The sequence below is a fragment of the Streptomyces sp. NPDC031225 genome (genome assembly GCF_055570355.1).
In genome coordinates, this window is the sequence record NZ_JBVIHJ010000001.1 from 454,068 (window position 1) to 510,446 (window position 56,379).

Below are 56,379 nucleotides of genomic sequence, written 5' to 3' on the forward strand. Positions count from 1 at the left end.
CTGTTTTTTTTACAAGTTCTCCGTTTGGCTGTTTCTTCTCTTCAAAAAGGCCCTGTCGGCCCCGGAGCGCATGGCGCGCGCTCCGGGGCCGACAGACTCAACCCTGTTAACTAGGGGCGAGGCACAACGTCACTTGTTGATGCAGGTGTTGCCGAAGGCGGGGTTCAGCAGACCGATCACGGAGACCGTGTTGCCGCAGACGTTCACCGGGACGTGAACAGGCACCTGCACGACGTTGCCGGACAGCACGCCCGGGGAACCGATGGCGGCACCCTGGGCACCGGCGTCGGCGACGGCAAGGCCCGCACCCGCGAGAACCAGGCCACCAGTGGCAGCCGCAGCGGCGACGACCTTCTTGATCATTATTCCTCCTTGTTGGCAATGCGATCCCAAGCAGCGGATCGCATCACCTGTAACGAGGAGGGAGTAATGGAGCTACGAGCTTATGAGCGCATTCACTCTTCTCAGTCAGTTCCGTACAGGTTGCCGATTACGGAGGTCATGACGCGTCGATGAAACGGTCGAGAACGCGCACGCCGAACTTCAGTCCGTCCACCGGCACCCGCTCGTCGACACCGTGGAACATGCCGGCGAAGTCCAGCTCCGGGGGCAGCTTGAGCGGTGCGAAGCCGAAGCCGCGGATGCCGAGCTCGTCGAAGGACTTGGCGTCGGTGCCGCCGGAGAGCATGTACGGGATGGCCTTGGCTGCCGGGTCCTCGGCGACCAGCGCGGTCTGCATGGCGTCCACGAGCGCGCCGTCGAAGGTGGTCTCGACGGCCTTGTCGGAGTGCACGTCCTCGCGGCGGACCTTGGGTCCGAGGATCTTGTCGAGGTCGGCGAGGAACTCCTCCTCGAAGCCGGGCAGGAAGCGTCCGTCGACGTGCGCGGTGGCCTCGCCCGGGATGACGTTGACCTTGTAGCCGGCGCCGAGCTGGGTGGGGTTGGCCGTGTTGCTGAGGGTCGCGCCGATGAGCTTGGCGATGCCGCCGAGCCGGGCGAGCGTGCCCTCCATGTCCTCCGGGTCCAGCTCGGTGCCGAGCGCGTCACCGAGCTCGTCGAGGAAGGCCCGGGTGGTCTTGGTGACCCGCACGGGGAACTTGTGCCGGCCGAGCCGCGCGACGGCCTCCGACAGTTCGGTGATGGCGTTGTCCCGGTGGATCATCGATCCGTGCCCGGCGGTGCCGGCCACCGTCAGCTTCATCCAGTGCATGCCCTTCTCGGCCGTCTGGATCAGGTAGAGCCTGCGCTGCTCGTTGACCGTGAAGGAGAAGCCGCCCACCTCGCTGATCGCCTCGGTGACGCCCTCGAAGAGGTCGGGGTGGTTGTCGACGAGGTGCCGGGCGCCGAAGGTGCCGCCCGCCTCCTCGTCGGCGAGGAACGCGAGGACGATGTCCCGGGGCGGCCGGCGTCCGCTGCGCAGCCGGTCACGGACGACCGCCAGGGTCATCGCGTCCATGTCCTTCATGTCGACGGCGCCCCGGCCCCACACGCACCCGTCGGCGACCTCCCCGGAGAACGGGTGGTGCGTCCAGTCCTGCGCGTTGGCCGGTACGACGTCGAGGTGGCCGTGGATCAGCAGCGCGGGCCGGGACGGGTCCTCACCCGCGATCCGGGCGACCGTGGAGGCGCGGCCGGGGTGCGACTCGTAGATCTGCGGGTCGAGACCCACCTCGGCGAGCTTCCCCGCGACCCACTCGGCCGCCTTGCGCTCGCCCGGGCCGGAGTGGTCGCCGTAGTTGCTGGTGTCGAACCGGATCAGCTCGCGGCACAGGTCCACGACCTCGTCCTCGCCGGCGACGCTCCTGCCAGTGTCGGTCTCGCTCACGGTGTTTCCTCCCGCTGTCACTGCTGGTGGTTCCCCTCATCCTCTCCCCGCCACCCGGTCCGCCCCAAGACCGGGCCCGGCCCGTCACACGCCGTTCACGCGAGCCCCGGGGCGGGAACAGGGGGTGATCGGACGCCCTCGAAAGCCTGGTAATGTTTCCTTCGTCGCTGCGGGTGAAACCCCGTGCGGCAGACACCTTGTCCGGGTGGCGGAATGGCAGACGCGCTAGCTTGAGGTGCTAGTGCCCTTTATCGGGCGTGGGGGTTCAAGTCCCCCCTCGGACACCAGCCGAATCCCCCGGCCGCTCAGCGGCCGGGGGATTCGTCGTGTCACGGCGGGCTCGGCCCGGAAGTGTTCATGGAGGCGTCGGTTCCCCTTCGCTCGCCGTATGTGGGACATCTCTCGCTGGGTGTGAAGATCACCAGGTCAGAGAAGTGCGGCGGGTGCGCTCACGGCGCCGGACGGCCTTCCCGAGTGGCCGTTTCGGGGGCATGAGCCTAGCGTCGTACTAAAATTTCCGGCTTGTTACGAGCTGGAGCCGGACAACCCCAGGCAGACCTGCGGCCCGCCAGCGCCCCGGAGGCCTCCGGGATCGAGACGCGAGGACCGATGGCAGCCACACACGAGAGCAACGCTCTCGGCCTGCTCAAGGACGAGTTCAGCGCAGAGATCCGCGAACAGTTCGGCGACACCGCCCGTTTCTCCGGGGCCCCCGCCGCCTCCCCCCGCACCCTCGTCGACGTCTTCGACGCGTCCGTCCGGTCGTACCCCGACGAGCTCGCCCTCGACGACGGGACGGCCCGGCTCAGCTACCGCGCCCTGGCCGCGGAGGTGGAGCGGCTGCGGCTGCGACTGGCCGAGGCCGGAGTGGGGCTCGGCGACCGGGTGGGCGTCCGGGTGCCGTCCGGCACCAACGACCTCTACGTCGCGATCCTCGCCGTGCTGGCCGCGGGCGCCGCGTACGTCCCCGTGGACGCCGAGGACCCCGACGAGCGGGCCGAGCTGGTGTTCGGGGAGGCGGAGGTCCGGGCCGTGGTCGGCGCCGGGCACGCACTGACCCTCAACGGGCGCGCCGAGGTCCCCGCCGCCCGGCCCGGCACCGAGCACGACGCGTGGATCATCTTCACCTCGGGCTCCACCGGCAAGCCGAAGGGCGTGGCCGTCTCGCACCGCAGCGCCGCCGCGTTCGTGGACGCCGAGGCCGCGCTGTTCCTCACCGACGACCCCATCGGTCCCGGTGACAGGGTCATGGCGGGGCTGTCGGTCGCCTTCGACGCGTCCTGCGAGGAGATGTGGCTGGCGTGGCGGTACGGGGCCTGTCTGGTGCCGGTGCCGCGGTCGCAGGTCAGGAGCGGCGCCGACCTCGGGCCCTGGTTGGTCGAGCAGGAGATCACCGTCGTGTCGACGGTGCCGACGCTCGCCTCGCTGTGGGAGCCCGAGACCCTCAACGACGTACGGCTGCTGATCTTCGGCGGTGAGGCGTGCCCGCCCGAGCTGGTGCAGCGGCTGGTGACGGAGGGGCGCGAGGTGTGGAACACCTACGGGCCCACCGAGGCGACCGTCGTGGCCTGTGCCTCGCTGATGAACGGCGAGGAGCCGATCCGGATCGGGCTGCCGCTGGACGGCTGGGAGCTGGCCGTCGTCGACGAGGCCGGGGACCCCGTGCCGATGGGCGCGAGCGGGCAGCTGGTGATCGGCGGGGTCGGTCTTGCCCGGTACCTGGACGCCGAGAAGGACGCGGAGAAGTACGCGCCGCTCAAGTCGCTGGGCTGGGAGCGGGCGTACCGCAGCGGTGACCTGGTGACGGCGGAGCCCGAGGGGCTGGTCTTCCTGGGGCGGGCCGACGAGCAGATCAAGCTCGGTGGCCGGCGGATCGAGCTCGGTGAGGTCGACGCCGCGCTGCAGGCGCTGCCTGGGGTCGCGGGAGCGGCCGCCGCCGTGCGCACCGCCCGCAGCGGCAACCAGCTCCTCGTCGGTTACGTCGTCACGCAGGAGGGCTGGGACCACGCGGCCGCCGTCGAGAAGCTGCGCGCCGAACTGCCCGCCGCGCTCGTGCCGTTGCTCGCCCCCGTCGAGGACCTGCCGACCAGGACCTCCGGCAAGGTGGACCGGGGCGCGCTGCCCTGGCCCCTGGAAGGGCTCGGAACCAGCGGCCCCGCCGAGGAGCTGTACGGCACCGAGGCCTGGCTCGCCGAGCAGTGGGCGGAAGTCCTCGGCATCCCGGTGACCAGTGCCCGTGACGACTTCTTCGCGGTCGGCGGCGGCAGCCTGGCCGCCGCCCAGCTGACCACCCGGCTGCGCACCCGCTACCCGAGCGCGGCCGTCCTCGACATCTACCAGCAGCCCACCCTGCGGAAGCTGGCCCGGCACCTGGAGGAGTCCGCCCAGGACGACGGGTCGACGCGGGTGATCACACCCGTGCCCCGCAGCGCCCAGGTGATCCAGCTCCTCGTGCTGCTCCCGCTGTTCACCCTGATGGGACTGCGCTGGCTGGTGCCGCTTGCCGCGCTCGGGAACGTCCTGCCGTACTCGTGGCTGCCCGGCACCTCCTGGTGGCTTGTCGGGGCCGGGGCGCTGCTGCTCTTCAGTCCGCCCGGACGGCTCGCGATCGCCGCGGGCGGGGCGCGGCTGCTGCTGCGCGGTGTCCAGCCGGGGCGTCACCCCCGTGGCGGCAGCGTCCATCTGCGGCTCTGGACGGCCGAGCGGCTGGCCGAGTTCACCGGGGCTACCTCGCTGACCGGCTCCTGGCTGGAGCGGTACGCGCGGGCGCTGGGCGCCAAGATCGGTCCGGACGTGGACCTGCACTCGCTGCCGCCGGTGACGGGCATGCTCAGGCTGGGCCGGGGTGCCGCCGTGGAGTCCGAGGTGGACCTGTCCGGCTGGTGGCTGGACGGCGACCGGCTGGAGATCGGCGCGGTCAGGGTCGGCGCGCACGCCGTCGTCGGCACGCGCAGCATGCTGTTCCCGGGCGCCCGGGTCGGCAAGCGGGCCGAGGTGGCGCCGGGTTCGGCGGTCACCGGCCAGATCCCGACCGGGCAGCGCTGGGCGGGCGCGCCCGCGGTCAAGCTCGGCAAGGCCAAGCGCAACTGGCCGAAGGAACGGCCGGTGCGGGGCACGTACTGGCGGGTGATGTACGGCGTCACCGGTCTCGCTCTGACGCTGCTGCCGGTGCTGGCGGGCGGCGCGGCCTTCCTGGTGGCCCGTCCGTTCCTGGCCGGGAGCTCTCCCCTGACGGGCGCCTTCCTCGCCCTCGTCCCGGCGACGCTGGCCTTCGGTCTCGCGTACGCGCTGCTGCTCCTGGCCGGCGTCCGGCTGCTGAGCGTGGGGCTGCGCGAGGGGACGTATCCGACGCACAGCCGCATCGGGTGGCAGGCGTGGACCGTGACGCAGCTGATGGACCTCTCGCGCGAGACGCTGTTCCCGCTGTACGCCGGGCTGGCCACGCCGGTGTGGCTGCGGCTGCTCGGGATGCGGATCGGGCGGGGCGCCGAGGTGTCGACCGTGCTCGCGCTGCCGAGCCTGACGACGGTCGGCGAGGGCGCGTTCCTGGCCGACGACACGCTGACCGCGCCGTTCGAGCTGGGTGGCGGCTGGGTGCGGATAGGGCGTGCGGAGATCGGGCGGCGGGCGTTCCTCGGGAACTCGGGGATGACCGCGCCGGGGCGGAGCGTGCCGGAGGGCGGGCTCGTCGGGGTGCTGTCGGCGACGCCGAAGAAGGCGAAGAAGGGCACGTCGTATCTGGGGCTGCCGCCGGTGAAGCTGCCCCGCAACTCGGCCGACAGCGACCAGAGCCGGACGTACGAGCCGTCGGCGGGGCTGCTGTGGGCGCGCGGCCTCGTGGAGCTGTGCCGGATCGTGCCGGTGTTCTGCTCGGCGGGTGTCGCCGTGCTGACGGTGGCCGCGCTGTGTGTGCTGGGGCCGTGGGCCTGGCTGCTGGCCGGGGTGGTGCTGCTGGCGGCCGGTGCCCTGGCCGGTCTGGTGTCGATGGCCGCGAAGTGGCTGCTCGTGGGGCGGCACCGCAGCGGGGAGCACCCGCTGTGGAGCGGCTTCGTGTGGCGCAACGAGCTCGCGGACACCTTCGTCGAGGTGCTCGCGGTGCCGTGGCTGGCGGGTTCCGTGCCGGGCACGCCGGTGATGACGGCGTGGCTCAGGGGGCTCGGCGCGCGGATCGGCAAGGGCGTCTGGGTGGAGAGCTACTGGCTGCCGGAGACCGATCTGGTGACCCTGGAGGACGCGGCGACCGTGAACCGCGGCTGTGTGCTCCAGACCCACCTCTTCCACGACCGGATCTTGCGGACGGATACTGTGGTCCTCCGTGAGGGTGCCACGCTGGGCCCTGGCGGGATCGTGCTGCCCGGCAGCACGATCGGGGCCCGCACCACACTGGGTCCCGCGTCGCTCGTCATGGCCGCGGAGTCCGTCCCGGACGACACCCGTTGGCTGGGCAACCCGATCGAGGCATGGCGTCCCTGAAAGCGGGCCACCCGGATCCGGTGAGCGGTGTGACGGCGCATCCGAGTGGCAACGCAGCGCAGGGAGCAGAAGCGGCAGTGGCAGTTCAGCAACCGGCGGGTTCGGACCCGTACTTCCCGGACCACGGTGACGCCCGGTACCGGGTGCACCGGTACGAGCTCGCGCTGGACTACCGACCGGGCCCCAACCGGCTGGCCGGGAGCGGCAGGATCAACGCCATAGCGGGGCGTTCGCCGCTGGCCGAGTTCATGCTCAACCTGTCCGACTTCAAGATCGGCCGGGTGCGGGTGGACGGCCGGCAGGCGCACTACACGCACCGCGGCGGGAAGCTGCGGATCCGGCCCGCGAAGCCGGTGCGGCCCGGAGCCGCGTTCACGGTCGAGGTGCACTGGTCGGGCAACCCCAAGCCGGTGAACAGCCCTTGGGGCGGGCTCGGCTGGGAGGAGCTGGAGGACGGGGCGCTGGTGGCGAGCCAGCCGATCGGGGCGCCGTCCTGGTACCCGTGCAACGACCGGCCCGCCGACAAGGCGTCGTACCAGATCTCGATCACCACGCCGTCCGCGTACGCGGTCGTGGCGGGCGGCAGGCTGCTGACCCGTACGACCAAGGCGTCCACGACGACCTGGGTGTACGAGCAGGCCGCGCCCACGTCCAGCTATCTCGTCGGGCTGTCGATCGGCAAGTACCAGACGGTGCTGCTCGGCGATCCGGGCCCTGGCGGGGTGCCTCAGCACGGGCACATCCCGGCGCATCTGCTGCCGGAGTTCTCCCGGGACTTCGCGCGGCAGCCGCAGATGATGGAGCTGTTCCAGGAGCTGTTCGGGCCGTATCCGTTCGACGAGTACGCGGTCGTCGTCACGGAGGAGGAGCTCGATGTGCCCGTGGAGGCCCAGGGGTTGTCGCTGTTCGGCTCCAACCACGTGGACGGGGCGCGGGGTTGGGAGCGGCTGGTGGCGCACGAGCTGGCGCACCAGTGGTTCGGCAACAGCGTGTCCATCGCGGACTGGCGGCACATCTGGCTGAACGAGGGGTTCGCCAAGTACGCCGAGTGGCTGTGGTCGGAGCGCTCGGGGGGCCGTACGGCCCAGCAACTGGCCGTCGTCGCGCACCGTTTGGTGTCCTCGCTCCCCCAGGACCTGCGGCTGGCCGACCCGGGCCGCAAGTCGATGTTCGACGACCGGCTCTACGAGCGCGGCGGGCTCGCGGTGCACGCGGTGCGCTGTGCGATGGGCGACGAGGCGTTCTTCCGGATGCTGCGCGGCTGGGCGGGACTGCACCGGGGCGGGGCCGTGACCACCTCGACGTTCACGGCCCATGTCAGCCGGTACGCGGACGAGCCGCTGACCGGGCTGTTCGACGCGTGGGTGTACGGCGCCGCGCTGCCGCCGCTGCCCACGATGTTCCCGGCGCGTCCCGCGCATCCGCCCACCAACGCCGAGTCGGCGTAGGCGGTCGGGAGCAGGGCTCCCGCGCCAGCACAATGGTGGTCATGTCCCGACGTACCCCGAAGCCCCGGCCCCGCGCCACGTCCTGCCCCTGCGGTCTTGCCGAGGCCTACGACAGCTGCTGCGGCCGCTTCCTCCGGGATGCGGCCGCGGCGCCGACCGCCGAGTCGCTGATGCGTTCGCGGTACTGCGCTTTCGTGAAGCGGGACGAGGCGTATCTGCTCCGTACCTGGCATCCGCGGACCCGGCCGCCGGGAGTCGACTTCGACCCCGGTATGCGCTGGACCGGCCTGGAGATCATCGGAACGAGTGACGGATCGGCCTTCCACTCCGTGGGGACGGTGACCTTCCGGGCCTCGTTCCAGGGCGGTTCGCTGCACGAGCGCAGCCGGTTCGAACGGGTCGACGGGGCGTGGGTCTACGTCGACGGGGAGTTCCTCGACTGAGCTACGGCGCCAGGATGTCCAGCTCGTGGAGGGCGCCCGCCGCGATCTCGCGGGTCAGCTCCTCCGCGTGGCCGGCGTCGCCCGCGCGGATCGCCTCGGCGAGCCGGACATGGAGGGTGACGGCGGCCGGGTCGGGGTCCTCGAACATGATCTCGTGTTGGGTGCGGCCGGTGAGGACCTCGGCCACGAGGTCGCCGAGGTGCGCGAACATCTCGTTGCCGGAGGCGTTGAGGACCACGCGGTGGAAGGCGATGTCGTGGAAGAGGTAGCCCTCGAGGCGGTGGCCCTTGGAGTTGGCGACCATGCCGAGGGTGCACCTGGTGAGCTCGGCGCACTGCTCGGCCGTAGCGTTCTTCGCCGCCAGGCCCGCCGCCACCGGCTCGATCGCCGAGCGGAGCACGGTCAGGGAGCGCAGTTGCGCCGGGCGGTCGGCGCCGGCCAGCCGCCAGCGGATGACCTGGGGGTCGTAGACGTTCCACTCGGCCTTGGGGCGCACGGTCACGCCCACGCGGCGGCGGGACTCGACCAGGTGCATGGACTCCAGGACCCGGACCGCCTCGCGCATCACCGAACGTGAGACCTCGAAACGCTGGGCCAGTTCGTCGGTGCGCAGAACGCTGCCCGGCGGGTACTCGCCCGCGGTGATCGCGGGGCCGAGGGTCTCCAGTACCCGCCCGTGCAGCCCCCGGCCCGATGTGGTCATGCACTCAGCGTACGGGGCACGTCACACCGCCAAAAAGTCAGACTTATTTGCCACTGACTCTTGAATTCGTCGTACCTAATCGGTTTCAGTTGCGTCGGCACACCTTGTCGAAGACGAAACCAGACAGTGAGGCAGCGATGAGTACCCCACCTGTCGTCGTGGTCATGGGAGTCGCGGGCACCGGGAAGACCACCATCGGTCCCCTGCTCGCGGCCCGGCTCGGCGTTCCCTACGCCGAGGGCGACGACTTCCACCCGCCGGCCAACATCGCCAGGATGTCGGCCGGCACCCCGCTCACCGACGAGGACCGGTGGCCGTGGCTGGACGCCATCGGCTCCTGGGCGCACGGACGGGCGGGGCTCGGCGGGGTGGTCAGCTGCTCGGCGCTGAAGCGGTCGTACCGCGACCGGCTGCGGGCCGAGGCACCCGGGGTCGTCTTCGTGCACCTGGCGGGCGACCGCGCCCTCATCGAGGACCGGATGTCGCACCGGCAGGGGCACTTCATGCCCACCGCGCTGCTGGACTCGCAGTTCGCCACGCTTCAGCCCCTCCAGGAGGACGAGGCCGGGGTCGTGGTGGGTGTGTCCGGCAGTCCGGAGGAGATCACCGGGCGGGCCGCCGAGGCGCTCGCCGAACTCCCGTAACACCCCTTTCCGAAGAAACCCCCGTACCTGCAAGGGAACCCCCGTGACCAGACTCAGCGTCGAGATGCTGGCAGCGGACGCACCCGAGCCGATCACCTCGGCCGGTCACGCGCAGCTGGGCATCGCCGTACTGGCGGGCATCGCCGTCATCGTTCTGCTCATCACCAAGTTCAAGCTCCACGCGTTCCTGGCGCTGACCCTGGGCACGCTCGTGCTCGGCGCGGTCGCAGGAGCGCCGCTCGACAAGGCCATCACCAGCTTCACCACCGGCCTCGGGACCACGGTCGCCGGTGTCGGCGTGCTGATCGCCCTCGGCGCGATCCTCGGCAAGATGCTCGCCGACTCCGGCGGCGCGGACCAGATCGTCGACACGATCCTCGCGAAGGCGGGCGGCCGTTCCATGCCGTGGGCGATGGTCCTGATCGCCTCCGTCATCGGACTCCCCCTCTTCTTCGAGGTCGGCGTCGTGCTGCTGATCCCGGTCGTGCTGATGGTCGCCAAGCGCGGCAACTACTCCCTGATGCGCATCGGCATCCCGGCCCTCGCCGGTCTGTCCGTGATGCACGGCCTGGTCCCGCCGCACCCCGGCCCCCTGGTCGCGATCGACGCGGTGCAGGCCAACCTCGGAGTGACGCTCGCGCTCGGCGTGCTCGTCGCCATCCCGACGGTGATCGTCGCCGGGCCGCTGTTCTCGAAGGTCGCGGCCCGCTGGGTGGACGTCCCGGCTCCCGACCGGATGGTCCCGCAGCGCGCCTCCGAGGAACTGGAGAAGCGTCCGGGCTTCGGCGCCACCCTCGCCACGATCCTGCTCCCGGTCGTCCTGATGCTCTCCAAGGCGCTGGTCGACATCGTGATCGACGACCCCGACAACACCGTGCAGCGCGTCTTCGACGTCGTCGGGTCCCCGCTGATCGCCCTGCTGGCCTCGGTTCTCGTGGGCATCTTCACGCTGCTCCGCCCCGCCGGGTTCGGCAAGGACCGTCTCACCCCGCTCGTCGAGAAGGGTCTCGCGCCCATCGCCGGCATCCTGCTCATCGTCGGCGCGGGCGGCGGCTTCAAGCAGACCCTGATCGACTCCGGTGTGGGCCGGATGGTCCTGGACATCTCCGAGGACTGGTCCATCCCGGCCCTGCTGCTGGCCTGGCTGATCGCGGTGGTGATCCGGCTGGCGACGGGCTCGGCGACGGTGGCCACGGTCTCCGCGGCCGGTCTGGTCGCCCCGCTGGCCGCGAACATGTCGACGGCCCACACGGCCCTGCTCGTCCTGGCCATCGGCGCCGGCTCGCTCTTCTTCAGCCATGTCAACGACGCCGGGTTCTGGCTGGTCAAGGAGTACTTCGGCCTGGACGTCGGTCAGACCATCAAGACCTGGTCGGTCATGGAGACGATCATCTCGGTGGTCGCGGGCGGCCTGGTCCTGCTGCTCTCGCTGATCATCTAGCCGCTACGGCAACGACGGCACCCCCTGCCGGCGCCGGTCACGGCCGCCACAGGGGGTGTTCGCGTTCCGCCCAGTCCCTGTCCACCGACCCGGTCCGCAGCCCCCTGCGTGCCTCCGGGTCGCCGAGTGCCATGCCGATGTGGCCCGCGAGGACGATGCCGACGGTGAGGGCGAGCCAGTCGTGGACGAAGGTCGCGCTGGTGCGCCACTGGATCGGGGTGAGGTGGGTGAACCACATCAGCAGGCCGGTGCCGAGCATGACGAGACTCGCCCCGGAGATCCAGGCCGCGTAGACCTTCTGGCCCGCGTTGAACTTGCCCGCGGGCCGCGCCGCCCGGCGTTTGTCGCGGCGCAGGGCGGCGCGCAGCCAGACGCGGTCGTGCGGGCCGAAGCGGTTCAGGAAGCCCAGATCGGCGCGGAAGGCGCGGGAGACCAGGCCCACGAGGACCGGTACCGGCAGGGCCAGACCCGCCCACTCGTGGACGCGGACCACGAGCTCGCGGCGGCCGACGAGTTCGGCGAACTGCGGGATGTACAGGAAGGCCGCCGTCACCACACACACGCCCATCAGTGCGGCGGTCGTGCGGTGGACCCACTTCTGGCTGCGGCCGAAGCGGCGGACCCGGGTCCCGGGCGGCGCGTCAACTCGTAGGTTCATCGTCCCGCCCGTTCGACTTGCCGACCCAGGCGTCGACGTCGTAGCCCCGGTCCTCCCAGTAGCCCGGCTCCACGTCCTCGGTGACGGTGATGCCGGACAGCCACTTGGCCGACTTGTAGAAGTACATGGGGGCCACGTAGAGGCGGACCGGGCCGCCGTGGGAGTGGCCGATGTCCTTGTCCTGCATGCGCAGGGCCACCAGGATGTCCGAGCGGCGGGCCTGGTCCAGGGTGAGGCTCTCGGTGTACGCCCCGTCGAAGCAGCTGAAGCGGACGGCGCCCGCCTTCGCCGTCACCCCGGCGGCGTCCAGCAGCCGGGACAGCCGTACGCCTTCGAACGGCGTGTCCGGGACCCGCCAGCCCGTCACGCACTGGACGTCCTTGACGAGCCGGGTCTGGGGCATCGCCCGCAGGTCGGCGAGGGTGTACGTGCGCGGGCGGGAGACCAGGCCGTCGATCTTGAGCTGGTAGTTCCCGGCGTCCTTGTGCGGTACGGACGATGTCACCGAGTAGTAGCGGAAGCCGCCCCCGTTGGGGAGCAGGCCCGTCAGGCCGGTGGGGTCCTTGTCGGCCGCGCTGCCGAGGAACGCCTCCAGGCCGCGTTGCAGGGTGGGGGCGGCTACCACGCCGAGCGCGCCCAGGCCGAGGGTGCCGAGGAGGACACGGCGGCCGACCGGCTTGCCGCGCTGCTCCTCGGATTGTCCGGTGTTCACGTATCCATTCGAACACCCGCGACCCCCGGGGGACCAGGAATCGCGGGTGCCCGTCAGACTTCCGTAACCACTTCTCATCCGGTTCTCAGCGGACGTCCGGATCCCGGGGAGCTACAACGCCTCTTCCGCGGCCTTGTCCAGCTGGAACGCCTCGTTGCCGAGCCCGATCCGCGCGTGCGCCTCGGGCTTGCGGGCCTTCAGCAGCAGGCCCTGCGCGAGGCCCACCACCAGGGCGATCCCGATGATGCCGGGCAGCAGCCAGCTCAGGGAGGAGTCCGGACCGGCGCCGACCAGGACGTCGAAGTCCTTGACCGTGTAGACGGCGATGACCAGCAGGGCGACCCCGGCGAGGACGGAGGTGGCCAGTCGCCAGGCCTGGGCGCCCGCGGCACCCCGGCGGACGAAGAAGGCGACCACGGAGGCGGAGGCGGCCGCCATCAGCAGGATCACCCCGAGGGAGCCGATGTTGCCGAACCAGGTGAACAGCTGCAGGACCGGCACGGTCGGGTCGCCGGTGGGCTTGTCGTCGGCGATCGCGAACACGACCACGACCACCACGGACACGGCGGTCTGGAGCAGCGACCCGGTGCCGGGCGCGCCGCTCGCGCTGTTGGTGCGGCCGAAGGCGGCGGGCAGCAGTCCCTCGCGGCCCATGGCGAAGGCGTAGCGGGCGACGACGTTGTGGAAGCTGAGCATGGCGGCGAACATGCCGGTCACGAACAGGACGTGCAGGACGTCGGTGAATGTGCCGCCGAGGCGGGACTCGGTGAGGCCGAAGAGGAGTCCGGCGCTCTGCTTCTGCGACTCGGCGACGATCGCCGAGGGACCGGTGGCGACGGTGAGGGCCCAGCTGCTGAGCGCGAAGAACACGGCGACGCCGCTGACCGCGAGGAACATCACACGCGGCACCAGGATGTGCGGGCGGCTGGTCTCCTCGGCGTACACGGGGGCCTGCTCGAAGCCGAGGAAGGCCGCGATGCAGAAGCACAGGGCGGTGCCGACGCCGGTGCCGCTGAGGGTGTCCGGGTTGAAGGCGTGCAGCGACAGGCCCTGGGCCGCCGGGTCGGCGACGGCGGCGATGTCGAAGATGACGACCAGGGCGACCTCGATGATCAGCAGGACGCCGAGCACGCGCGCGTTGACGTCGATCTTCAGCCAGCCCAGCGCCCCCACGACCAGGGCGGCCACCAGAGCGGGTATCCACCAGGCCACCGACAGGTGGGCGTAGGTGCTGAACAGGCCGGAGACCTCGAAACCGAAGATGCCGTAGATGCCGACCTGGAGGGCGTTGTAGGCGACCAGCGCGACGAGGGCCGCGCCGGCTCCGGCCGTGGCGCCGAGGCCGCGGGAGATGTAGGCGTAGAAGGCGCCGGCGTTGTGGACGTGCCGGCTCATCTCGGCGTAGCCGACGCTGAACAGGACGAGGACCACGCCGAGCACGACGTAGAGCAGGGGTTGGCCGACGATCCCCATCACCGCGAATGTTGTGGGCATGACACCCGCAACGACCATGAGGGGAGCGGTCGCGGCGAGGACGGAGAGCAGCAGGCCCCCGGTGCCCAGGCGGCCGGCGCGCAGGGCGCGTTCCTGCCCCTTGAACGTACTGATGCCGTCGGCGGGCGGTCTGCTCGTACGGGAACTCTCGGTGGTCATAAGGACCGTCCTTCTGGGGGTTAGGGGGTTCACACCGTGCCGAGCGCATGGTCGCGGGCGGTACGGAAGGCGGAGTAGGGCTCCCGGTCCGGATAGGACCAGGGGGCCGGGGTGGGGCGTTCGCCGATGCGGTGGAAGAGGGCGGCCGCCTCGGCGCCGCGCCCCTCGCAGACCTTCGCGTGGGCGAGGAAGTTGAGGTCGACCAGGCGGCGGGGGTGGCCCTCGTGCTCCCATTCCAGCCACCAGTCGAAGGCGGACTTCATCACCTGCCTGGCCCGGCGTCCGGTCCAGTGCCCGGAGGCGACGGGGTCGCCCGGCTCGTGCCCGGCGGCGGCCAGGGCCCGGTAGCGCTCGGTGTGCGCGATGACCGGCAGGATGGCGAGCGGGGAGTCGGCGGGGGCCTGCTCGGCGGCCCAGTTCGCGAAGTCGTAGACCTCGTGCAGCGGATCGGGGCCGGCCGCGGCCCGGCGCTCGGCGAGCCGGGCGACCATCAGATGGTGGGCGTGGTGGTGGTCGGCGTGCCGCTGCCGGATCTCGCCGAAGACATCGGCCACCTCGTCCGCCGCCCCGAGGTCGCGCTCCAGCAGGAGCAGCCCGAGCCAGGGGGTGGGGTCGGCGGGCGCGAGCCGGGCCGCGGTCCGGCAGGCCTCACGGGCCGGAGCGGGCTTGCCCTTGCCCCGCCGGACACGCTGGACCAGGGAGAGGGCGAGCAGCACGGCGGCGTCTGCGGAGTCCGGCTCGGCGACCAGCCAGTCCCGGGCCCAGGCGTCGCTGTAGGACTCCGCGGCGAGGACCGTGACCCGGTGGCCGCGCCGGTCCCACTCGTCTCCCGTCCGGGCGAGCAGTGTCCGGACCGCCTGCCATCTGCCTTGCGCCAACGCGGCGCGCGCGTCGATGAGTTCGGCGTCGTCGAGGGCCGCGTCGAAGGCCTGGGCGGCGCGTTTTCGACTGCGGCCGAAGGGGGGCGGGGGCGGGGACACCGTGTGGGCTTTCGTGGTGGGTGGTGCGCAGGGGGATGCCCGGCACGGTGCGGGCAAGCCGACAACCGATGCGGGCAGGTCGGCGGGCTGATTCGCACCGCCATCAACTGATCACGGACAGCCAACCCCCCACCCATGGTTTGCGTCAAGGGTCGACTGCACGTTACACGCGTCAACTCTCCACACCTGAGGGGAAGTTGTGACAGTCCGATGCTGGTGGGAACGGGTCAAGCCCCCACATCTGTGGCGTACGCCATGGCGCCTGCCTCCCGCACCCCGCACCATGACGAGAACCCCCCGCCCACCCTGAGGGCGCGGCGACCGCGTCGACGGCCGGAATGCGGGTACTCCCAGGAGCAAGCCGGGTACTGGGACGCTACAGTCGGCGACCACACCCGCCGCCCGGCAGGACGATCGAGGTACCCAGCGTGTCGGTTCTGGTTCTGACTCTCGCCGTGAGTGCTGCCTGTTGCCTTGGCTTCGGCTTCGTGCTCCAGCAGAACGCGGCCCGTCAGGCCCCGCTGAGCGACTTCCTCTCCCCCCGGCTGCTCCTCGACCTCGTGAAGGTGCCGCGCTGGCTGGGCGGCATCGGGCTGATGGTGGCCGGCATGGTGCTGGGCGCGATCGCGCTGAGCCGGGGCGAGGTCTCCCTGGTCGAACCCCTGCTGGCCACCAACCTCCTCTTCGCCCTCGCACTCTCCCGCAAGCAGACCAAGCAGCCGCTGGGCCGTCAGGGCTGGGCGGGCCTCGCGCTGCTCGCGGGCGGGGTGAGCGCGTTCATCGTGGCGGGCGAACCGCGCGGCGGCACGGCGGTCACCGATCCCCTCCGGCACTGGCTGATCATCGGCGCGATGATCGGCCTCGCCCTGCTGCTCACCACCTACGCCAAGCGCTCCCGCCTCAGCTCCGGCCCGGTCCTGCTGGCCCTGGCGGCCGGTCTGCTGTACGGCGTCCAGGACGCCCTCACCCGGGTCAGCGGCCAGCGCTTCTCCGGGGGCGGCCTCGCCGAACTGGTGACCGGCTGGCAGCCGTACGCCGTGCTGGCCCTCGGCGTCACCGGGCTCGTCCTGGTGCAGAGCGCGTTCGAGACCGCGCCGCTGCGGATGTCGCTGCCCGCGCTGACCGCCGCCCAGCCGCTCGCCGGGATCGTCTGCGGGGTGGGCTTCCTGGGCGACCGGCTGCGCACCGACACCGGCGCCCTGACCTGGGAGGCGCTGGGGCTCGCGGCCGTCGTCGCGGGCATCGTGCTGCTGGGGATGCACCCCGCGATGCCCTGTGGAGCCGCCCGGTCGGAACCTGCGCGGAACCTCCAGCCGAGCTGACGCGCGCCCCTGCTTGGATGGGGGCCATGAGCGCTGCTGACGAGATCCTCGACATCGTCGACGAGAACGACGTCGTCGTCGCCCGGTCCCCGCGCGGGAAGGCCTACGCCGAGGGGCTGCGCCACCGCTGCGTCTTCATCGAGGCCAGGGACGCCGAGGGCCGCCTCTTCGTCCACCGCCGCACGCCCACCAAGCTGGTCTTCCCGTCCCTCTACGACATGTTCGTCGGCGGAGTGGTCGGTGCGGGCGAGTCCTACGACGAGGCGGCCCTGCGCGAGGCCGAGGAGGAACTGGGCGTGAGCGGCCTTCCGCGCCCGGAGTACCTCTTCAAGTTCCTCTACGACGACGGGGCCGGCCGGACCTGGTGGTCGGCCGTCTACCAGGTCCGCTGCGAGCTCCCCGTGAGCCCCCAGGTGGAGGAGGTCGCCTGGCACGACTTCCTGACGGAGGACGAGGTGGAGGCGCGGCTGACGGAGTGGGAGTGGGTGCCGGACGGGCTGGCGGCGTATGAGCGGCTGAAGGGGTACCGGGCGACGGGGTGACCGGGCTCGGCCGGGATCGGTCAGGTTGCCCGGCCGTTGAGCGACACCACCGACGACACCTCCGCCGGCCGCCCCCGATAGGCTCGTGCGCGTGATCGATTTCGCACGGAACGTCCGCGTCTGGTTCGCCCCCGACGAGATCCGGCAGGAGGGGCGTACCCCCGACTACCGGTTCTCGCTGGCCAATGAACGTACCTTTCTGGCCTGGCTGCGGACCGCGCTCGCCCTGATCGGCGGCGGTTTCGCCGTGGACCAGTTCCTGCCCGATCTGCGCTGGGGCTGGCGGATCGGGCTTGCGCTCGTGCTGCTCGCGGCGGGGGTGCTGTGCTCGCTGCGGGCGGTCAATCACTGGGTGCGCTGCGAACGGGCCATGCGGCGGGGCGAGGACCTGCCGGCGTCACGGTTCCCGGCGCTGCTGAGCCTGGTGGTCGCGGTCGTCGCCGTGGCCATGGTGATCGTCGTGCTCGTCGGGTGGGAGGGGTGAGCGGGAGCGTTTCCCCGGAGCGCGACCCGGGTCTGCAGCCCGAACGCACCCGGCTCGCCTGGCGCCGTACGACCCTGTCGGGCACCGCGTGTGCCGTACTCGGCGTGAAGAGCGCCCTGCACGGCGGCTCGTCCCCCGCGAACCTCGTCGCCTGCGCCCTGTGCTGCGTGCTCTGGCTGGGCCTGCTCTACCTCGCCCACCACCGCATCCGCACCCTGGCCTCGACCGACAGACCGTCCCGCCTCACCCCGGGACACGCCACGGCAGCGGCCCTGTGCACGGTGGCGCTGGCAGCGTGCGGGGCGGCGCTGGTGCTCTGAGCGAGCGCCCGGCCCGGAGGGTGGGGCGGCGCTGGTGCTCTGAGCGAGCGCCCGGCCCGGAGGGTGGGGCGGCGCTGGTGCTCTGAGCGAGCGCCCGGCCCGGAGGGTGGCGGCACTGATGCTCTGAGCGAGCGCCCGGCCCGGAGGGTGGCGGCACTAATGCTCTGAGCGAGCGCCCGGCCCGGTGGGGGGGCGGTGCTGGTGGGCGCCGGTCCCGCCGGGTGGCGTCCTGGTCGTCTGGGGCACCGGCCCCGGCCGGTCAGCGGACAAGTACCGGCACCAACCCCGGCCGGCACGCGAAGCGACGGGCACCGTCCGGAGACCCTCGCGGCAAGCGGGCCGCCCTGCGCCTCGCTCCCACACAGGTCCGCAGCCCCGTCGCCACCCCTCCCACGAGCCGCGATCAGCGCACGCCCCACCCCCGCGGAGTGCGCTCCCGCTCGCCGCCGTGGCATCGCCGGGTGGGGGACCCCGGGGGCCGCGCCACGTGTGCCGAATCTGCCGATATGCACCTTGTCCGTGGCAGCCTGGCCGTCGACATCGCCCGTCGCTTCGAAGCCGAAGGTGAGCCGCATGACCACCCTCCACCACGAACACGCCTCCCACGCGCACGCCCACGGTCAGGACTGCGGTCACACCCAGGTGCCGCACGAGGACCACGTCGACTACGCGCACGACGGGCATCTGCACCGCGAGCACGAGAACCACTGGGACGAGTGCGAGCCCGGTGAGCACGTCGAGCACGACGCCCACGAGCACCGGCACGGCCAGGACTGCGGACACGAGAGCGTCCTGCACGGCGACCACGTCGACTACCTGCACGACGGCCACCGGCACGCCGCCCACGAGGGCCACTGGGACGACCACTGACCTGACCGAGAAGCGCCGCCGACAGCTCCCCGCCGCAACCGGCGGGGAGCTGTCGGCCTATCGTGTGCCGGATCACGTTCACCGTCCCCCCTGGACGGCATACCGACCAGTCGGCATGATGTTCGTACCCGTTCACGCGCGCGTAAGGAGCACCGATGAGCCCCGATCATCCGCCAGGCCTCGATCTCGACCGGCTGCGCGGCCTGCTCGACCGCGAGCGGCCCGGCCTGGTGCACGGTCCCCTGACCGGCCGGCTGATCGAGGGCGGACGGTCGAACCTCACGTACGCGGTGTCGGACGGCACGTCGAAGTGGGTCGTACGCCGGCCCCCGCTGGGCCACGTCCTGGCCACCGCGCACGACATGAAGCGCGAGCACCGGGTCATCAGCGCCCTGCACCCCACGGACGTGCCGGTGCCGAACCCGGTCCTGCTGTGCGAGGACGACGAGGTGATCGGGTCGCCCTTCTACGTCATGGAGTTCGTCGACGGTACCCCCTACCGCACCGCCGACCAGCTCGCCCCGCTCGGCCCGCAGCGCACCCGCGACGCCGTGCTGTCCCTCGTCGACACCCTCGTCGAGCTGCACGCGGTGGATCCCGCCGAGGTGGGTCTCGCGGACTTCGGCCGCCCCGAGGGCTTCCTGGACCGTCAGCTGCGCCGCTGGGGCAAGCAGCTGGACGCCTCCCGCAACCGCGACCTGGCCGGCATCGACGAGCTGCACGCGGCGCTCGGCCGCCATCTGCCCGAGTCCCCGGCGGCCACGGTCGTGCACGGCGACTACCGGCTCGACAACGTCCTGCTGGGCGACGACGACCGGATCAGGGCGATCCTCGACTGGGAGATGTCGACCCTCGGCGACCCGCTCACCGACCTCGGCCTGCTGGTGATGTACAGCGTGCCGCTGGGCACGGCCGCCTCCCCGGTCTCCACGACCGCCGAGGCCGCGGGGCACCCGGATCCGGCCGAACTGATCGCGCGGTACGCCGAGCGCTCCGGGCGGGACGTGACGGCGGTGTCCTGGTACACGGCGTTCGCGTGGTTCAAGCTCGCCGTGATCCTTGAGGGCATCCACTACCGCTACACCCTGGGCCAGACCGTCGGCGGCGGCTTCGACCGCATCGGCGACCTGGTCCCGGTCTTCATCCAGCACGGTCTGACCACGCTTCACGACGGCATCCAGGAAGGCTGATCCGCATGGACTTCGCGTTCGACGCGCGCACCGAGGAGCTGCGCACCAAGCTGCTCGCCTTCATGGACGAGTACGTCTACCCCGCCGAGGCGGTCGCGGAGGAGCAGCGCGCCCGGCTGGCCTCGCCGTGGGACACCCCGGCCGTGGTGGAGGAGCTGAAGGCCGAGGCCCGCCGCCAGGGCCTGTGGAACCTGTTCCTGCCCGACGCCGAGTACGGCGCCGGGCTGACCAACCTGCAGTACGCCCCGCTCGCCGAGATCACCGGCCGCTCCCCCCAGCTCGCGCCCACCGCGCTGAACTGCGCGGCGCCCGACACCGGCAACATGGAGGTGCTGACCCAGTTCGCCGACGAGCAGCAGAAGAAGCAGTGGCTGGAGCCGCTGCTGGCCGGTGAGATCCGCTCCGCGTTCGCGATGACGGAGCCGGAGGTCGCGTCGTCCGACGCCACCAACATCACCACCCACATCGAGCGCGACGGCGACGAGTACGTCGTCACGGGCCGCAAGTGGTACATCTCCGGGGCGATGAACCCGGACTGCAAGATCTTCATCGTGATGGGGAAGACAGACCCGGACGGCGAGGACATCCGCCGCCAGCAGTCCATGATCCTGGTCCCGCGCGACACCCCGGGTGTCACCGTGCAGCGCGCGATGCAGGTCTTCGGCTACGAGGACCACTCCCACGGCGGCCACGCCGAGGTGGTCTTCGACCAGGCGCGCGTACCGGCCGCCAACCTGATCGGCGAGGAGGGCGGCGGCTTCGCCATCGCCCAGGCCCGTCTCGGACCGGGCCGGATCCACCACTGCATGCGGCTCATCGGCATGGCCGAGCGGGCCATCGAGCTGATGTGCCGGCGGGCGGTCTCCCGGTCGGCCTTCGGCAAGTCGCTGGCCCAGCAGGGCGTGGTGCACAACTGGATCGCCGACGCGCGCGTGACCGTGGAGCAGCTGCGGCTGCTCGTGCTGAAGACGGCCTGGCTGATGGACACGGTCGGCAACAGGGGCGCCCACACGGAGATCCAGTCCATCAAGATCGCCACGCCGCGCGCGGTGGTCGACATCATCGACCGGGCGATCCAGCTGCACGGCGCGGGCGGTGTCAGCCAGGACTTCCCGCTGGCCGAGCTGTACGCGGGCGCGCGCACCCTGATGATCGCGGACGGTCCGGACGAGGTCCACCAACGGTCGCTGGCGCGGCGGGAGTTGAAGAAGTACCTGTAACCCGGCCCGCGGCACGGCAAGGGCGGGAGAGGCGCACCCGCCCCTCCCGCCCCGATTCCCCCGAGCTGACGGTCAGCTGGGCGTCGACGCGCTCAGCGTCCAGCCCTGGCGGCACGTGTGCCCGAAGACGCCCACGTCGCAGCCCTCGACCCGGAACGTGTAGGCGCCCGTGGTGCGTTGCAGCACCCGCACCCGGCCGGACGTCCCGCCGCCCACCTCGCGCTGCGTACCGTTCGGGTCGGCGGCGCTGGTGTAGCGGATCAGGAACCTGTCGTAGCTGTACGGCGACGTCGTGTTCCAGTTGAAGTAGGCGTAGCCGCCGTCCTCCCACGCGGCCACGACCATGTTCCGGCCCTGCCGCGGCGACCAGGTGACGTTGCCGTAGTCGAAGTACTGCCGCTTGCCGGCGTAGACGCCGTTCAGGTAGACGTCCCTGGTGTAGCTCCTCGGGCAGCCCAGCCAGCCGCCGGCCCCGCCGAGCGCGTTCCAACGCCCGTTGATGTGGGCCTCGTTCACCGCGATGCCGCAAGCGGCCGCCCTGGCCTTCGTCGGCGCCGCCGAGGTCTGCGCCGCGGCCGGTATCGCGGCGGTGGTTCCCAGCGCGAGCAGGGAGCCCAGTACGACGCCGGTCAGGCGTCGGTTCAGTGTCCGCATGGTTCGTTCTCCCCCGTAGGTCCTGCTTTCCTGCCACGAGCATCGCGCCCTCAGCGGCCGGGAGTTGAGGGGCGGCGGCCGGGCGGTCCCCGGAACCTCTCCCGGGTGGACCGGGAACCGTTCCCATGACACCCGGGCGGTCGAACCGGGACGATGAGGGCATGGAGGACGGGCGGGGGCGGACCCGGCGGCGCACCGTGACGGCGTACGCCCTGCTGGGTCTCGCGCTGGCCCAAGTGAGCGTCGGGGCCGTGCTGTTGGCGATGGCGAACGTCCCGGCGCGGGACCTGGTCCGCTACGACATGGTCGTCGACCTGGCCGTGGGTCTCGCCTACCCCGTCTGCGGCACGGTGATCGCGCTGCACCGGCCGCGCAACCCCATCGGCTGGCTGCTGATCGGGTACGGCCTGGGGCACGCGTTCACGGGCCTGTCGATCGGTCTGGGCGTCGAGGGGCTGCGGCTGGGCTGGTCCCCCGGGCTGCTGCGCGCGGTCGTCACGATCGGGCGGCACACCTGGATCGTCGGCAGCTCGTGGGCGTTCGTCTTCGTGTTCTTCCTGTTCCCCGACGGCCGGCTGCCCGACCGCCGCTGGCGCTGGGCCCTGGTGCTGCAACTGCTGTCCTCACCCCTCGACTTCGCGGTCTGGGCGCGGGACGACTGGGGGCTGTTCCTCGGCACGCCGGCCGAACCCTCGTACCTCCCGGCACCTGACGGCTGGCTGCCCGTGCTCAGACATGTGGAGACCGCCAAGGCCTGTCTGGTGCTGGCCGCCGTGTTCGCCGTCATGGCCATGCGCTACCGGCGCGGCGGGGAACAGGACCGGCGCCGGCTGCTGTGGCTGATCGCCGGGATGACACCGCTGGCGCTGAGCGTGCTGCTGCAGATCTTCGGCTTTCCCGCGGTCTACACGTCGTGCTGCACCCTGTTCCTGCCCGCCGCCATCGTGATCGCCGTGGTCCGTCACGAGCTGCTCGACATCCGTGTCGTCGTCTCCCGGAGCCTGCTGTACGGCGCACTCACCCTCGGTGTGATCGTCGCCTACGTCGGCCTCGTCGCCTTCGTCCAGTCGCAGCTCGCCCCGCTGCCCGAGCTCCTCGGTCCGGCGCTCGTCACGGTCACCCTCGCCGTCGCCTTCGAGCCCGCCCGGCGAGGACTCCAGCGCATGGTCGACCGGGCCCTGTACGGCGAGCGGCACGATCCGGTGCGTGTGGTCTCGCGAATCGGCAAACGGCTCGCGGGGACCGGGGTGGGCGCGGTGCCGGAGGCGGTGGGCGAGGCGCTGCGGGTGCCGTACGCGTGTGTCGACTCCAGGTCGGGGACGGGGAGCGGGAGTTGGGGAACCCTGGCGGGGCCCGTGCACACCGTCCCGCTGGACTACGACGGCCACGACGTCGGGGAGCTGGTGGTCGGCCTGCGTCCCGGGGAGCAGCAGCCGGCCCCGGCGGACCTGGCCGTCCTGGAGCTGCTGGCGGTTCCGCTCGCGGCGGCGTTGCACGCGACCGACCTGACCCGGCAGTTGCAGGTGTCCCGGGAACGGATCGTCGCCGCGCAGGAGGAGGAACGGCGGCGCATCCGCCGCGATCTGCACGACGGGCTCGGTCCGACGCTCGCCGGAGCGGCCTTCCAGGTGGACGCGGTGGGCAACCTGCTGGCGTTCGACCGGGAGCGGGCGCTCGGTCTGCTGGCCGAGCTGCGGGCCGAGATCGGCGGCGCGGTCGGGGAGGTCCGGCGTCTGGTGGACGGGCTCAGGCCGCCGGACCTGGACCAGCTGGGGCTGCTCGGCGCCCTGCGGGAGCGTGCCGCCTGGCTGTCCTGGCGTGCCGACGGCACCCCGCTGCAGGTGCGGATTGAGGCACCCGACCGGCTGCCGGTACTGCCCGCGGCCGTGGAGGTGGCCGCCTACCGGATCGCGGTCGAGGCCCTCACCAACGCCGCCCGGCACGCCCGCGCCTCGCGCGTGGACCTGCGCGTCGAGATCGGTGACGGCCTGTGGCTCGAGGTGTGCGACGACGGCACGCCCGCCGCCGGGGACGCGCCGTGGCAGGCGGGTGTGGGCATCACGTCGATGCAGGAGCGCGCGGCGGAACTCGGCGGTCGCTGCACGGCGGGCCGAGGACGGGTGACGGCGAGGCTGCCGCTGTGAGGGACGGTGCGATGACACGGGATGCGCGGGACCGGACGGAACCTGCGATGACACGGGATGCGCGGGATCCGCGGGACCGGACGGAACCGGGCAGTGACAACGCGCTACCCCTGCGCGCCGTCGCCCCGCACGGCGCCCGGACGGCGGAGGCACGAGCGGGAAGCCGGGGCGACGTATCTCGCGGGGTCCCGGGCGAAGGCCGAACACCTGAAGACACGCTCCCGAAGGCCCCGGGGCCCGGAACACAGACGTACGGGCAGGACGGCAGACCTCGGGCAGTCGGCAGTGGCGCCTTTGCCCCCGGGCAGCAGCAAACAGCCGGAGGCGGAGCATCTGACGAGACCGGCGCGCCGCGAGAGCCCCACGGGATCCGCCCGTTGCCGCGTCCGGAGCGACCGGCGGGAGGCAGGAGCCCTGGACCGGGCGAGACCGACGCGTTCCGCGGCACAGCCGGACCCGAGGCCGGAGCGGAGGACGGCGACGCGCTGCGGGTCGTGCTGGCCGATGACCACCCCGTGGTCCGTACGGGTCTCGCCGCGCTGCTCGAGTCGGTGCGGGACGGGAGCCCGCGGGTCCGGGTGGTCGGTGTGGCGGCCAGTGGGCGCGAGGCCGTACGGGCCGCGGTGACGCTGCGCCCGCACGTGATGGTGATGGACATCCGGATGCCCGACCAGAACGGCATCGAGGCGACCCGGGAGATCGGCCGGGTCGCCCCGTCGGTGGCGGTGCTGATGCTGACCATGGTCGATGAGGACGACTCGGTGTTCGCGGCGATGCGGGCCGGTGCCCGCGGCTACGTCCTCAAGGGGGCGGGGCAGGACGAGATCGTCCGGGCGATCCGGGCGGTGGCCGCCGGTGAGGCGATCTTCGGGCCCGGGGTGGCACGGCGCGTGCTCGGGCAGCTCGGCAGGCCGCAGCCGCAGCCCGACCCGTGTCCGACGCTCACCCCGCGGGAACGGGACGTGCTGACGCTGATCGCCGACGGACAGCCCAACTCGGTGGTGGCCGCCCGGCTCGGCCTCTCCCCCAAGACGGTCAGCAACCACATGTCGGCGGTCCTGACGAAACTGGGTGTCGCCGACCGTGCCGGGGCGGCGGCGTGGGCCCGCGAGGCCGGCCTCGGCCCCACGCCGGACGCGTAGCAGCGCCGTTACGGCCGCAGGGCCCTCAGCAGCAGGTCGGCCAGGTGGTCGGCGACCTGCTGCGGGCTCATGGGGCCGTCCGGGCGGTACCAGGTCGACAGGTGGTGGACGGAGCCGAAGTGGTAGTCCACGACGAGGTCGGCCGGGGTCGCCTTCGAGAAGACACCCGCCTCCTGGCCCTCCTCGATGAGCGCGCGGAACCGCTCGTGGTACTTCCGCCGCTCGGCGCGCACCTGCTTGTTCTTCTCCGGGCTGAGGTGGTGCATGGACCGGAAGAAGATCATCGCGTCGTCGAGGTTGTCGATCGTGGTGACGACGACATCGGCGGCCGCCGCCCGCACCCGCTTCTCGATCGGCTCGTCGGCGTTCGCGAGCGCGTCCAGGCGCTCCTGCTGGACACGCAGCACGCGCGCGTACACCTCGTGCAGGAGGTCGTCCTTGGAACCGAAGTAGTGGTACAGCGCCCCCTTGGTGACGCCGGCCGCCTCGACGATCTCCTGCACGGAGGTGCGGTCGTAGCCCTGCTCGGCGAAGAGCCGGGTGGCGGCGGCCAGCAGCCGCTGCGGGACGGGCGTACCGTCTCCGTCCGTCGTCCTGGGCACTGTGCCGCCACCTGCCTTCCGTGAGGTCATGCGCTGTTCTGCGGTGGGGAACGGAGTTCCCGACGGAGGATCTTCCCACTGGCCGTCTTCGGCAAGTCGGGCAGGATCTCCACCTGCCGCGGGTATTTGTAAGCCGCCAGTCTCTCCTTGCAGTACGCGGCGAGCGCATCGGGGTCGGTTTCGGCACCCGGACGGAGGCTGATGTACGCCTTGACGGTCTCCCCGCGGTAGCCGTCGGGCACTCCGACGACGGCCGCCTCGCGCACCGCCGGATGGGTGTACAGCACGTCCTCGACCTCGCGCGGCCACACCTTGAAACCGGACGCGTTGATCATGTCCTTCTTGCGGTCGACGACGTACAGCCAGCCCTGCGGGTCCATGAACCCGATGTCACCGGTGCGCAGTTCGCCGTCCGGGAAGGTCTCGGCGGTCGCGTCGGGCCGCCGCCAGTACCCGGGCACCACCTGCGGCCCGCGCACGACGATCTCGCCCTGCTCTCCGAAGGGCACCTCGACGCCGCTGTCGTCGATGATCCGTACGACCGTGTCGGGCCCCGGCACGCCCACGGCCAGCGTCCCGGACACCGGGTCGACGGGCGCCTCCCGCTCCGGCGGCACGGAGGCGCAGGGCGCGGTGCACTCGGTCAGTCCGTAGCCGTTGCGGATGTACGGCCCGAAGCCGGCCCGGAACTTCTCCACCAGGGCGGGCGGCAGCGGTGCCCCGCCCGAGGAGATGTTGGCGAAGGACGAGAAGTGCTCGCGGGTGACGTCAGGGTGGGCGGCGAGCGCCATGAACGCGGTCGAGGGGCCGACGGTGTAGTGCGGCCGGTGCTCGGCGAAGGCCTCAAGGACCACGCCCGCCTCGAAGCGGTACGCCAGCACGAGTGTGCCCACGCTGTTCAGACACGCCCCGAGCTGGCAGACCATCCCGGTGATGTGGAACAGCGGCGCCATCGCGAAGTACACGGGCGCCTCGGGCAGCCCGAGCCCGGTCCGCTGCCGCTCGGCGTTGTACATGATGTTGCCGTGGGTGTTGGTGGCGCCCTTGGGGGTGCCGCTGGTGCCCGAGGTGTAGCTGATCAGCGCGATGTCGGCGGGCCCGGGATCGCGGCCGTCCGGCGCCTTGTGCCCCGCGCGGGCGACCTCGGTCAGATCGTCGGCGTCCTCGGCCCGCGGCTGCCGCTCGAAGCCGAGCACGCGCGCGTCCCCGCGGGTCTGGAAGTCCAGTTCGCATCCGGTGAGCACGATCCGCACGGTCGAGTCGGCGGCCGTCTCGCGCAGATACGACTCCCAGGCCCGGTCGGAGCAGATCAGCGCGACGACCTCGCCGTCCCGCAGCACATGCCGGACCTCCCCCGACTTGTACATGGGGTTGACCGGTACGACGGTGGCGCCCGCCTTCCAGGCGCCGAGCAGCGCGATGACGAAGTGCGGCGAGTTCTGCAGCAGGACCGCCACCCGGTCCCCGGGCTCCAGTCCACGCGCGGCGAGGTGCCCGGCGACGGAGTCACTGAGCTCGTCGACCTCGCGGTAGCTGAGCCGGCCGTCGAAGTACGCGAGGAAGGGCCGCTCCGGCGCCTCGGCGACGGCCCGCCGAAGGGCGTGCACGAGCGAGTCGGCGGGCTCGATCGGACCGCGCTGGGCCGCACTGAGCAGTCCCAGCCAGGGCTTGGCCGCGTAACGGGAGTCGGTCACCGCGTTTCCTCCCACTTCTGCTGGATGTGGTTCATGCCGGCCAGCCATCGGTCGGGTTCGGTGGCCCGCGCCTGGTAGTACGCGGCGGCCTCGGGGTGCGGCAAAATCAGGAAGCGGTCCTCCTCGATCCCCCGGAACAACGCGTCGGCCACGTCGTCCGGTTCCACGGCGGTCGGCTTGAGCACCAGGTCCCCGGCGCTGCCGGTGGCGGCCAGCATGTCGGTGCGCACGCCCTGCGGACAGATCGCGTGCACCTTGATGCCTCGGTGCCGGTAGGTCAGGGACAGGTACTCGGCGAAGGCGAGCGCCCCGTGCTTGGTGACGGCGTAGGGGGCGGCTCCGATCATGGTCAGCAGTCCGGCGGCGGACACGGTGGACACGAACCGCCCGCTCCCCCGCTCCAGCCATGCGGGCAGCAGTTCGTGGGCGGCCCGGACGTGCGCCATGACGTTGACGTCCCAGGAGGTCGCCCAGGCGTTCTCGTCGAGCGGCGCGTCGGCGTTCCCGCCCCCGAAGGCGACACCGGCGTTGGCGCAGTAGACGTCGACGACGCCGTTCAGGGCGTCGCGGGCCTCGGAGACCACGGCGGAGGCATCCCCGGCGACGGCGATCCCGCCGATCTCCTCGGCGACGGCCTTGGCCCGCCCGGCATCGAGGTCGTTGACGACGACTCGAGCCCCCTCGGCGGCGAACCGCCGGGCCAGCGCAGCCCCGATGCCACCTCCCGCTCCGGTGACGATCACTCCGGCATCCTGCAGGGCTTCCACCATCGGTCTCCTTCGACTCCGGCTCGACTGCACGGCCAGACTAACCGGTCGGTATGTTCAAGGAAAGGGCGACGGCGACCTACCAGGGGCGCGGGGAACTGCGACAAGCCACGTACTACGCGCAGCCTCCCCACAACCCGCGGGAGCACCTAACGTGCACCTCATGCGCCTATCCAGACGAACCCTGCTAGCAGCAGCAACGGCAACGGCGTCACTGGCCTCCGCATCCCCCACTCAAGCAGCCCACCCCCACAGACGAACCGGTTTCGAGAACCTGGCCGCGACCGGCTACCGACAACTCCGCGGCCAGAAAGTCGGAATCGTCACCAACCCCACCGGCATCACCCGGGACGTCCGCCACATCGTCGACGTGATGCACACCGACCCCCGCGTCAACCTCACCGCCGTCTTCGGCCCCGAGCACGGCTTCCGCGGCACCGCCCAGGCAGGCGGCTCCGAGGGCCGCTACGACGACCCGGCCACCGGTCTACCCGTCCACGACACCTATCTCAAGAGCGGCCGGCCGCTCGCCGACGTCTTCACCGCCTCCGGCGTGGACACGGTCGTCTTCGACATCCAGGACGTGGGCGCACGCTTCTACACGTACATCTGGACCCTGTACGACTGCATGGAGGCGGCCCAGCTCGCCGGCAAGCGCTTCGTCGTGCTGGACCGCCCGAACCCCGTCACCGGCCGCGAGGCTCTCGGCCCGGTCCTGCACAGGGAGTTCGCGACCTTCGTGGGCCGGCAGCCCATCTCCCAGGCGCACGGCATGACCGTCGCGGAACTGGCCCGCCTCTTCAACGGCGAGTTCCTCAGCTCCCCCGTCCCCCTGGAGACGGTCCTGATGACGGGCTGGAGGCGCTCCGAGTTCTACGACGCCTGGAACCTCCCCTGGGTCCCCCCGAGCCCGAACATGCCGACCCCCGACACCGCACTCGTGTACGCGGGCACCTGTCTCTTCGAGGGCACGAACCTCTCCGAGGGACGCGGCACCACCCGCCCCTTCGAACTGCTGGGCGCCGAGGGCGTCGACGGCCGCTGGGCCGCCGCCGCGAACGAACTCGGCCTGCCCGGCGTGCACTTCAGGGAGGCGTACTTCGCGCCCACGTTCTCCAAGTTCCAGGGGAAGACCGTCGGCGGCGTGCAGATCCACGTGCACGACAGGCCCGCGTACGACCCGGTCCGCACCGGCATCGCCCTGCTGGTGACCGCCAAGAGGACCTGGTCCGGCTTCGGTTGGCGTCCGGACAACTGGATCGACAAGCTGACCGGCTCCGCTCTCGTGCGCACGATGATCGACGGCGGTGCGGGCACCGACGAGGTCGTGGCCGGCTGGCGGGAGGAACTGGCGGCGTTCCGGCGGATTCGAAAGAACTACCTCATCTACAGATGAGCCATGACGTATGGCCAACCTCATCCGGTAGCAGGACGATGCGCCCACATCGCACCACTACGGGGGACGAGGGGGTCTGTCATGGCGGAACCGGCGATGAGTGTGACGCCGTACTGGGAGCTGACGTTCGACGCGGACGGAGACCCCGACGCATGCCGGCGGGACCGGCTGCTGGCGCAGGTGGTGGACCGCGGCGTCAAGGACCTGGTCGTCTTCTCGCACGGCTGGAACAGCGACCGTTCGGGGGCGACCCGGCTCTGCAGCCGCTTCTTCGAGCCGTTCCCCGTGCTCGCGCCCGCGGCGAAGCTCGGGTACGTCGGGGTCGTATGGCCGTCGATGCGGTTCTCCGACGAGCCGATCCCGGACTTCCCGCGGTCCGTGGCCGCCGAGATGCCGCCGCGTCCGGTGCTCGACAAGGACACCCGGCACGCGCTCCTGGAGACCTTCCCCGGACGGGCCACGGTGATCGACCAGTTGGCCCGGCTGCTGGACCAACAGCCTCGGGGAGAACCCGAGTTGGAGGAGTTCGGGAGACTGGTCCGGATACTGGTGGAGGTCGTGCCGCCGGGGCCGCAGGCACTGTTCGCGGCGGACACCCTCGCCGAGGGAGTACCGCAGGACGAGCCGCAGATCTTCACCGCGTCCGCCGCGACGGTGTGCGAGGAGTTCGCGCGGACGCTGGCCCATCTCGAATCCCCGTCACCGCGGGAGTCCGCGGAGTTCGCGATCCCCAACCCGTGGGACGGGGCGCACGAACTGCTGCGGCAGGGGACGTACTACGCGATGAAGCGGCGCGCGGGCACGGTCGGCGAGCGCGGGCTCGGCCGGGTGATCGGGCAGCTGGCCGAAGCGGCGCCCGGGGTGCGGGTGCATCTGGTGGGGCACAGTTTCGGGGGCCGGCTGGTGTCGTTCGCGCTGCGCGGCCTGCCGGAGGGCGTGCGCACGGTCAAGTCCGTCACGCTGCTCCAAGGGGCCTTCTCGCACTACGCGTTCGCGGCTCGGCTGCCGCACGACGCGCGCGCGGGAGGAGTGCTCCAGGGGCAGCAGAACCGTGTCGACGGGCCGGTGGTGTGCTGCTACTCCGGCTTCGACGCGGCTCTCGGCACGCTCTATCCGCTGGCGTCACGCATGGCGGGTGACGCACAGAGCGTCGCGGCCTTCGACATCGGCCGGGTGCTGGGCGCCAAGTGGGGGGCGATGGGGCACAACGGCGTGCAGGGCGTGCCCGGCACGCCGTCCCTGAAGCTCGCCGACGCCCTGCGGAAGCTGCCCGTGAAGGGCTGCGTGAACGTCGACACAGCGGCTGTGGTGAGACGCGGCGGGCCGCCCTGCGGCGCCCACAGCGACATCATCCACCGCGAACTGGCCCGACTGGTCCTGGCGGCGGGCCGTGTGCACTGACCCGCCGCCGGACCGCCGTGCGCCTACCGGTGCGAGGTGAACTCCACCACCTGCTGGAAGGTCGGTCGGTTCTGCCAGCTGATGTTGTAGTGCTTGATGCCGCCCAGGGTGCGCTGGACGATCGAGTCGGCGCACCACTGGTCGCCCGCCGAGCACAGGGTGTCGCCGGGGTAGACCTGGGCCGCGGTCTTGCCGGACGCGGTCTTCAGGGTGCTGATCAGGATGTCCCGGCAGGCGCTGAGGCTGCCGCCGCCGCAGTACGTGTTCGCCAGCGGGCCCTTCACCGACTCGCCGAGCACCGAGCGGATGTCCTTGTCGACGTAGCTCCACCAGCCGAACTGGAAGGAACTGCCCGCGTGGGCGCCGGTGGGACCGTGCGCGGCGGACGGGGACTCGTCGACGGACAAGTTGGCCTGGAAGGCGGTGTACAGGTTGCTGCCGAGCCCCGGGGAGAACTCCGCCTGCACCAGCAACGGCCACCACGCGTCGAGGATGCGGACCGCGTCGGCGTTGGCGTACGCCTTCGAGCCCGCCGACGTCTCGGTGCGTTTGCCGCCCGCGGCCAGCCACGCCTGGAGTTTGGTGACCGCGGCCGCCGCCGTGGAGTCGGTGACGGTGGAGCTGTTGACCACCTTCAGTAGATCCGGGAGCACGTCCTCGGCGCGCAGGTCGGTCAGGGACGCGTCCGACATGGCCTTGACGAGGGAGGCCCTGGTGACGCCGCCCGCGGCGACCAGCTTCTTCACCCGGTCCTCGAGCAGGTTGCCGCGGTGTACGGAGCCGTCGCCCCAGGAGGCCGCCGAGTAGTCGAGCGCCTGTTTGTTGTTCCAGGAGATGTAGTAGTCCTGGTCGATCGAGTTGGGGTGCGCGGAGGCCGGGGTGTAGTCGGCGGTGTTGGTCGTCGGGTTCCAGTTCTTCCACTCGTACGCCGCCTGCGCCCAGACCGGGAACTCGGCGTCGACACCGGCCGCGCGCACCGGGTTGTCGCCGCTGTTGTAGTACGCGGTGTGCGAGGAGTCGGCGTAGAACCAGTTGAAGGTGTAGTTGATGTGCTGCACCGCGCTCTGGAAGGTCTGCGGGCTCTTGACGTAGTCCGGGTCGTTCAGCATCTGGAAGCCGATGATCGAGTCGGCCTCGTGCATGTAGGAGGAGCGCAGGGTGGTGTAGGCGACCTTCTTGCCGCCGACGGTCGCCCGGTATGCGACGGGACCGTACTTGGTGCGATAGACCCGCATCGTGTACGACCCCGCGGCGGTGCCGTCGGCCGTGGTCGGGGCCCAGGTGTTCTTCTGCTCGATCGTGTCCATGGCCGTGCAGGTGCCGTGGTACAGGTAGTGGTAGTCGTCCTGGCACAGCTCGACGGCGTAGCTGTCGATGATGTCCTGGCCGGAGGTCGTGGCGGACCACGCGTAGTCCTGGCCGCGGCCCAGCTCCACGTACATGCTCAGGCCCGCGAAGGAGGCGCCGCGGGCGCTGATGCCCGGGCCCTGGATCTCCTGGAGCATGAGCAGCTGGGGTGCGAAGTAGCCGGTCTGCGGGCCGAAGACGGCGACCGGGTGGCCGCTTGCGGTGTACTTCCCGCTGACGACGAGGGCGTTGGACATGCCGCGCCTGGCCGAGGTGAGGGCGTTCGCGGTGGCCGTGGCGGAGGCCGCGCTCGCGCTCTGGTCGGCGCCGGTGCCCGAGGCGTCGTAGACCAGGGGCACGGTGCTCACCGAACCGGCGTCGGGCAGCGCCTCGCCCTGCGGGGCGGCGGGCTTGGTGGCGTACGGGAAGCTCTCGCCGTTGTGGACGGTGAGAGCGGCCTCGGGGTCGTTGCGCTCGCGGAAGGACTCCCAGACCTCGGTGCCCTTCGCCACGCCGTACTGCTGCTGGGCGGCCAGCAGCGAGATCGCGTTGTTGACCTCGCCGCCGCCCCCGGAGCCGAACAGGGCGCCGATGACGGAGGCCAGCGCCACCAGGTCGGTGATCTTGAAGTGGTCGATGGTGCCGGCGTTGGTGACGGAGTCCTTGTGGCCGGTGAGGACGTACTCGCCGGGGAAGTAGCGGCCGCTGTCGGAGGCGTCGATGTAGGAGTTGATGCCGGCGAGGTAGGCGTTGGCGTCGGCGAGGGCCTGCTGGCCGCGGGCGCCGTTGGTGGCGACGGCGTTGTCGATCTGTGCTTGCAGATCCGCCTCGCTGTAGGGCGCGTCGCGCCAGAACTGCTGTTCCAGGCCCTGGTTGGAGGCGGCACCGCCCGCGAAGGAGGTCAGCTGGCCGCGCCCCACGTGCCGGAAGACGTCCATCAGCCACAGCCGGTCCTCAGCCGCGGCATAGCCCGCGCCGAACTCCGTGCCGTATCTGGTGGTACCGGTGATGTGCGGTACGCCCGTCTTCTTGTCGCGGACGATCGTCACGTCGCTGCGGTTCGCGGGCTTCTCGGTGGAGGCGACTTGATCGGACGCGACCCCGAACGACGCGTCGTTGAAGAACGTGTTGATCGTGGAGTTGGTGAGCGTGGAGGAGCCCTTGGCCAGGTTGGCGTAGGGGCCGAGCTGGTCCTCGGCGTGGTCGGGCTGGGTGCCGAAGGCCTGGTTGAGGAGGACCTGGGCGAGGGTCGCGTTGCCGTTCTCACCGGGCGGCAGGATGTCGGAGCACTGTCCGCCGCAGTAGTCGTTGGAGGCCGCCGCCGTGGCTGTCGTCTGGGCGAGCGGGGACAAAAGAGCGGCAACCAGGACGCATACGGAAGCCGACTTCAGGAACCCGGAGAGTCTGCCGGGAGTTCTCAGTCTGTCAAGGAGGGTGCGCGAGGTGCGCCGAGGCATGGCAGCTCCAACCGACGGGGGGGTGTGCCGGGACGTTACCGCCGGTATCCCCGGTAGTGAAGATGAACATGCGTCAAGTTTTGGCAGGGGTGCGTGGGCTTATGGGGGGCATCGGAAATCGGATGGAGCCAAAACGCCTGTCGATACGTCTATTCGGCAACGCCGTACGAAGTCCGTGCGACAACGCCGAAGTTGACCGAAGTACAGGTGCAGGTGTGACGGAGGTGCAGGGCGATGGCCGGTTTCCGGAGTCTGGCGAGACAGGTGCGAGACCCGCGGTGCGATCTGGCGCTTCGGCGCTATTCGCTGCGCAAGTGCCTTGAGCGGTTCGCTCCTTACGGGCACAGGGCGACCTGGGACCATTTGTGCTCCCGTGCGGGATTCGGTCCCGAGGACCGCTCCCCCGACCCGGCGCGGCTCGTGGCCGCACTGGAGGAGTTGGAGGAGGCGCGTTCGGTCTGGCTGGCCTACGAGGTGGAGTTCGCCGAGCGACGCAAGAAGGAGAAGCACGACGGGTTGCGCAGGCCGGGCACTGTGGACGACTGGCACCGGCTGACCTGGGGCGGTTTCGGTGTCGCATGGTGCGACGACCCCCGCATCCACCCCGATGAGTCGCTGGCCGAGGTGCTGCGCCGGCTGATCTCCGCGCTGGAGCGCGAGCCGGGCGCGGTGTGCCCGGCGTGCGACGGGGAGCGGCTCGTCTGGAAGTACGAACTGGACCACGAACCCTCGACGGGTCCGGTCTGCACGGAGTGCGGAATCCTGGTCCCGCGGCCCGTACTCACGCCCGAGGCCCTGGCTGACGCCAGGCGCGGACGGTTGCTGGTGTCGGCCTAGAGCGAATGGCGCGCCGGGGTGCGCCGGGGATGCCGCACCCCTTTTTGCCCGGTTGAATCGCCGGGTTGATCTGCCGGCAGCGGCTGGCACCATCGAGGCATGGTGCAGGTGTGTCTGAACGGTCCGCGCGGAGCCGCCGACGGTACGGCGGTGCCGCTCACTCCCGAGACCATGGCGCAGTCGGCGGCCGAAGCCGTCGCGGCGGGCGCCGTGGACATCCACGTCCACCCCAAGACGCCGTGCGGCCAGGACACCTTGTCGCCGCGCGTGCTCGCGGTGACGCTGGAGGCGATCCGGGCACGCGTGTCGGTCCCGGTCGGCGTGACCACCGGTGCCTGGACCGAACGGGACCCGGCGGCCCGGCTCGCCCGCGTCCGGGAGTGGACCGTGCTGCCCGACCACGCCTCGGTGAACTGGCATGAGCCGGGCGCGGAGGAGGTGGCCGCCGCGCTGATCGGCCTGGGGGTCGGCGTGGAGGCCGGTATCTGGTCGGGGACGGACGCGGCCGAGCGGTTCGCGGTGTCCCCGCTCGGGCCGAGAGTGCTGCGTGTTCTGGCGGAGGTGACGGACACGGTGGCGCCGGAGGCTTCGGCGCGCTCCCTTCTCACGACGCTCGGCGCCGCGCACGGCCGCCCTGTGCTGCTGCACGGCGAGGACGGCGGGGCCTGGCCGGTGCTGCGGCTGGCAGGCCGGCTCGGGCTGACGACCCGGATCGGCCTGGAGGACACCCTGCTGCTGCCCGACGGCCAACCAGCCCTGTCCAACGCTCAGTTGGTGGCCGAGGGGCTGGCCCAGTACGGGTGCGCCCAGCGCTCGTCGTAGGGAAGGGCGAGGAGTCCGACGCGTGTCGCGAGGTCGGGATCGCCCTGGGCCCGGAGACGGTCGGGGGCGTGGGCGCCCAGCCAGGACCGGAGTACAGGCAGGGCGGCCTCCTCCCCGTACAGCCACCACCGGAAGGGGCTGTCGTCCCCGAGCAGCTCCGGGAGCCACCAGTCCACGCACTTCATGAGGTGCGCGTCCGCGACCGGGTGCGGTCGCCACCGGTCGAGCAACGGGGTCGCCGATCTGAGGATCGAGGCGCACAACTCGAAGATCTCCTCGATCGCGTACGGCGGCTCGGGCGTCGTGAGGACGTCCTGCCACCATGCGTGCACGAACGTCTCGACGGCGGTGGCCTGCTCCTCGGGCCACGAGCGCCAGTCGACGACGGTGAGGCCGTGGTAGCCGAGGCCGAGCGGCTCCAAAGCCCCCTCGGTCAGCGCTCGTGCGCCCTGCGGCAGCAGGCGTCGCATCGCGGCGTCCTGGTCGTCGAAGTGACCCGACACCTGGAAGGTGTACTGCCGCACCACGTCCACCGGGATCCGGACGTACGGTGTGCGCAGAAACGCGATCTCCTCGGGGAGGTCGCAGAGGCTGCAGGCGGTCTCGCCAGGGCTCGCGAATCCGTTGAAGACCGTGTCGATGTCCGCGAGCGCGGCCTCAAGGGCGGTTGCGTTCATGGGAGTTGATCCCGTCAGTACTCCGGTCGCGACGTCGCCGCCGGCCGAAGATCGCGACGCTACCAGGCGCGGGCGGGCCCACACCACCGGATTCCGGGGCTCCGAGCTGCGCGCTCCTTCGAGGGCGACCCCCGCTCCCCCGCCCGGTGATCCCTACCGGTCCCGCGGCCGTTCCGCCAGCAGGCGCGAGCCCGTCAGCCGGTCCCCGATGACGTCGTCCGGGTTGGACAGGACGCAGGTGTCCAGGGAGAGACAGCCGCAGCCGATGCAGTCGGTGAGGTGGTCGCGGAGGCGGTTCAACTGCTTGATGCGTTCGTCGAGTTCGGAGCGCCAGACCTCGGAGAGGCGGGCCCAGTCCTCGCGGGTGGGGGTGCGCTCCTCGGGGAGCCCGGAAAGGGCCTCACGGATCGTGGCCAGCGGGATGCCGACGCGCTGGGCGGCCCGGACGAACGCGACCCGGCGCAGCGCGTCTCGGGAGTAGCGGCGCTGGTTGCCCGTGGTGCGGCGGCTGCTGATCAGTCCCTTGGACTCGTAGAAGTGCAGGGCGGAGACGGCGGCGCCGCTGCGGGCGGCGAGCTGGCCGACCGTGAGTTCATGGATCTTCTCGGGAAGCTGGGGCACCCCTCGAACCCTACCCAGGCCGTCACTCCCACGGTCCGTTGACAGGGGATCCCCGGCCGACCATGCTAAGCAGTCGCTTAGACACTTTGCGGCAAGGAGGCCGGGACATGGCAGAGCCGAGGATCTTCACGAGCGCCGACGACCTGAAGGCGGCGGTGGGCGAGCAGCTGGGACACACCGACTGGCTGGAGGTCGACCAGAAGCGCATCGACCTGTTCGCGGACGCCACGGGCGACCACCAGTGGATCCACGTCGACCCGGAGAAGGCCGCCGCCGGCCCCTTCGGCACCACCATCGCGCACGGCTATCTCACCCTCTCCCTGCTGCCGCTCTTCGGACCGCAGCTCATCAAGGTCGAGAACGTGAAGATGGGCGTCAACTACGGGACGAACAAGGTGCGTTTCCCCGCACCCGTGCCGGTGGGTTCACGGCTGCGTGCGACCGCGCAGATCACCGGCGTCGACGACGTGGCGGGCGGCGTCCAGGTCACCGTCGCCTTCAGCGTGGAGCGCGAGGGCGGCGACAAGCCGGTGTGCGTGGCCGAGTCGGTCTCCCGCTACTACCTCTGAGCGGCTACTTCGCCGCCCCCACCATCCGCAGCACGAGGTCGGCGTCCAGCGCGCCGACCTCGTCGGGCGTCCAGGGGCCGTCGACGTTGAACCAGCGGGCCACGTCGACGCAGAGCGACATGACGGCGATGGTGGTGCCCCTGACGTCCAGCACGTCGAACTCACCGGAGGCCACGCCCTCCTCGATGATCCCGCGCACCTCGGCGTCGCACTGCCGGCGCAGCGCGAGGATCTCGGCACGGGCGTCGGGGCCGAGCGAGTCCAGTTCGTACTGGACGACCCGGGCGGTGGTACGACCGCCGGCGTGCCAGCGGACGAAGGAGCTCACGGCGTCCGCGAGCCGCTCGGTCGCGGTGCCCTCGCGGCGGGCCGCGACCTGGAGGATCTCCAGCGCCTTCTCGTGGCCGATCCGGCTGATGCGGTGGAGCAGCTCTTCCTTGGTCTTGTAGTGGATGTAGAGCGCGGCGGGACTCATGCCGGCCCGGCCCGCGATGTCGCGGGTCGTGGTCGCGTGGTAGCCGCGCTCGGCGAACGCCTCCACCGCGGCGACGAGCAGCCGCCGCGCCGCGTCGGGCGTGACCTCGCCCCACGCCGACGCCTCGCCGCCAGCTGTCTCCTCCGCCGTGGTCATCGCACGCCCCTCTCCACTGTCCGAGACACCACCATACCGCCGAAGCTGAGCGAGCGCTTAGCCACCCCGCTCAGCCGGGGTCCGGGCCTGGAACGGGTCGGGTCGGGTCGGGTCGGGTCAGAGCTTCTCGAAGGGGTCGTGTTCCGCGAGCAGTTTCTCCAGGCGTGCCTGGTCGACGCGGCTGACGATCTGGCCGGCTTCCTGACGGTCCCGGATCACCTTGGCCAGGGTGAAGGCGGAGGTGACGAGGTACAGGACGGCGATCGCGAGGAACCCGCGCACCCAGGCGTCGGCGTGCAGTCGGTAGATCCCGACGGCCGTGGCGGTCATGGCCACGGCGAAGGATGCGACGGCCTGGCCGTAGAAGGCTGCCGTGTTCTGCTGCTTGACCGGTGTCTCACTCATGGGCCGAGTCTCGATGACCATGCCCCTGCCCACATCCGTCCAGATACTCAGACGGGTACTCAGAAGGCCGAGACGCCCGTCAACGCCCGCCCTATGACCAGCTTCTGGATCTGGCTCGTGCCCTCGTAGAGCGTCATCACGCGGGCGTCGCGCAGCAGCTTGCCCGCCGGGTACTCGTCGATGTAGCCGTAGCCGCCGAAGACCTGCAGGGCGTTGTTCGCGGCACGTACGGCGGCCTCCGAGGCGAAGAGCTTGGCCTTGGAGGACTCGACGGCGAAGGGCAGCCCGCGGTCGATCAGGTCGGCGACCCGCCAGGTCAGCAGGCGGGCCGCGTCCACGTCCACGGCGATGTCGCTGATGAGTTCCTGGACCAGCTGGTGACCCGCGATCGGCTTGCCGAACTGCTCGCGTTCACCGGCGTACCGGACGGCCGCGTCCAGGGCGGCCTGGGCGATGCCGACACAGCCCGCCGCCACCGACATCCGCCCCTTGGCGAGCGCGGACATGGCGACGGAGAAGCCCTTGCCCTCCTCGCCGAGCATCGCGGTGGCGGGCACGCGCACGCCATCGAGGACCAGTTCGGCGGTGGCCTGGCCGCGCAGGCCGAGCTTGCCGTGGACGGTGCGGCGGCTGAGGCCGGGGGTGTCGGTCGGGACGAGGAAGGCGGAGACGCCCTTGTGGCCGGGGGCGTCCGTCGACCGGGCGAACAGCAGGACCACGTCGGCCCAGGTGCCGTTCGTGATGAACATCTTGGTGCCGTCGATGACGTAGTCGTCGCCGTCGCGAACGGCACGGGTGGTGAGGTTGCCCGCGTCGGAGCCGGTGCCCGGTTCGGTCAGGCCGAAGCAGCCGAGGTACTCGCCGGAGGTCAGCCCGGGCAGCCAGCGCCGCTTCTGCTCCTCGTTCCCCCGGGCCGCGATGGTCTTGGCGACCAGGCCGAGCGAGACGGACACGATCCCGCGCACGGAGGAGTCACCGCGCCCGAGCTCCTCGGTGACCAGGCAGTACGCGAGGTGGTCGCCGCCCGAGCCGCCGTACTCCTCGTCGATCGTCAACCCGAGGAAGCCGACCTCGCCGAGCTTCTTGACCAGGGATCGGTCGACCTCCTCGGCACGGTCCCACTCGACGACATGAGGAGCGATCTCACGGTCCACGAAGTCCCTGGCGAGTTGCCGGACGGCGGTCTGCTCCTCGCTGAGCCCCAGGTCGACCACGAGATCACCTCACTTGAGAGCGTGCCATTAAATTAGCACTGCTAGTTTCTGTTCCGCAGCCCTACTATGTGGGCCATGGCCCGACCGCGCAAGCCCCTCCTCAGCACCGACCGGATCGTCGAGACGGCACGCGCGCTCGTGGACGCGGAGGGCTTGGCGGCCCTGTCGACGCGCCGGCTGGCGGCTGAACTCGGCGTCAGCGGTCCGTCGCTCTACAACCACTTCCGCACGAAGGACGAGATCCTGGAGGCGGTCGCCGACTCGGTGAGCACCCAGGTCGACCTGTCGATGTTCGAGGGCGACCGCGACTGGCGGACCGCGCTGCACGACTGGGCCCTCTCCTACCGCGGCGCCCTGCGCGACCATCCGAACATCGTCCCGGTGCTGGCCCAGGGCCCCGGCCGCCGCCCCGCCGGGCTGCGCCTCGCCGACGCGGTCTACGGCGCGATGGTCGACGCGGGCTGGCCGCCGGCGCAGGCGACGTCCATCGGCGCGCTGATGCGGTACTTCATCATGGGCTCGGCGCTCGGGTCCTTCGCGGGCGGTTTCGTGGACGACGCGAGCGCCTACGACCCGGCCGACTATCCCCACCTGGGCCAGGCCCACCTCCTCGCCGAGCGGCAGGAGAAGATCGACGAGCGGGCGTTCGAGACGGGGCTCAGGGCTCTGCTGGACGGGCTGGCGCAGCAGTACGAGCAGGTGCACCGGACGGTGTGACGACACTTCGGCGGTGACCGAACCGTTCGGGGCGCATGCTGATGCCATGACCCGAGACCCGCAGGCGCCGCGGCTGGCCAGGCTCGCCGCCCTGATCGCCGACGAGACCCGGGCCACCTGTCTGCTGGCGCTGCTGGACGGCCGGGCCTGGACGGCGGGTGAGCTGGCCCGCCACGCGGGAGTCGCCGCGTCGACGCTGAGCGAGCACCTGGGCAGGCTGGTCGCGGGCGGACTCCTGACGGAGGAGCGACAGGGCCGTCACCGTTATGTGCGTCTGACCGACGCGAGGGTGGCCCACCTGATCGAGGACCTGGCGGCACAGGTCGCCCCGGACGCCGCCCGGCGCCCGCGAAATCTGAGGGAGTCGAGCGCCGGCTCGGCGATGGCCAGGGGTCGCACCTGCTACGACCACTTGGCGGGCCGCCTGGGAATCACCGTGACCGATGCCCTGACAGAACGTCGACTCCTGCGACAGGACACGGGGTTCGCCCTTACGGATGCGGGTCTCGCCTGGTTCGCGGCCATCGGCATCTCCCTCGACCACCGGACCCGCCGCCCCCTGGCCCGAGCCTGCCTCGACTGGACGGAACGCCGCCCGCACCTGGCGGGGGTCGCGGGAGCGGCACTGTGCCGACACGCCTTCGCCGAAGGCTGGTGCGTACGGATCGGCTCGGAGCGGGCGGTGAAGGTGACGGGGGTGGGCGAGCAGTCCCTTGCCGAGTTGTTGGGCATTGACGCGAAGGCCCTGCGTTAGCAGCTCCGTCCGAAATCCGCGAGCCCCCGGCCCGTCCCCTCCCTAGTCTCAGGAACGTGATGAACTCCCTTCGTCGTACCGAACTCCTGGCCACCGGCGCAGCCACCGTCACCGTCGTCCTCTGGGCCTCCGCCTTCGTCTCCATCCGCAGCGCGGGCGCCGCGTACTCTCCGGGCGCGCTGGCCCTGGGACGGCTTCTCTCCGGCGCGCTGGCCCTGGGCGCGATGTGCCTCATACGGCGGGAGGGATGGCCACCGCGCCCGGCCTGGCGCGGTATCGCGGTCTCCGGCGTGCTCTGGTTCGGCTTCTACATGATCGTCCTGAACTGGGGTGAGCAGCAGGTGGACGCGGGCACCGCCGCCCTGGTCGTGAACATCGGCCCGATCCTGATCGCCCTGCTCGGTGCCCGCCTGCTCAAGGACGCGATGCCGCCCCGGCTGCTGGCGGGCATGGCGGTGTCCTTCGCGGGCGCGGTCACCGTGGGCCTGTCGATGTCGGGCGAGGGCGGCTCCTCGGTGCTGGGGGTGGTGCTGTGCCTGCTGGCCGCGGTCGCCTACGCCGGCGGAGTCGTCGCCCAGAAGCCCGCGCTCAACTCGGCGAGCCCCTTGCAGGCGACCACGTTCGGATGCCTGGTGGGCGCGGTGGTCTGCCTCCCGTTCGCCGGCCGACTGGTGTCGGACGCTGCCGACGCCCCGGCCTCGGCGACGCTCAACATGGTCTACCTGGGCGTCTTCCCGACCGCCCTGGCGTTCACCACCTGGGCCTACGCCCTCGCCCGTACGACCGCCAGCCGCATGGGCGCGACCACCTACGCGGTTCCCGCCCTGGTCGTCCTGATGTCCTGGCTGGCCCTGGGCGAGGTTCCGGGCCTGTTCACGCTCGCGGGAGGGGTGCTGTGCCTCGCGGGTGTGGCGGTGTCCCGTTCCCGCGCGCGAGGCACGGCCGCGGCGCCGGAGACACCCTCGGAGCCGCGGCCCGAGAAGGCCTCGGACGCCGCGTGAACGAGCCCTGCCCGCAGGCGCCTTGAGGCAGAAGCGACCGGCGGCGAGGTCGCCCGGAGCACCTGGGGCGGGGCTCCGGGCAACCCGCCGCTCAGAACACCACCAGCGCCCTGCCGCCCTTGCCCGCCAGCATGTTGTCGAAGGCCGCCGGGATCCCGTCCAGCGCGATCCGTTCCGTGACCAGCGACCCCAGGTCCAGCCGGCCGGCCCGCACGTGCTCGGCGAGCACCGGCAGGTCCTCGGCCGGGTTCGAGTTGCCGTAGACGCAGCCCGCGAGGGTGCGGCCCCAGTGGAAGATCTCCAGGGCGTTGAAGGTGACCTGCTGGTCCTTGCCGCCGATGCCGACGACGGTCGTACGGCCGCCGCGGCGGGTGGAGTCCCAGGCGGTGCGGATGGTCGAGGCGCGGCCGACGCACTCGACGGCGACGTCGACGCCCTGCCTGCCGGTGAGTCCCCGGATCTCGCGGGCGGTGTCGTCGGAGGCGACGACGTACTCGGTGGCTCCCGCCGCGCGCGCCAACTCCTCCTTCGCCGGGGAGACATCGACCGCGACGATCTTCGACGCCCCCGCGATCCGGGCCGCCTGGATCGCGGCGAGGCCCACTCCCCCGACGCCGTACACGGCGACCGTCTCACCTCGCCGGACCCGCGCCGAGTGGTGGACGGCGCCGTAGCCGGTGAGGACGGCGCAGCCCAGCAGGGCCGCGTCGGTGAGGGGGATGCCGTCGGGGAGGGGCAGCAGGCAGGACTGCGATACGACCGTCTCCTCGGCGAACGCGGCGACGTTCAGGCCGGGATGGAGGTCGGTGCCGTCCGCGGTGCGGGCGTAGACGTCGGCGGCGCCGCGGAGCGCGTTGGCGCACAGCCACACCTCGCCGAGCGAACAGGCGTGGCAACTGCCGCAGGAGGGCGCCCAGTTGAGGACGACTCCGTCGCCGGGCACCACCCCGGTGACGCCCTCCCCCACGGCGACGACCGTGCCCGCGCCCTCGTGGCCGAGGACGGCCGGGACGGGGACGCGCATGGTGCCGTTGGACAGGGACAGGTCGGAGTGGCAGACCCCGGCGGCAGCGAGCCGGACGCGGACCTGGCCGGGGCCGGGGTCCGGGAGGTCGATGTCGGTGACCTCCAGCGGGGCGCCCACGGCGGGAAGGACGGCGGCACGAACCATGGGACGGCTCCTCAGAACTGCAGGGACTTGGTCTGGAGGTACTCGGCGAGGCCGTGCGAGCCGAGTTCGCGGCCCACGCCGGACTGCTTGTAACCGCCGAAGGGGGCAAGGGGGTTGAAGCGGCCGCCGTTGATGTCGACCTGCCCGGTGTCCATCCGGCGGGCGAAGGCCACCGCCTCGGCCTCCTCACCGGCCCAGACGGCGCCCGCGAGGCCGTAGACCGTTCCGTTGGCGATGCGCAGGGCGTCCTCCTCGTCCTCGTAGCGCAGGACGGACAGGACCGGGCCGAAGATCTCCTCCTGGGCGATCGTCATGTCGGGTGTCACATCGGCGAAGACCGTCGGGGCGACGAAGTAGCCCTGCTCGCGCGGGGATTCGGGGCCGCCGGCGACCAGCCGGGCTCCCTCGGCCACGCCCTTCTCGATGTAACCGCGCACCCTCACTTGCTGCTTGGCGTTGACGACCGGCCCGATGCGCTCGCCGTACTTCGCGGCGGCGGAGGCGGCGAGTTCGACGGCCTCGTCGTACTGCTCACGGTGGACGAGCATCCGGGTCCAGGCGCTGCATGTCTGGCCGGAGTTGGACATCACGTTGGCGACGCCGACGTTGACCGCCTTGGCGAGGTCGGCGCTCGGCAGGATGACGTTGGCGGACTTGCCGCCGAGCTCCAGGGCGACCTTCTTCAGCGCGGCACCCGCGGTCGCGCCGATCCGCCGTCCGACCGCGGTGGAGCCGGTGAAGGAGACCAGGTCGACGTCCGGGTGCTCGGCGAGCGCCTGCCCCGCGACCGGGCCGAGACCGGTGACCAGGTTGAAGACACCGGCCGGAACGCCCGCCTCGTGGACCGCCTCGGCGAACAGCTGGGCGACCAGCGGGGTGTCCTCGGCGGGCTTGAGGACGACCGTGCAGCCCGCGGCGAGGGCCGGGGCGACCTTGGCGACGATCTGGTGCAGCGGGTAGTTCCAGGGCGTGATCGCGCCGACCACGCCGATCGGTTCCTGGTGGACCGTGGAGTTGCCCACCTTCTCCTCGAAGGGGTGGGTGGCCGCGAGCTCGGCGTAGGAGGCGGCCACCGCGATGGGCACGGCGGCGTGGACGTTCTGCGAGAACTTCAGGGGCGAGCCGAGTTCGGCGGTGACGGTCTCGGCGATCTCGTCCTTGCGGGCGGCCAGGACGTCCCGGAGGGCGGCCAGGCGGGCGGCCCGTTCGGCGGGGGCGGTCGCGGCCCAGACAGGGAGGGCGGCGCGGGCGGCCCGTACGGCGGTGTCGACGTCCTCGGCGGTGCCGGCCGGGACCCTGCCCACGACCTGTTCGTCGACCGGGTTCACCACCTCGATCACGTCCGGGCCTGCGGCCGGGCGCCACTCGCCGTCGATGTACATACCGTCGTGCGCCTTCATGGTGCGTCCTCCCGGGCTGGGCCGTGTCGTCGTCCGACCCCATAAACTAGCGGCGATAGTTTTTTCGCGCCAGGGCGGGGCCGGACCCTGCAAGGACATCAGAAGTCGGCACGCGTCCGTCGTCCACCCTGGCCACGGCCTTCTGCCCACGGCCTCCTGTGCGAAGGCCTTCTCGTACGGCCGCCCGACCTCCTCGGTCTTCCCGTCGCTCGCGGCGGACCGTACCACCGGGCACAGCGGGATCAGCTCGTACGACCGCTCGGACGCGCCCGGTCGGTGCCGGTGCCGGACCCGCGATCAGGTGTGGGTCGGCCGCCCACCGCGCGTCCGCACCATCAGGGGGCCTCCGCCCCCGCCCCAGTTCCGCGACACCGCCCTGGCGAGTCTCACTCCGCCTCTCACTCGTCCAGATCCGGAAGCCGCGCCGGGGACGGGCAGATCCGTTCGCCGTGCTGGTCGAAGACGAAGAGGTGGGAGATGTCGACGAGGAGGGGGACCTGCATGCCGCGGCGGAGGTCTATGTCCGGAGTGGTGCGGACGACGAGGTCGCCGGGGAGGCGGCCGTCGGACGGGGCGGGCTCGGGTGCGGTGTCCGGCGGGTCCTCCATGACGACCACCGGCCCGGCCCGCAGGGAGCCCGCGCGGTCCCTGATGCGGTCCAGGACCGTGCCCTCGCGGCGGCGGCGCCGGGCCGGCCGCGGGGTGGGGCGCGGGGCCTCCAGGTCGGGGACGAACGCGGGGCTGGAGCCGGTGTTGAAGTGCACGAGCACCTCGTGGCCCTGGAACTCCACATGCTCCACCAGACCGGTGATCGGCATCTCCCCTGGACGTGCGGAGGTGGGCTTGGCGATCCGGATCGCCTCCGAACGCAGGCCGACGATCACCTCGCGGCCCTGCTGGACGCGGAGCAACTGGTGGTCCAGGCAGAGGGGTTCGGGCAGGCGCAGGTACTGCTTGCCGAGGCTGATCGTCATGGCACCGTCCAGCGGGGCCCGGACCAGGCCGCGCAGCAGGTTGATGCGCGGGGTGCCGATGAAGGCGGCGACGAAGACGTTGCGGGGCAGCGCGTACACCGAGCGCGGGGTGCCGACCTGCTGGAGGACTCCGCCGCGCAGGACGGCGACCCGGTCGCCGAGCGACATGGCCTCGGCCTGGTCGTGGGTGACGTAGACCGTGGTGACGCCCAACTGCCGGGTGAGACCGGCTATTTCGGCGCGCAGGTGGTTGCGGAGCTTGGTGTCGAGGTTGGACAGCGGCTCGTCCATGAGGAAGGCGGAGGGGTGGCGGGAGATGGCCCGGCCCATCGCCACCCGCTGGCGTTCGCCGCCGGACAGCTGGCCCGGGTAGCGGTCCAGGAGGTCCTCGATGCCCAGCATGCGGGCGGTGGCGTCCACGCGCGCACGGGGATCCTCGCCCGGGGCCTCGATGCGCAGGGGGAAGCCGATGTTCCCGCGGCTGGTCATGTTGGGGTAGAGGGCGAAGTTCTGGAACACCATCGCCATCCGCCGTTCGCCGGGCAGCAGGTCGTTGGCCAACTCGCCGTCGAGCCTGAGCTGCCCCTCGGTTATCTCCTCCAGCCCGGCGATCATGCGCAGCACGGTGGACTTGCCGCAGCCGGAGGGGCCGAGCAGGACGAGGAACTCGCCGGGCCTGACGTCCAGCGAGAGCCGGTCCACCACCCGGATTCCTCGTGTGTAGGTCTTGCTCACGTCGTGCAGGGAGATGGCGCGTGTCATGACGGTGCCCCCGGGGGCTGAATCAGGCGCTGGTGCTCCGCGGTCGAGAGACCCCGAGCGGTTCGAACGGGGCTGTGAGTCACGGAAGTTAACGGAACGCGCGCGCCCGGGGGAAGGGACTGGGCGGGATCGTTGCACCGGTCCGTCCGGCGAGGAAACGGACGGACGGATTCAACGGGCCGTCGCGCTCTTCGGCGGCCGTGGGTCGCGGATCTTCGTGAGGTGGGCGAAGACGACGACGTTGCTGGTGTACCCGGTGCGCCGGTTGTAGAACCCACCGCAGGTGATCACACGGAGTTCCGGGCGCCGGGCCGGGCCGTAGACCTCCTTGTCGGGGAAGCCCGCCTTGTCGAAGACCTTCACCCGGTCCACCGTGTAGACGGCGGTGCGGCCGTCCGCCCGCCTCGCCTCGATCACCTTGCCGGGCTTCACCTCGGCGAGCGCGGCGAAGACGGCGGGGCCGGTCCTGGTGTCGCGGTGGCCGACGGCGATCGCCGTGCCGGACTCTCCGGGGGTGGGGCCGCCCTGGTACCAGCCCACGAGCTTCGGCTTGTCGACCGGTGGCGTCGCCAGCTCCCTGCCCTTGATGAGTCCGAGAGCCGTGATCGGAGCGTCGATACCCAGCGACGGAACGCGGAACGACGTCGGCCTGGACCGGGGCAGCGGGCGGGGCGGGGGCGTGTGCGCGGGGCGGGCGGAGGGGGTCGGCGCACGGACCGCCGCCGGGTCCGACCCACCGACCGCCTCCGGTTCCGGCCCACCGGCCGCCCCCGCATCCGGAACGGCGGTCGCTTCCGCTTCCGGGCCGGCGGCCGCCACGGTGTCCGGGCCGTCGGGCCCGCCCGACGGCGTCGCCTTGTCGTCCCCCGCGCACCGGACCCCTACCGTCACCAGGACGACGGTGAGCAGGGCCGTCCTGGCGAGGCGGTAGGCGCGGGTCCGGTACCAGGGCCTGCGTCTGCGCCTACGCGGCGCCATTGGGCCGACGGCGGTTCAGCCGGAAGTACGCGACGCCGCCGACCGCCACCAGGCCGACGGCCCCTGCGGCGGTCACCGGCGCGAACGCGGCAGCGGTGTCGACGAGACCGCCGCCGCCCGCGTGCACTCCGCCCTTCGGACCGCTGGGGTCGTTCTGACCCCAGCCCCCGCCGCCGTGCTGCTGCTGGTCCTCGATCCGGTCGCCCGGCCGGCGCTCCGTGTCGCGCTTGCCCTCGTGGCAGTTGACGCGGAAGACCTTCTCCTTGGTGACGCCTGCCACGGTCCAGCTGATCTTGTGCTGCCCCTCCGACACCCCCAGCGGGTCGGTGTGACCGGCGCCCCCTGCGAGCTGGACCATTCCGCCGGTGGTCGCGGCGCTGGGCAGCGGAGGCTGTGGCGTGATGGTGTAGTTGATGCTGGGGAGGGCGTCGAAGTTGACGGCGTCCAGGTAGAACTTGCAGACCCGCGGATCGTCCTTCGAGACGCCGAACGGCACGCCCACGCGGTGGATCCTGATGTCGCCGTTCTCGCCTGCGGCCGACGCGGCCGGCGCCACCACCCACGACGCGCCGGCTGCCGCGAGGGCGGTGAGGACGACGGTGGCACCCGCGTGGACGCGGAAGGTACGTGGGAGTTTCAGGGTGGGCATGCGCGCTCCTCCGATTCAGACGATTTCCATACAAATCGCTCTTTCGGCAGAACTCTCCTTTATGCGCGCAGTGGTCGGCCGCATCGATGCCCGGCGCGCCGTCAGATATCGCTCGTGCGGCGCAATCCCGGGCGCTTCGGCCGCTCCCCAGCGGCCTGTTCGGTCCCTTCGGGCCGCCCCGGCGACCGCAGCGCCACCCCCGACGACAGCAACAGCAACGCCCCGAGCATCACGAACGGCGCCGCCACGCCCACCATTCCGGCGACCAGCCCCGCGGTGGCCGGTGCGGCGACCTGGCCGAGGCGGTTCCCGGTCAGCCGCAGGGCGAGGGCGGTGGAGCGGGCGCCTTCGGGGGCGCCCTGGACGACCGTCGTCATGGACAGCGGCTGACCGACGCCGAGACAGAAGCCCAGCAGGGCGAGCATGACGGCCAGCGCCCACACCGGGACCGGCAGCGCGAGGCCCGCGCACAACAGGGCCGCCAGCAGACACGTCACGGTGAGGAGCAACGCACGCCCCAGCAGCCGTAGCAGAGGGGTGAGCACCAGACGGCAGGCGATGGTGGCGGCCGCGCGCAGGCTCAGCAGGAGTCCGATCACCGAGGGGGCGATGCCCCGGTGCTCGCCGACCACCGGGAGGTACGCGGTGAGGATGTCCGTGGCGGACAGCACGGACAGGCTCACGAAGATGCCTCCGGGTACGCCCCGGGCCCGCAGGATGTGCCGCACGGAGACTCGATTCCCTGCGCCTGCAAGGGAGTTGGCGGCCGTCTCGCGATGCTCGATCCGCCACAGAGAGGTGAGCGCGACCGCCGCCCCCGCTCCCGCTACGAGCAGCGCCAGCGCGCTGGTGCCCGCCCTGTCGGAGCCGCCGATCAGTGCGCCCGCCGCGATCGGGCCGATCAGCTGGCCGAGGGAGGCACCGATGGTGAAGTGGCTGAAGTTGCGGTCCTGTTCGTGCGGGGCGGACTGCCGGGCGACGAGCGACTGGGCGCCGATCACGAAACAGAGGTGCCCGAGGCCCATCACCCCGCTCCAGACCGCCATCGCCCACAGGGAGCCGGCGACACCGCTCAGTGCGCAGCCGCCGGAGATCAGGACCACTCCGGCCGGCAGCAGGGGCGCACAACGCCCGTGGTCCGTACGGCGGCCCAGGGGTACGGCGGCGAAGAGGGGCAGCAGCGCGTACACGCCGGCGATGACACCGACCGCCCGCTCGTCCGCGCCCAGCGCCAGGGCCCGGTAGGACACGGCGGGCCGGGCCATCGACACCGCCCCCTGCGCGAAGCTGAAGGCGATGACGAGACGGAGCAGCCAGCCGCGGTTCCCACCGGGCCTCACGATGATGTTTTCCACCGACTGATCAGATGATTCCGAAGAGGATGCCTGCTCCGAGGATGATCAGGCTGGTGAGCGCAGCCCACTTGACCACGAACTTGGTGTGGTCGCCGAACTCCACCTTGGCCATGCCGACCAGGACGTAGACGGCCGGGACGAGCGGGCTCGACATGTGCAGCGGCTGGCCGACGAGCGAGGCGCGGGCCATCTCCAGCGGGGTGACGCCGTGCGCCGCGCCGGCCTCGGCGAGGACCGGGAGGACACCGAAGTAGAAGCCGTCGTTCGACATGAAGTAGGTGAGCGGGAGGCTCAGGACGCCGGTGACGAGGGCCATGTGCGGGCCCATGCCCTCGGGGATGACGTCGACCATCCAGCGGGCCATGTGGTCGACCATGCCGGTGCCCTGCAGGACGCCGGTGAAGACGGCGGCGGCGAAGACCATGCCGGAGACGTTGAGGACGTTGTCGGCGTGGGCGGCGAGGCGGGCCTTCTGGTCGGGGATGTGCGGGAAGTTCACGGTGAGCGCGAGTGCGGCGCCGATCAGGAACAGCACCGGGATCGGCAGCCACTCCATGATCATGCAGGTGAGCAGGGCGACCGTGAGCAGCGCGTTGAACCAGTACAGCTTGGGGCGCAGGGTGGGGCGGTTCGGGTCCAGGACCTGGAAGCGCCTCAGCTCGTCGGCGGCTTCATCGGCGTCCGCGGCGTCGGAGGCGTCGGTACCGCCGGTTCCCACCGCGCTCTTGCCCGTGCCGGATGTGCCGGACGCACCGGTACCGGTACCGGAGGCAGCCGAACCGGCACCCACCAGGACCGTCTCGGACCCCACGGGCTCCAGGACCTCCTCCAGCGTCAGTGTGCCGAGCCGCTTGCGCTCGCGCATGCCGAGGACGTACGAGAGGACGAAGACGCCCACCAGTCCGACGGCGAGGGCCGGGATCATCGGGACGAAGATGTCGCTGGCGTCGAGCTTCAGCGCGGTGGCGGCGCGGGCCGTGGGGCCGCCCCACGGCAGCGTGTTCATCACGCCGTTGGCCATGGCGGCGACACCGGTCATCACGACCAGGCTCATCTTCAGGCGCTTGTACAGCGGGTACATCGCCGAGACGGTGATCATGAAGGTGGTCGATCCGTCACCGTCGAGGGAGACGACGGCGGCGAGGATCGCCGTGCCGACGACGATCCGCATCGGGTCGGCCTTGGCGAACTTCAGGATGCCGCGGACGACCGGGTCGAAGAGGCCGACGTCGATCATCACACCGAAGTAGACGATCGCGAACATGAGCATCGCCGCGGTGGGGGCGAGGCTGGTGACGCCTTCGATGACGTAGTCACCGAGCTTGGCGCCCTTCCCGACGAAGACGCAGAACAGTGCCGGGATCAGCACGAGCGCCGCGATCGGCGACATCTTCTTCATCATGATCAGGACCAGGAAGGTCGCGATCATGGCGAAGCCGAGGATGGTCAACATGAGTGGATACCTAACGTTCGCCCTTGAACTCCCACCGGAGTCGGCAGTGCGTTGACGTTAGGTCGCGTCAAGTGGCGTTAACAAGACGTTGACGTGCGAGCAATAAGCGCAAAACTGCTGGTCACAGCTTTGCACTGCTCACAGGGCCACGACGGCGGCAAGTTCCACGGGTACGCCGTTGAGGACCGCGTTGCCCGAGAGCGGGTCGAGCAGACTGCCGTCGAGGAGTTGGTTGACGTTGACGCCGGGGTCCTTGGAGGCGTGGCCGAGCCGGCTGCCGGGCCGGTCGTGGCCCCAGCCGTGCGGCAGGCTGACCACGCCGGGGCGTACGACGTCGGTGAGTTCGGCCTCGGTGACCACCTCACCCCCGGCACCCTTGATCCGCACCGGGGCGCCGTCCGCCAGACCCAGCCGCTCGGCGTCCTCGGGGTGGATGTGCAGGGTGCAGCGGTTGGTGCCGCCGGTGAGCGCGGGGACGTTGTGCATCCAGCTGTTGTTGGAGCGAAGGTGCCGGCGGCCGATGAGGACGAGGCCGTCGGCCCGGTGCCGCAACGCCTCACGCAGCCTGGGCAGATCGTCCGCGATCGGCTGCGGCAGCAGTTCGACCCTGCCGCTCCTGGTCTTCAGGGGCTGCGGCAGCCGGGTCCCGAGCGGCCCGAGGTCGATGCCGTGCGGATGCGCGAGCAGCTTCGTCAGGCTCAGGCCGTCCGGTCGTACGCCGAAGCCGTCGCCGTAGGGGCCGAGGCGCAGCATCATGTCGAGCCGCCGCTCGGGGCCGGTGTCGCCGACGAGCAGCCCGGCGAGTTCGCGGGCGTCCCGTCCGTGCACCGGCGAGTGGGCTTCCTTGACCGCCTTGCCGAGGGTCTGGCCGATGACCAGGTCGTCCACGGCGGACGGGTCGGCGCCGTGCATGCCGGTCGCGGCGAGGATCAGCCTGGCGAAGATCTCCGTCTCCGCCATCCGGCCGGGCTCCAGCGGGACGGCGGGGCGGGTGTAGCGGACCTGGTTGCGTACGGCGAGGGTGTTGAACGCGAAGTCGTGGTGCGGGCTCTGGGAGGGCGGGGGCGGCGGCAGCACGACGTGGGCGTGGCGTGAGGTCTCGTTGAGGTACGGGTCCACGCTGACCATGAAGTCGAGCGAGCCGAGCGCCTTGTCGAGCCGGTCGCCGTCGGGGGCGGAGAGCACGGGGTTGGCGGCGACGACGATGAGCGCCCGGACCGGCTCGCCCTCCGCGGTCGCGGTGTCGATCTCCTCGGCCAGCGCGGAGAGCGGCAACTCGCCCTTGGCCTCGGGGTGTTGACTCACCCGGGAGTGCCAGCGCCCGAGGGCGAACCCGTGACCGGGTCCGGCGGGCCGGGGTGTCCGGTCGGTGGCCGCCTGCGGGAAGAGGGCGCCGCCGGGCCGGTCGAGGTTGCCGGTGAGAATGTTGAGGACGTCGACGAGCCAGCTCGCCAGGGTGCCGTGCGGAACGGTGCAGCTGCCGATCCGGCCGTATACGGCGGCCGTTGGGGCGGCGGCGAGTTCACGGGCGAGGGCGCGGGTCACCCCGGCGTCCACGTCGCAGGCGGCGGCGACGGCCTCGGGAGTGAAGTCCCTTACGGCTTCGCGGAGTTCGCCGAGCCCCTGGAGATGCGGGGTCAACTCCCCCGTGTCCACAAGACCTTCCTCGAAGAGCACGTACGTCACGGCGGCGAGAAGCAACGCGTCCGCACCGGGCCGGATGGCGATGTGCCGGTCGGCGAGCTTGGCGGTGCGGGTGCGGCGGGGGTCGATGACGGTGAGGGTGCCGCCGCGGGCCCTGAGCGCCTTGAGCTTGCCCGGGAAGTCGGGGGCGGTGCACAGACTCCCGTTGGATTCCAGGGGGTTGGCGCCGATGAGCAGCAGATGGTCGGTGTGGTCGAGGTCGGGCACCGGGATGGCGTTGGCGTCGCCGTACAGCAGCCCGCTGGACACGTGCTTGGGCATCTGGTCGACGGTGGACGCGGTGAAGATGCTCCGGGTGCCGAGCCCGCCGAGCAGCACGGTCGGGTAGAGGGCACCGGCCATGGTGTGGACGTTGGGATTGCCGAGGACGACCCCGACGGAGTTCGCCCCGTCCCGGTCGACGACCGCCCTGATCCCGGCGGCGACCGCGTCGAAGGCCTCCTCCCAGGTGGCCTCGCACAGCTCGCCGTCGCGTCGAACGAGGGGGGTGCGCAGCCGGTCGGGGTCCCCGTCGAGGGCCCCGAAGGCCGCCCCCTTCGGGCAGATGAACCCCTTGCTGAACACGTCGTCACGGTCCCCGCGGACCCCGGTGACGCGGCTTCCCTCGATGGTGAGGGTCAGCCCGCAGGTGGCCTCGCACAGGGGACAGATTCGCAGGGCGGTGCGGGACACGGGTCCTCCTGGGGGCAGCGGTGCCTGTCCGGGCTTCGGGGTGAGCATACCGACCGGTATGAACGGTGGGGAGGCCTTCTCCACCGAATTCCGCGGAGCGTCAGTCCAGCACCCGCGCCAGATACGCCCGCAGCATCTCCCGCGCCTCCGCGATGATCCGCTCGTCACCGTCCGGCGCCATCCGGAAGGCCAGGTGGACGAGGGTGTCCGCGGTCTCCACGGCGATCAGGAAGGTGCGGCGCAGGTCGTCGTCCGGTTCGCGGGAGAGATAACCGGAGAGGAGCTCGGTGAGCCGGTCGGCGACGCGGTGGTTGGGTTCGGCATGGCGGGCGCCTACGGGGATCTGGTTGCCGAAGTCGACGAGCGAGAAGCCGGGTGCGGTGCGTTTCATGGCGAGGTACTCGTCGAGGACGACGTCCATCACCGTGCGCCAGCCGCCTTCCTCGCCCGACTCCGCGAGGCAATCGGTGACACGGACCGTGAAGCGTTCGAGGTTGCGCTGGGCGAGGGCGTCGACCATCTGCCGCTTGTTGCCGAAGAAGCGGTAGACCGAGCCGATGGGTACGCCGGCGCGCAGCGCGACGGCCCGCGTGCTCAGGGTGTCGTAGCCGACCTCGTCCAGGAGGTCGGCGCAGGCGTCGAGGATTCTGGTCAGCCGTTCGGCGCTGCGCCGCTGCACAGGGGCGCGGCGAAGCGAGGTCGCTTGGGGCACGGGCTTCATGATGCCTTTCCGCCGCGGTCCGGTGAACCCTGCCACCTGGTACGGGGCCGGGAGCCTGGGGCACTCACCGGCAACTGTCGGCACTCGCCGCGGCCTGCGCATCCGCCGCACCACCGCCGGTGCCCGCCGAGGGCGACGACCACCGTCCCCCACAGCCGGGGACCTGGGCCACCCACCGGCCACCCCCGGTACGCGTCACGCTCTACGGCTCCGACACACCGCCGCCCACACCCACCGAGGGCAACGCCCGCCGTCGCCCGCAGCCGCAGACCTGGGCCACCCACCGGCCACCCCCGGCACCCGCAGCCCTCTGCGCTTCCGACGCACCGTCGCCCGCACTCACCCAGGGCGACAACCGCCAACCGCGGGCCTGGGCCACTCACCGGCCACCCCCGGCACCCACCACACCCTGCGCCCGCAACGCATCGCTACCCGCAACCGCCCGCGAACCGTCGCCTGCGCTCGCCGTGTGCCGCGGTTCCGAACCACCGCCACCCGCGCCGGTCGCGGGCCGCGGTTCCGAACCGCCGCCACCCGTACCGGAAGTCAGCTGCGGCTGTGTGCCGCCCGTGCCCGTGCCCGTCGTGGAGCGTGGCTCCGAGGCCGTGACGTCCGCCGTGCTCTCGACCGGGTTGCCGTCCACGGCCCACACGGTGCCGTCGTCGGCGTACAGCCGGGCGGTGACCGTGTGGGTGCCCTGGGGGACGTACGCGGCGGCGAGACGGTAGGCGGGGGTGCGCAGGGTGGTGACGGGGCGGTCGTCGACGAAGAGGACGGCGACGCCATGGCCAGAAACCGCCCTGGACGTCGTGCCGGTGGGCGAGAAGGCGAAGTTCTCGACGGCCAGGCGCACGGACCAGCAGTCGTCCGTGGCCGGCTGCACCTCTATGCCGACCTTAGGGGCGCTCCCCTGGTCCACCTCGCGGTAGTGCCGCCCCTCGTGGTCGGTGTCGCCGAGGACCTTGCCCACCGGCGACACCGACTGGCCTTCCCTCTGCTCCTGCGCCCCACTGGCACCACAACTCACCGATCCGGTCACCAGCAGGACACAGACCGCGAGCACGGCAAGGAGTCCCCGCGTCCACGACATGCCCGGGAGCCTAGAACACGGGTGCGACACCGCAAATCCCCCTGGAGTCTGGTTCCGGTCCTCCTCCCTGAGGAGGTCACGGACGGGGAATCGGTTCCACGGGACGACCTCTTGCGCCACCGCAACCGCAATCCTACGGTGATACATAGGAATCAGACCGCAAGGGAGCCGTCATGAGCGGGGACGCAACAACCTCGGGCGCGGACGCGGCCGACGCGCGCGGGAACGCGCGGAAGACCGCCGAGGGCCTGGCCCATCTCTCCGGCTTCGGCAACGAACACGCGTCGGAAGCCGTCCCCGGCGCCCTGCCCGAGGGCCGCAACGCCCCGCAGCGCGCCCCCCTCGGCCTGTACGCGGAGCAGCTCAGCGGCTCGGCGTTCACGGAGCCCCGCGCCCACAACCGCCGCTCGTGGCTGTACCGGATCCGTCCGTCGGCCGCGCACCCGGCGTTCACGCACACCCACAACGGCCGGATCCGTACGGCCCCCTTCACCGAGTCGGTCCCGGACCCGAACCGGCTGCGCTGGGACCCGCTGCCGCAGCCCGCGGAGGGCACCGACTTCCTCGCCGGCCTGTGGACCCTCGGCGGCAACGGCGACGTCACCCAGCGCACCGGCATGGCCGTGCACCTCTACCACGCCACCGACTCGATGGACCGCGTCTTCAGCGACGCCGACGGTGAGCTGCTGATCGTCCCGGAGCGCGGCGGGCTGCTGCTGCGCACGGAGTTCGGGCTGCTGCATGTGGAGCCGGGAGATGTGGCGCTGATCCCTCGTGGGGTCCGCTTCCGTGTGGAGCTGCTTGACGCGTCGGCCCGGGGTTATGTGTGCGAGAACTACGGGGCGCCCTTCCAGCTCCCCGACCTCGGCCCGATCGGCGCCAACGGCCTGGCCAACGCCCGCGACTTCCGGGCCCCCGTCGCCGCCTACGAGGACGTCGAGAGGCCGGTGGAGGTGGTCAACAAGTTCTGCGGCAACCTCTGGACGGCGACCTACGACCACTCTCCGCTCGACGTGGTCGCCTGGCACGGCAACCATGTGCCGTACGTCTACGACCTGCGCCGTTTCAATGTCATCGGCAGCGTCTCCTACGACCACCCGGACCCGTCGATCTTCACCGTGCTGACCTCACCGTCGGACACCCCCGGGCTTGCCGGTGTCGACTTCGTGGTCTTCGCGCCGCGCTGGCTGGTCGGCGAGGACACCTTCCGGCCGCCGTACTTCCACCGGAACGTGATGAGCGAGTACATGGGCCTCATCGAGGGCGCCTACGACGCCAAGGCAGAGGGCTTCGTGCCCGGCGGCGGCTCGCTGCACAACATGATGTCGGCGCACGGGCCCGACCGGGAGACGTTCGACCGGGCGAGCGCGGCCGAGCTGAAGCCGCAGAAGGTGGACGACGGCCTGGCGTTCATGTTCGAGACGCGGTGGCCGGTGACGCTCACCGCGCACGCGGCCCGCGCGGACCACCTCCAGCCGCACTACGACGACGTGTGGCGGGGCCTGGAACGCCACTTCCGCCCGTTGCACTGACCGATCCGCGGAAGGTACGGATAGCCCGTGACCTCCTTCGCTCCGGACTCGATCGTCCTGAACCGCAAGCTGCCGCTCTGGTACCAGGTGTCGCAGTCCCTGCGCGCCTCGATACTCGGCCGCTCACCCCAGGACCCG

51 protein-coding genes and 1 tRNA gene (1 of these 52 cut by a window edge) are annotated in these 56,379 nt (G+C 71.5%); 25 read left to right on the forward strand and 27 right to left on the reverse strand.

The features are described from left to right. Positions 1–129 precede the first annotated feature (129 nt). Entirely contained in the window at positions 130–363 is a 234-nt protein-coding gene (chpH, locus tag ACZ48Z_RS02095) for a chaplin ChpH (protein WP_389098503.1), read from the reverse strand. A 136-nt stretch (positions 364–499) separates the two neighbouring features. Next, the gene (locus ACZ48Z_RS02100; protein ID WP_468733851.1) at positions 500–1,825 is read right to left on the reverse strand and encodes a M20/M25/M40 family metallo-hydrolase; all 1,326 of its coding nucleotides are present in this window, start codon (positions 1,823–1,825) and stop codon (positions 500–502) included. A 199-nt stretch (positions 1,826–2,024) separates the two neighbouring features. On the opposite strand from ACZ48Z_RS02100, the gene ACZ48Z_RS02105 reads away from it, so the two are divergent. The 4 genes from ACZ48Z_RS02105 (at position 2,025) to ACZ48Z_RS02120 (ending at position 8,189) form a co-directional block, all read left to right on the forward strand. Next, positions 2,025–2,112 (forward strand) — tRNA-Leu (locus ACZ48Z_RS02105). A 322-nt stretch (positions 2,113–2,434) separates the two neighbouring features. Then, entirely contained in the window at positions 2,435–6,298 is a 3,864-nt protein-coding gene (locus tag ACZ48Z_RS02110) for a Pls/PosA family non-ribosomal peptide synthetase (RefSeq protein ID WP_468733852.1), read from the forward strand. 77 nt (positions 6,299–6,375) lie between these two features. Further along, on the forward strand, positions 6,376–7,746 hold the full coding sequence (locus tag ACZ48Z_RS02115) for a M1 family metallopeptidase (protein WP_468733853.1): 1,371 nt from the start codon (positions 6,376–6,378) through the stop codon (positions 7,744–7,746). A 41-nt stretch (positions 7,747–7,787) separates the two neighbouring features. Continuing rightward, complete coding sequence (locus ACZ48Z_RS02120) at positions 7,788–8,189, forward strand: YchJ family protein (protein WP_468733854.1); 402 nt, start codon at positions 7,788–7,790, stop codon at positions 8,187–8,189. 1 nt (position 8,190) lies between these two features. Here the strand turns inward: ACZ48Z_RS02120 and ACZ48Z_RS02125 are convergent, their stop codons facing one another. Beyond that, complete coding sequence (locus ACZ48Z_RS02125; RefSeq protein ID WP_468733855.1) at positions 8,191–8,892, reverse strand: FadR/GntR family transcriptional regulator; 702 nt, start codon at positions 8,890–8,892, stop codon at positions 8,191–8,193. Between the two features lie 137 nt (positions 8,893–9,029). Between ACZ48Z_RS02125 and ACZ48Z_RS02130 the strand changes: the two genes are divergently transcribed. Together ACZ48Z_RS02130 and ACZ48Z_RS02135 are read left to right on the forward strand one after the other, a co-directional pair. Further along, positions 9,030–9,536: a gluconokinase gene (locus ACZ48Z_RS02130; RefSeq protein WP_468733856.1), complete on the forward strand. Its 507-nt coding sequence runs from the start codon at positions 9,030–9,032 to the stop codon at positions 9,534–9,536. A 43-nt stretch (positions 9,537–9,579) separates the two neighbouring features. Continuing rightward, entirely contained in the window at positions 9,580–10,977 is a 1,398-nt protein-coding gene (locus ACZ48Z_RS02135; RefSeq protein ID WP_468733857.1) for a GntP family permease, read from the forward strand. A 37-nt stretch (positions 10,978–11,014) separates the two neighbouring features. Here ACZ48Z_RS02135 and ACZ48Z_RS02140 read toward each other — a convergent pair whose 3' ends face one another. The 4 genes from ACZ48Z_RS02140 to ACZ48Z_RS02155 all read right to left on the reverse strand — a co-directional run bounded on the left by ACZ48Z_RS02140 (position 11,015) and on the right by ACZ48Z_RS02155 (position 14,980). Then, entirely contained in the window at positions 11,015–11,635 is a 621-nt protein-coding gene (locus tag ACZ48Z_RS02140; protein ID WP_468733858.1) for a cytochrome b/b6 domain-containing protein, read from the reverse strand. After that, positions 11,619–12,347: a molybdopterin-dependent oxidoreductase gene (locus ACZ48Z_RS02145; protein ID WP_468733859.1), complete on the reverse strand. Its 729-nt coding sequence runs from the start codon at positions 12,345–12,347 to the stop codon at positions 11,619–11,621. The genes ACZ48Z_RS02140 and ACZ48Z_RS02145 overlap by 17 nt, the downstream gene beginning before the upstream one ends. Positions 12,348–12,458: 111 nt before the next feature. Then, positions 12,459–14,000, reverse strand: coding sequence for an APC family permease (locus ACZ48Z_RS02150; protein WP_468733860.1), 1,542 nt, complete (start codon positions 13,998–14,000; stop codon positions 12,459–12,461). A 29-nt stretch (positions 14,001–14,029) separates the two neighbouring features. After that, a complete protein-coding gene (locus ACZ48Z_RS02155; protein ID WP_468733861.1) occupies positions 14,030–14,980 on the reverse strand; it encodes a hypothetical protein in 951 nt (316 codons plus the stop codon). Between the two features lie 428 nt (positions 14,981–15,408). Between ACZ48Z_RS02155 and ACZ48Z_RS02160 the strand changes: the two genes are divergently transcribed. The 7 genes from ACZ48Z_RS02160 to ACZ48Z_RS02190 all read left to right on the forward strand — a co-directional run bounded on the left by ACZ48Z_RS02160 (position 15,409) and on the right by ACZ48Z_RS02190 (position 20,928). Then, entirely contained in the window at positions 15,409–16,302 is an 894-nt protein-coding gene (locus tag ACZ48Z_RS02160) for a DMT family transporter (protein ID WP_468733862.1), read from the forward strand. Between the two features lie 26 nt (positions 16,303–16,328). Further along, complete coding sequence (locus tag ACZ48Z_RS02165; RefSeq protein WP_468733863.1) at positions 16,329–16,844, forward strand: NUDIX domain-containing protein; 516 nt, start codon at positions 16,329–16,331, stop codon at positions 16,842–16,844. A 91-nt stretch (positions 16,845–16,935) separates the two neighbouring features. After that, positions 16,936–17,328 (forward strand): YidH family protein, encoded by a 393-nt coding sequence (locus ACZ48Z_RS02170; protein ID WP_468733864.1) that lies wholly within the window; start codon positions 16,936–16,938, stop codon positions 17,326–17,328. Continuing rightward, on the forward strand, positions 17,316–17,648 hold the full coding sequence (locus ACZ48Z_RS02175; RefSeq protein WP_468733865.1) for a DUF202 domain-containing protein: 333 nt from the start codon (positions 17,316–17,318) through the stop codon (positions 17,646–17,648). The genes ACZ48Z_RS02170 and ACZ48Z_RS02175 overlap by 13 nt, the downstream gene beginning before the upstream one ends. 573 nt (positions 17,649–18,221) lie before the next feature. Further along, a complete protein-coding gene (locus tag ACZ48Z_RS02180; protein ID WP_468733866.1) occupies positions 18,222–18,518 on the forward strand; it encodes a hypothetical protein in 297 nt (98 codons plus the stop codon). A gap of 155 nt (positions 18,519–18,673) precedes the next feature. Then, entirely contained in the window at positions 18,674–19,708 is a 1,035-nt protein-coding gene (locus ACZ48Z_RS02185; protein WP_468733867.1) for a phosphotransferase family protein, read from the forward strand. A 5-nt stretch (positions 19,709–19,713) separates the two neighbouring features. After that, complete coding sequence (locus ACZ48Z_RS02190) at positions 19,714–20,928, forward strand: acyl-CoA dehydrogenase family protein (protein WP_468733868.1); 1,215 nt, start codon at positions 19,714–19,716, stop codon at positions 20,926–20,928. Positions 20,929–21,000: 72 nt separating this feature from the next. On the opposite strand, the gene ACZ48Z_RS02195 is transcribed toward ACZ48Z_RS02190, so the two are convergent. Next, complete coding sequence (locus tag ACZ48Z_RS02195; RefSeq protein WP_468733869.1) at positions 21,001–21,582, reverse strand: hypothetical protein; 582 nt, start codon at positions 21,580–21,582, stop codon at positions 21,001–21,003. A gap of 161 nt (positions 21,583–21,743) precedes the next feature. Here ACZ48Z_RS02195 and ACZ48Z_RS02200 point away from each other — a divergent pair, with 161 nt between their 5' ends. Next, positions 21,744–23,726, forward strand: coding sequence for a sensor histidine kinase (locus ACZ48Z_RS02200; protein WP_468733870.1), 1,983 nt, complete (start codon positions 21,744–21,746; stop codon positions 23,724–23,726). 377 nt (positions 23,727–24,103) lie between these two features. Beyond that, positions 24,104–24,868: a response regulator transcription factor gene (locus tag ACZ48Z_RS02205; RefSeq protein WP_468733871.1), complete on the forward strand. Its 765-nt coding sequence runs from the start codon at positions 24,104–24,106 to the stop codon at positions 24,866–24,868. An 8-nt stretch (positions 24,869–24,876) separates the two neighbouring features. On the opposite strand, the gene ACZ48Z_RS02210 is transcribed toward ACZ48Z_RS02205, so the two are convergent. From ACZ48Z_RS02210 to ACZ48Z_RS02220, 3 genes are read right to left on the reverse strand one after another with little or no spacing between them, the layout of a single operon-like run. Next, the gene (locus tag ACZ48Z_RS02210) at positions 24,877–25,470 is read right to left on the reverse strand and encodes a TetR/AcrR family transcriptional regulator (RefSeq protein ID WP_468733995.1); all 594 of its coding nucleotides are present in this window, start codon (positions 25,468–25,470) and stop codon (positions 24,877–24,879) included. 26 nt (positions 25,471–25,496) lie between these two features. Beyond that, positions 25,497–27,164, reverse strand: coding sequence for a class I adenylate-forming enzyme family protein (locus tag ACZ48Z_RS02215; protein ID WP_468733872.1), 1,668 nt, complete (start codon positions 27,162–27,164; stop codon positions 25,497–25,499). Beyond that, positions 27,161–27,934, reverse strand: coding sequence for an SDR family oxidoreductase (locus tag ACZ48Z_RS02220; protein ID WP_468733873.1), 774 nt, complete (start codon positions 27,932–27,934; stop codon positions 27,161–27,163). The genes ACZ48Z_RS02215 and ACZ48Z_RS02220 overlap by 4 nt, the downstream gene beginning before the upstream one ends. A gap of 160 nt (positions 27,935–28,094) precedes the next feature. On the opposite strand from ACZ48Z_RS02220, the gene ACZ48Z_RS02225 reads away from it, so the two are divergent. Both ACZ48Z_RS02225 and ACZ48Z_RS02230 read left to right on the forward strand, forming a co-directional pair. Further along, complete coding sequence (locus tag ACZ48Z_RS02225; protein ID WP_468733874.1) at positions 28,095–29,327, forward strand: exo-beta-N-acetylmuramidase NamZ family protein; 1,233 nt, start codon at positions 28,095–28,097, stop codon at positions 29,325–29,327. 81 nt (positions 29,328–29,408) lie between these two features. After that, positions 29,409–30,728: a serine-threonine protein kinase gene (locus ACZ48Z_RS02230; RefSeq protein ID WP_468733875.1), complete on the forward strand. Its 1,320-nt coding sequence runs from the start codon at positions 29,409–29,411 to the stop codon at positions 30,726–30,728. A 23-nt stretch (positions 30,729–30,751) separates the two neighbouring features. Here ACZ48Z_RS02230 and ACZ48Z_RS02235 read toward each other — a convergent pair whose 3' ends face one another. After that, on the reverse strand, positions 30,752–33,532 hold the full coding sequence (locus ACZ48Z_RS02235; RefSeq protein ID WP_468733876.1) for a penicillin acylase family protein: 2,781 nt from the start codon (positions 33,530–33,532) through the stop codon (positions 30,752–30,754). A 234-nt stretch (positions 33,533–33,766) separates the two neighbouring features. Here ACZ48Z_RS02235 and ACZ48Z_RS02240 point away from each other — a divergent pair, with 234 nt between their 5' ends. After that, complete coding sequence (locus ACZ48Z_RS02240) at positions 33,767–34,369, forward strand: hypothetical protein (protein WP_468733877.1); 603 nt, start codon at positions 33,767–33,769, stop codon at positions 34,367–34,369. A gap of 99 nt (positions 34,370–34,468) precedes the next feature. Further along, on the forward strand, positions 34,469–35,191 hold the full coding sequence (locus ACZ48Z_RS02245) for a 3-keto-5-aminohexanoate cleavage protein (protein WP_468733878.1): 723 nt from the start codon (positions 34,469–34,471) through the stop codon (positions 35,189–35,191). On the opposite strand, the gene ACZ48Z_RS02250 is transcribed toward ACZ48Z_RS02245, so the two are convergent. Both ACZ48Z_RS02250 and soxR read right to left on the reverse strand, forming a co-directional pair. After that, positions 35,137–35,868, reverse strand: coding sequence for a hypothetical protein (locus ACZ48Z_RS02250; protein ID WP_468733879.1), 732 nt, complete (start codon positions 35,866–35,868; stop codon positions 35,137–35,139). The two genes, ACZ48Z_RS02245 and ACZ48Z_RS02250, sit on opposite strands and share 55 nt — an antisense overlap. Positions 35,869–36,021: 153 nt before the next feature. Beyond that, positions 36,022–36,489 (reverse strand): redox-sensitive transcriptional activator SoxR, encoded by a 468-nt coding sequence (soxR, locus tag ACZ48Z_RS02255; protein WP_468733880.1) that lies wholly within the window; start codon positions 36,487–36,489, stop codon positions 36,022–36,024. A 107-nt stretch (positions 36,490–36,596) separates the two neighbouring features. On the opposite strand from soxR, the gene ACZ48Z_RS02260 reads away from it, so the two are divergent. Then, positions 36,597–37,058: a MaoC family dehydratase gene (locus ACZ48Z_RS02260; protein ID WP_468733881.1), complete on the forward strand. Its 462-nt coding sequence runs from the start codon at positions 36,597–36,599 to the stop codon at positions 37,056–37,058. A 4-nt stretch (positions 37,059–37,062) separates the two neighbouring features. Here the strand turns inward: ACZ48Z_RS02260 and ACZ48Z_RS02265 are convergent, their stop codons facing one another. From ACZ48Z_RS02265 to ACZ48Z_RS02275, 3 genes are all read right to left on the reverse strand, one after another. Further along, entirely contained in the window at positions 37,063–37,689 is a 627-nt protein-coding gene (locus ACZ48Z_RS02265; RefSeq protein ID WP_468733882.1) for a TetR/AcrR family transcriptional regulator, read from the reverse strand. Positions 37,690–37,806: 117 nt separating this feature from the next. Next, a complete protein-coding gene (locus tag ACZ48Z_RS02270; protein ID WP_328745900.1) occupies positions 37,807–38,094 on the reverse strand; it encodes a YiaA/YiaB family inner membrane protein in 288 nt (95 codons plus the stop codon). 59 nt (positions 38,095–38,153) lie between these two features. Continuing rightward, entirely contained in the window at positions 38,154–39,308 is a 1,155-nt protein-coding gene (locus tag ACZ48Z_RS02275; protein ID WP_468733883.1) for an acyl-CoA dehydrogenase family protein, read from the reverse strand. 75 nt (positions 39,309–39,383) lie between these two features. On the opposite strand from ACZ48Z_RS02275, the gene ACZ48Z_RS02280 reads away from it, so the two are divergent. From ACZ48Z_RS02280 to ACZ48Z_RS02290, 3 genes are read left to right on the forward strand one after another with little or no spacing between them, the layout of a single operon-like run. Next, entirely contained in the window at positions 39,384–40,025 is a 642-nt protein-coding gene (locus ACZ48Z_RS02280; RefSeq protein ID WP_468733884.1) for a TetR/AcrR family transcriptional regulator, read from the forward strand. A gap of 46 nt (positions 40,026–40,071) precedes the next feature. After that, entirely contained in the window at positions 40,072–40,779 is a 708-nt protein-coding gene (locus tag ACZ48Z_RS02285; protein WP_468733885.1) for an ArsR/SmtB family transcription factor, read from the forward strand. Positions 40,780–40,838: 59 nt separating this feature from the next. Further along, positions 40,839–41,780 (forward strand): DMT family transporter, encoded by a 942-nt coding sequence (locus tag ACZ48Z_RS02290; protein WP_468733886.1) that lies wholly within the window; start codon positions 40,839–40,841, stop codon positions 41,778–41,780. A 91-nt stretch (positions 41,781–41,871) separates the two neighbouring features. On the opposite strand, the gene ACZ48Z_RS02295 is transcribed toward ACZ48Z_RS02290, so the two are convergent. The 10 genes from ACZ48Z_RS02295 to ACZ48Z_RS02340 form a co-directional block, all read right to left on the reverse strand. Further along, positions 41,872–42,951 (reverse strand): Zn-dependent alcohol dehydrogenase, encoded by a 1,080-nt coding sequence (locus tag ACZ48Z_RS02295; protein WP_468733887.1) that lies wholly within the window; start codon positions 42,949–42,951, stop codon positions 41,872–41,874. 11 nt (positions 42,952–42,962) lie between these two features. Further along, positions 42,963–44,351, reverse strand: a complete 1,389-nt coding sequence (locus ACZ48Z_RS02300) for an aldehyde dehydrogenase family protein (RefSeq protein ID WP_468733888.1) — start codon at positions 44,349–44,351, stop codon at positions 42,963–42,965. 398 nt (positions 44,352–44,749) lie between these two features. After that, complete coding sequence (locus ACZ48Z_RS02305) at positions 44,750–46,087, reverse strand: ABC transporter ATP-binding protein (protein ID WP_468733889.1); 1,338 nt, start codon at positions 46,085–46,087, stop codon at positions 44,750–44,752. Between the two features lie 171 nt (positions 46,088–46,258). After that, positions 46,259–47,065, reverse strand: a complete 807-nt coding sequence (locus ACZ48Z_RS02310; RefSeq protein ID WP_468733890.1) for a class F sortase — start codon at positions 47,063–47,065, stop codon at positions 46,259–46,261. After that, positions 47,052–47,714, reverse strand: a complete 663-nt coding sequence (locus tag ACZ48Z_RS02315) for a hypothetical protein (protein ID WP_468733891.1) — start codon at positions 47,712–47,714, stop codon at positions 47,052–47,054. Before ACZ48Z_RS02315 ends, ACZ48Z_RS02310 begins: the two co-directional genes overlap by 14 nt. 101 nt (positions 47,715–47,815) lie before the next feature. Continuing rightward, a complete protein-coding gene (locus tag ACZ48Z_RS02320) occupies positions 47,816–49,054 on the reverse strand; it encodes an MFS transporter (protein WP_468733996.1) in 1,239 nt (412 codons plus the stop codon). A gap of 22 nt (positions 49,055–49,076) precedes the next feature. Continuing rightward, positions 49,077–50,522, reverse strand: a complete 1,446-nt coding sequence (locus ACZ48Z_RS02325; protein WP_468733892.1) for a CitMHS family transporter — start codon at positions 50,520–50,522, stop codon at positions 49,077–49,079. A gap of 138 nt (positions 50,523–50,660) precedes the next feature. Then, positions 50,661–52,898 (reverse strand): molybdopterin oxidoreductase family protein, encoded by a 2,238-nt coding sequence (locus ACZ48Z_RS02330; RefSeq protein ID WP_468733893.1) that lies wholly within the window; start codon positions 52,896–52,898, stop codon positions 50,661–50,663. A 100-nt stretch (positions 52,899–52,998) separates the two neighbouring features. Further along, complete coding sequence (locus tag ACZ48Z_RS02335) at positions 52,999–53,619, reverse strand: TetR/AcrR family transcriptional regulator (RefSeq protein ID WP_468733894.1); 621 nt, start codon at positions 53,617–53,619, stop codon at positions 52,999–53,001. Between the two features lie 379 nt (positions 53,620–53,998). After that, a complete protein-coding gene (locus ACZ48Z_RS02340) occupies positions 53,999–54,709 on the reverse strand; it encodes a hypothetical protein (RefSeq protein ID WP_468733895.1) in 711 nt (236 codons plus the stop codon). A gap of 173 nt (positions 54,710–54,882) precedes the next feature. Here ACZ48Z_RS02340 and hmgA point away from each other — a divergent pair, with 173 nt between their 5' ends. Beyond that, on the forward strand, positions 54,883–56,241 hold the full coding sequence (gene hmgA, locus ACZ48Z_RS02345) for a homogentisate 1,2-dioxygenase (RefSeq protein WP_468733896.1): 1,359 nt from the start codon (positions 54,883–54,885) through the stop codon (positions 56,239–56,241). A 27-nt stretch (positions 56,242–56,268) separates the two neighbouring features. Continuing rightward, positions 56,269–56,379: the start of a GntR family transcriptional regulator gene (locus ACZ48Z_RS02350; RefSeq protein ID WP_468733897.1), read on the forward strand. It continues 639 nt past the right edge of the window; the window shows 111 of its 750 coding nt (coding positions 1–111); its start codon is at positions 56,269–56,271; its stop codon lies beyond the right edge, outside the window.

Bases quoted from the DNA above. Each gene is read 5' to 3' on its own strand.
- chpH (WP_389098503.1), bottom strand. From the start codon at position 363: ATGATCAAGAAGGTCGTCGCCGCTGCGGCTGCCACTGGTGGCCTGGTT.
- ACZ48Z_RS02110 (WP_468733852.1), top strand. From the start codon at position 2,435: ATGGCAGCCACACACGAGAGCAACGCTCTCGGCCTGCTCAAGGACGAG.
- ACZ48Z_RS02120 (WP_468733854.1), top strand. From the start codon at position 7,788: ATGTCCCGACGTACCCCGAAGCCCCGGCCCCGCGCCACGTCCTGCCCC.
- ACZ48Z_RS02125 (WP_468733855.1), bottom strand. From the start codon at position 8,892: ATGACCACATCGGGCCGGGGGCTGCACGGGCGGGTACTGGAGACCCTC.
- ACZ48Z_RS02130 (WP_468733856.1), top strand. From the start codon at position 9,030: ATGAGTACCCCACCTGTCGTCGTGGTCATGGGAGTCGCGGGCACCGGG.
- ACZ48Z_RS02140 (WP_468733858.1), bottom strand. From the start codon at position 11,635: ATGAACCTACGAGTTGACGCGCCGCCCGGGACCCGGGTCCGCCGCTTC.
- ACZ48Z_RS02150 (WP_468733860.1), bottom strand. From the start codon at position 14,000: ATGACCACCGAGAGTTCCCGTACGAGCAGACCGCCCGCCGACGGCATC.
- ACZ48Z_RS02165 (WP_468733863.1), top strand. From the start codon at position 16,329: ATGAGCGCTGCTGACGAGATCCTCGACATCGTCGACGAGAACGACGTC.
- ACZ48Z_RS02180 (WP_468733866.1), top strand. From the start codon at position 18,222: ATGACCACCCTCCACCACGAACACGCCTCCCACGCGCACGCCCACGGT.
- ACZ48Z_RS02185 (WP_468733867.1), top strand. From the start codon at position 18,674: ATGAGCCCCGATCATCCGCCAGGCCTCGATCTCGACCGGCTGCGCGGC.
- ACZ48Z_RS02190 (WP_468733868.1), top strand. From the start codon at position 19,714: ATGGACTTCGCGTTCGACGCGCGCACCGAGGAGCTGCGCACCAAGCTG.
- ACZ48Z_RS02195 (WP_468733869.1), bottom strand. From the start codon at position 21,582: ATGCGGACACTGAACCGACGCCTGACCGGCGTCGTACTGGGCTCCCTG.
- ACZ48Z_RS02200 (WP_468733870.1), top strand. From the start codon at position 21,744: ATGGAGGACGGGCGGGGGCGGACCCGGCGGCGCACCGTGACGGCGTAC.
- ACZ48Z_RS02220 (WP_468733873.1), bottom strand. From the start codon at position 27,934: ATGGTGGAAGCCCTGCAGGATGCCGGAGTGATCGTCACCGGAGCGGGA.
- ACZ48Z_RS02225 (WP_468733874.1), top strand. From the start codon at position 28,095: ATGCGCCTATCCAGACGAACCCTGCTAGCAGCAGCAACGGCAACGGCG.
- ACZ48Z_RS02230 (WP_468733875.1), top strand. From the start codon at position 29,409: ATGGCGGAACCGGCGATGAGTGTGACGCCGTACTGGGAGCTGACGTTC.
- ACZ48Z_RS02235 (WP_468733876.1), bottom strand. From the start codon at position 33,532: ATGCCTCGGCGCACCTCGCGCACCCTCCTTGACAGACTGAGAACTCCC.
- ACZ48Z_RS02240 (WP_468733877.1), top strand. From the start codon at position 33,767: ATGGCCGGTTTCCGGAGTCTGGCGAGACAGGTGCGAGACCCGCGGTGC.
- ACZ48Z_RS02245 (WP_468733878.1), top strand. From the start codon at position 34,469: ATGGTGCAGGTGTGTCTGAACGGTCCGCGCGGAGCCGCCGACGGTACG.
- ACZ48Z_RS02250 (WP_468733879.1), bottom strand. From the start codon at position 35,868: ATGAACGCAACCGCCCTTGAGGCCGCGCTCGCGGACATCGACACGGTC.
- ACZ48Z_RS02260 (WP_468733881.1), top strand. From the start codon at position 36,597: ATGGCAGAGCCGAGGATCTTCACGAGCGCCGACGACCTGAAGGCGGCG.
- ACZ48Z_RS02265 (WP_468733882.1), bottom strand. From the start codon at position 37,689: ATGACCACGGCGGAGGAGACAGCTGGCGGCGAGGCGTCGGCGTGGGGC.
- ACZ48Z_RS02270 (WP_328745900.1), bottom strand. From the start codon at position 38,094: ATGAGTGAGACACCGGTCAAGCAGCAGAACACGGCAGCCTTCTACGGC.
- ACZ48Z_RS02280 (WP_468733884.1), top strand. From the start codon at position 39,384: ATGGCCCGACCGCGCAAGCCCCTCCTCAGCACCGACCGGATCGTCGAG.
- ACZ48Z_RS02285 (WP_468733885.1), top strand. From the start codon at position 40,072: ATGACCCGAGACCCGCAGGCGCCGCGGCTGGCCAGGCTCGCCGCCCTG.
- ACZ48Z_RS02290 (WP_468733886.1), top strand. From the start codon at position 40,839: ATGAACTCCCTTCGTCGTACCGAACTCCTGGCCACCGGCGCAGCCACC.
- ACZ48Z_RS02295 (WP_468733887.1), bottom strand. From the start codon at position 42,951: ATGGTTCGTGCCGCCGTCCTTCCCGCCGTGGGCGCCCCGCTGGAGGTC.
- ACZ48Z_RS02300 (WP_468733888.1), bottom strand. From the start codon at position 44,351: ATGAAGGCGCACGACGGTATGTACATCGACGGCGAGTGGCGCCCGGCC.
- ACZ48Z_RS02305 (WP_468733889.1), bottom strand. From the start codon at position 46,087: ATGACACGCGCCATCTCCCTGCACGACGTGAGCAAGACCTACACACGA.
- ACZ48Z_RS02310 (WP_468733890.1), bottom strand. From the start codon at position 47,065: ATGGCGCCGCGTAGGCGCAGACGCAGGCCCTGGTACCGGACCCGCGCC.
- ACZ48Z_RS02315 (WP_468733891.1), bottom strand. From the start codon at position 47,714: ATGCCCACCCTGAAACTCCCACGTACCTTCCGCGTCCACGCGGGTGCC.
- ACZ48Z_RS02325 (WP_468733892.1), bottom strand. From the start codon at position 50,522: ATGTTGACCATCCTCGGCTTCGCCATGATCGCGACCTTCCTGGTCCTG.
- ACZ48Z_RS02335 (WP_468733894.1), bottom strand. From the start codon at position 53,619: ATGAAGCCCGTGCCCCAAGCGACCTCGCTTCGCCGCGCCCCTGTGCAG.
- ACZ48Z_RS02340 (WP_468733895.1), bottom strand. From the start codon at position 54,709: ATGTCGTGGACGCGGGGACTCCTTGCCGTGCTCGCGGTCTGTGTCCTG.
- hmgA (WP_468733896.1), top strand. From the start codon at position 54,883: ATGAGCGGGGACGCAACAACCTCGGGCGCGGACGCGGCCGACGCGCGC.